We start from the raw sequence: 53,241 nt of genomic DNA, 5'->3' as shown, positions 1-53,241 counted from the left end.
GCAGGGCATCGGCGCCGACCTGATCGCCACCGTCGAGGGCTTCACCCGCACCGACGTGGACGCGTTCGCCGCCGAGTCGCAGGCCCGGGCCGCGAAGGCGCAGGCCGACGGGCTGTTCGACCGCTCGGTGGTGCCGGTGCTGGACCGCAACGGGCTGGTGGTGCTCGGCCGCGACGAGTTCATCCGCCCCGGCACCACGGTGGAGTCGCTGGCCGGGCTCAAGCCCTCCTTCGCGGACATCGGCGACCTCGGCGGCTTCGACGCCGTCGCGCTCCAGAAGTACCACTGGGTGGAGTCCATCGACCACGTCCACCACGCCGGCAACTCCTCCGGCATCGTGGACGGCGCCGCCCTGGTCGCGATCGGCTCGCGCGAGATCGGCGAGCGCCACGGCCTCACCCCGCGGGCCCGGATCGTCTCCGCCGCGGTCTCCGGCTCCGAACCCACCATCATGCTCACCGGCCCGGCCCCCGCCACCCGCAAGGCGCTCGCCAAGGCCGGACTGAGCGCCGCCGACATCGACCTGGTCGAGATCAACGAGGCGTTCGCCGCCGTCGCGCTGCGCTTCATGCGCGAACTCGGCTTCCGGCACGACCAGGTGAACGTCAACGGCGGCGCGATCGCGCTCGGCCACCCGCTCGGCGCGACCGGCGCGATGCTGATCGGCACCCTGATCGACGAGCTGGAGCGCCGCGACCTGCGCTACGGCCTGGCCACGCTGTGCGTCGGCGGCGGCATGGGCATCGCCACCGTCATCGAACGCGTCACCGCCTGACCACCCGTCCACTCACGTACTCACCCAAGGACTTCCACGACATGACCGACGTGAGCAGCCCCATCCGCTGGGAGCAGGACCAGGACGGCGTGGTCACCCTCGTCCTCGACGACCCCGCCCAGTCCGCCAACACCATGAACGCCGGCTTCACCGACGCGCTCGAAGCCACCGTCGAACGGCTCGCCGCCACCGAGGAGTTGGCCGGCGTCATCATCACCTCCGCGAAGAAGACCTTCTTCGCCGGCGGCGACCTCAAGCTGCTCTCCGCCGTCGGCCCGGCCGACGCCGAGCAGGTCTTCGCCAACTCGATGCGGATCAAGCGCGCGCTGCGCCGGCTGGAGACGCTCGGCCGGCCGGTGGTCGCCGCGATCAACGGCGCCGCGCTCGGCGGCGGCCTGGAGATCGCGCTGGCCTGCCACCACCGGATCGCGCTGGACGCCCCCGGCAGCAAGATCGGCCTGCCCGAGGTCACCCTCGGCCTGCTGCCCGGCGGCGGCGGAGTGGTGCGCACCGTGCGGATGCTCGGCATCGCCGACGCCCTGCTCAAGGTGCTGCTCCAGGGGCAGCAGTACCGCCCGGCGCAGGCCCTGGAGCACGGCCTGGTGCACGAACTCGCCTCCGACGCGGCGGAGATGGACGCCAAGGCGCGCGCGTTCATCGCCGCCCACCCGACCAGCCTCCAGCCCTGGGACGCCAAGGGGTACAAGATCCCCGGCGGCACCCCCCGCACCCCGGCGTTCGCCGCCAACCTGCCCGCCTTCCCGGCCAACCTGCGCAAGCAGCTGAACGGCGCGCCCTACCCCGCGCCGCGCAACATCCTGGCGGCGGCCGTGGAGAGCTCCCAGGTCGACGTGGACACCGCGTTCGCGATCGAGGCCCGGTACTTCACCGAACTCGCCTGCGGGCCCACCTCGAAGAACATGATCCAGGCGTTCTTCTTCGACCTCCAGGCCGTCAACTCCGGTGCCTCCCGCCCGAGTTCGGTGCCCACCCGGAAGGCGGCGAAGGTCGCGGTGCTGGGCGCGGGCATGATGGGCGCGGGCATCGCGTACTCCTGCGCCAAGGCCGGCCTGGAGGTCCTGCTCAAGGACGTCACCGCGGCGGCCGCCGAGCGCGGCAAGGCGTACAGCGCGGGCCTGCTGGACAAGCAGGTGGCCCGCGGCCGGATGACCGCCGACGAACGCGAGGCGTTCCTGGCCCGGATCACCCCCACCGCGGACGCCGCCGACCTGGCCGGCTGCGACACCGTCATCGAGGCGGTCTTCGAGCAGCCCGAGCTCAAGCACAAGGTCTTCCAGGAGGTCCAGCACCTGGTCGCCCCCGACGCGCTGCTCTGCTCCAACACCTCCACCCTGCCGATCGGCCTGCTCGCCGAGGGCGTCGACCGGCCCGCCGACTTCATCGGCCTGCACTTCTTCTCGCCGGTCGACAAGATGCCGCTGGTGGAGATCATCCGCGGCCCCGAGACCGGCGACGAGGCGCTGGCCCGCGCCTTCGACCTGGTCCGGCAGATCCGCAAGACCCCGATCGTGGTCAACGACTCCCGCGGCTTCTTCACCTCCCGGGTCATCGGCCAGTTCCTCAACGAGGGCGTCGCGATGATCGGCGAGGGCCTCGACCCGTCCTCCGTCGAACAGGCCGCCGCCCAGGCCGGCTACCCCGCCAAGGTCCTCGCGCTGCTGGACGAGCTCACCCTCACCCTGCCGCGCAAGATCCGCAACGAGACCCGCCGCGCCGTCGAGGAGGCCGGCGGCAGCTGGACCACCCAGCCCGGCGAGGAGGTCATGGACCGGATGCTGGACGAGTTCGGCCGCCCCGGCCGCAGCGGCGGCGCCGGCTTCTACGACTACGTCGACGGCCGCCGCACCCGGCTCTGGCCCGGCCTGCGCGAGCATTTCGGCAAGGACGAGCCCGGTGCGGGGATCCCGTTCGAGGACATGAAGGAGCGGATGCTGTTCGCCGAGGCCATCGACTCGATCCGCTGCCTGGACGAGAACGTCCTCACCTCCGTCCCCGACGCCAACATCGGCTCCATCCTCGGCATCGGCTTCCCCGCCTGGACCGGCGGCGTCCTCCAGTACGTCAACGGCTACCCCGGCGGCCCGGCCGGCTTCACCGCCCGCGCCCGCGAACTCGCCGCCGCCTACGGCGACCGCTTCACCCCGCCCGCCTCCCTGGTCGCCCTCGCCGAGAGCGGCGGCCGCTACTGACCCTCCGCCCGGCCCGCCCCCTCCACCGGGGGGCGGGCCAGTTCCTCGGCCAGGGAGCGCTGGAACGCCGTCACCAGGGCCTGCAGCACCATCGGCTGGATGCGGTCGGTCAGCTCCCGCATCCGTTCCAGTTCGCCGGGGGGCGGGTCGCTCTCCCGGTACGGGCGCCAGACGGTGTCGCGGAACAGACGGTGCAGGTCGTGGGCGGTGGCCCGGCTGTGCAGGCGGACCACGGCGCGGGCGGCCAGCAGGGTCTCCAGCGGGATCGGCACGTCCAGCACCCGCACGCCCAGCGGGAGCAGGCCCGGGTCGACCTTGAACACGTCCGGGTCGGCGGTGCGGTGCAGGGCGCCCATCGCCGCCAGCGAGTCGAGGTCCGCGTCCGACAGGGCCCGGCCGGTGCGGCGCTCCAACTGGGCCCGGTCGGCCTCCTCGGCCGACTCCGGGGTCCAGGAGGCGACCAGCGCCCGGTGGATCGCCAGATCCAACTCGCCGATGTCCTGGGGGAGTTGGGCCAGATAGCGTTCGATCGCGGCCAGCGTCAGCCCCTGCCGCTGCAACTCCTCGATCAGCTCCAGCCGCCCCAGGTGCTCCGCCCCGTACCAGCCCACCCGGCGCGCCCCCAGCTCCGGCGGCGGCAGCAGCCCCTTGGCGCCGTAGAACCGCAGCGTGCGCACCGTCACCCCGGCCCGGTCCGCCAGTTCCTCCACCGTCCACCGCGGCCCGTCCGCCAACGCCCCACACCCCTCGCCGCCACTGTGACACCGACAGTGTCCCACCCGCCTCCACCGCCGCACCAGGACCGGCCGGTCAGCAACCCGGCCCGGTCGAGTCGGTGATCCGGTACTGCTCGCGCTTGACGTTCAGCGTCCCGCCCGTGCGGACGTCCCATAGCGCGGCCCAGTCCCCGGCGGCCGGGAACACCAGGTACGGGTGCTCCGCCACCGGCGCGGCCCCGTCCCAGCCGGCCTCGCCGACCGGGCGCAGGCAGACCAGGCGCGGGGCGACGCCGAAGTACGGCGCGGGCCGGCGACCCGCCCGGGCCTGCTGCCGGGCGACGTCGGCGGCGTGCGCGGCGGGCACGATGACCTGCGTCTGGTACAGCACGACCGCCCCCGCGAAGGCGACCAGCAGCAGCAGCGCCGCCACCGACACCCCGCCCAGCGTCCGGAAGGCGTGCAGGTGCCGGGCGTAGCCGAGCAGCGACACCGCGACCAGCGGGCCCGCCACCACCACCAGCGCCTTGGCGTCGGCGATCACCTGCCAGAGCGCCGGAATCTGGGTGTCCTCCCGGTTCAGGCCGAAGCCGTCCAGGTAGAAGGCGTGCAGCGAGAAGCCGAACCCGGGCAGCCCGACCAGCACGATCGGCAGCAGCGCCGGGACCAGCCAGGCGGCGGTGGCCTGCCAGGTCAGGCCGCGCAGCAGCAGCCGCAGCCCGTTGCCGCACAGCAGCAGGCCGACCGAGGCCAGGGCGGTGGGCCAGAGCCGGGCCGACGACGCCCCGGCCAGCGCGGCCAGCGCGGCGAGGACCGGCGCCCCGACGGCCCCGGCCGCGCAGGCCGCTGGAATGCCGGGTGCGGAACGGGCCGTCCAGTGCGGCGCGTGGACGACCACCGCCGCGAGCAGGGCGCCCACCGGCGCGACGAGCAGCAGGACCGCCGCCCAGGCCGCCGGACCGGCGTGCAGGCCGCCGAGCGCCAGCCCGGCCAGCAGCACCGCGAACACCCCCGCGGCGAGCAGCGGGACCACCGTCCGGGTCGGCAGCGGAACGGCCCCGGTGCGGCCGGTGCGGACCAGTTCCGGGCCGACCGGGTGCGGCTCGCCGTCCGCCGGGGGCAGCGCGACGCCCGGCAGGGCCCGGACCGCCTCGGCCGCGGCCCGGTCCCGGACGTCGGGGCCCGGGGACAGGAACACCTCGCGCCCGGTGTCGAACAGCCCGGTGCGGGCCAGCAACGGACGCCACCGGGCCGGCCCGGGGACCGGCCGCCGGACGGCGTACCGCCCGCGCGGCGGCTCCTGGCGGTGGACCGGCTCCTGGAGCCGCAGGTCGGCCTCCGCCGGGCTCTGCCCGACCAGCCGGGCGAGGGTGAGCCGCACCGCGAGGGCCGCCCCGGCCCGGGCGCCGGTGACCCCGGCCTCCACCAGCCAGCGGGCCCGGCGCGGCCCGTCCTCGTCCAGCACCGTGACCACCCAGCCGTGGGCCTCCAGCCCCGCGCGCAGCCTGGCCCGGCCGCCGGCCGTGCCGGTCACCTCCAGGTCGAGCCGGAACCAGTGGTCGTACGCGGTCATGCCCCGCCCCTCCCCGTCGGGCCCGATCAGCGCGGGGAGCCTACCCCGGGGCCGGACCGCGCGGGAGCCCGGCCCGGCGTCCGGACCGGGCGGGCGGCGCTGGTCAGCCCAGCGGGAGCAGCTCGGCGTGGTGGCGCCTGGTGACCTCGGGGTGGGCCCGGCTGTAGCCCTTCAGTTCGTTGACGCCGAACTCGGCGTGCAGTGGATTCGAAGGGTCCTGGGTGACGCCGGGGGCGTGGTGGGCGTGCGGGAAGTCGAGCGGGGTGATGTGGGCGTCCAGCCGGGGGTTGTAGAAGAACGGGACGGAGAAGCGCTCGCGGGCCCCGGGCGGGGAGACCACCCGGTGCGAGGTGGCCTTGAGGTAGCCGTCGGTGGCGACCTCGAGCAGTTCGCCGAGGTTGACGACGAAGGCGCCGTCCAGCGGGGGGACGTCCAGGAAGGTGCCGTCGGGACGCTCGACCTGGAGGCCGCCGACGGTGTCCTGGAGCAGCAGGGTGATGAAGCCGTAGTCCTTGTGGGTGCCGACGCCCTGCGGCGGGCCGTCGGGGGCGCTGCCCGGGTAGCGGACCAGCTTGAGCCGCAGGTGCGGGTGCGGGGCGAAGGCGTCGTCGTAGAAGTCGGGGCGGGCGCCGATCGAGGCGAGCAGGGCGTGCAGCAGGCGGCGGGCGACGCCGTCGAGGCGGTCGATCCAGTGCAGGGTGGCGGTGCGCAGCTCGGGCAGCGCGGCGGGCCACTGGTTGGGGCCCTCCAGCCACCAGTACGCGGGCTCGCCCGGGGCCGGGACGTGCGGCGGCAGCTCGGGGCCGATGTCCAGCTGGTCGCGCCAGTCGCGGCGGCCGCCGGTGCGCTCGTCGCCGGTGCGGGTGTAGCCGCGGAAGTGCGGCGAGTTCAGGTTGCTGACCGCCAGCCGGTCGGCCTCGGGCAGGGCGAAGAAGGCCCGCATCGCGGAGGTCAGCGCGGCGGTCTCGGCGGGGGTGACGCCGTGCCCGGTGAGCTGGAAGAAGCCGACACCGGTCGCCGCCGCGCGCAGGTCGCGGTGCAGGCGCTCCCGGTCGGCGGGGGAGCCGTCGGCGAGCGAGAGGTCGATGACGGGGAGGGAGGTGGGGTGCTGCTGCGTCATGGGGGTGCGTCCGCGGTGGTGAAGACCCCGGCGGGGGACGGCGGGTCGCGCCGGACGGGCCGGGGGAGACGGGGCCCGCGCGTCCAGGTGGGAGGGCGGGGCCGGGAGAGAGGGGTCGAGCAGGGGTGGGGTCAGCCGGAGCGTCGACAGGACATGCTCGTGACGCGGAGCAGGTCCACGTGGCGACGACTGACGAGTAGGAGCACCCCACCAGGCTACAACCCCCGCCCGGGAGGCTCCGGGCGGTGCCTCCGGAGCCCCCGGTGCCCCCGGTGCCCCCGGTGCCCGGGGCCGCGCGGGGCCGGGCACCGGGGCTCCTACCGCGCCGGGCCGGTCGGTGCCCGGTACCGCGCGGTGCCGGTCAGTACCCGGTGGCGCCGTCGATCCGCTCGCGCAGCAGGTCCGCGTGCCCGTTGTGGCGGGCGTACTCGGCCAGCAGGTGCACCAGGACGCGGCGCAGCGAGACCGGCTGCCCGGTCGCCTTGTGGGTGCCGGTGGCGTCCAGCGAGGGGGCGTCGGCGACGATCCGGCGGGAGACCTCCACCTGGGCGCGCCAGGTGGCGAGGGCCTGCTCGAAGTCCCCGTCGAGGTGCTCGAAGTCCTGGTCCGGGTCGTCGTCCGAGTAGTACACCAGCGGGCGGGACTCGTCCCCGGCGAACTGGATCTGCAGCCACCACTGCTCGACCCCGGCCAGGTGCCGCACCAGCCCGTGCAGCGTCAGCCCGGACGGCGGCACCAGGAACTCGGACAGCCGCTCGGCCGGGACGCCCGCGCACTTGAGCGCGAAGGTCTCGCGGTGGAACTCCAGGTAGGCGAGCAGGATCTCCCGCTCGTCGCCGACCAGCGGCGGATCGCCCCGGCCCGCGGTGTCGGACCAGGCGGGGGAGAAGTTCTGCGGCGAGGTGGTGGGTTCACTCATCGGGCCAGCCTGCCAGCCGCCACCGACACCGACAGCGGGCGGCCCGGACCCGGCGTGGCGCGGCCCGGTGACGTCCCGTCAGTGCGAGACGGCGAGTTGGACGGCGTGGTGGCGCGGGGTGTCGATCTCGTCCAGCAGGGCGACGGCCAGGTCGGCGTGCGAGATCCGGCCGGTGCCCGTGACGGTGCCGACCGCGCTGGTGTACCGGCCGGTGGCCCCGGCGTCCGCGGCCAGGTCCATCGGCGGGACGACCATCAGCCAGTCCACGCCGCCCGCCCCGGCGGCCAGCAGCTCGAACTCGGCGACGTGGCCCTGCGAGAACGCCCGGTACTCGTCCGGGAACTGCGGATCGTCCATGATCCGCACGCCCGGCGCCGTCTCCAGCGTGGTGGCGATCCCCAGCACCAGCAGCCGGCCCACCCTCGCCCGGCCCAGACCGGCCAGCAGGGCCCGCGCCGCGGCCGTGTAGTGCTCGACCGACGGGACGTCGAGGCGCGCCGTGGCGTTGACCGCCGCGTCGTGCCCGGCCGCCGCCGCGGCGACGTCCGCCGCGTCGGTCGCGTCGCCGCGCACCACCGCCACGCCCGCCGCCCCGGCCAGCTCCGGGTGCTCCGCGGGGTCGCGCACCACCGCCGTCACCGCGTGCCCGCGCCGCACCGCCTCCGCGACGGCCGCCCGGCCGACCCGCCCGCCCGCGCCGAAAACCACGATCTTCCCCATGCGTCCTCCTCGATCCGCGCTGTCGCCGCAGAGGCTAGGACGGGGACCCCCGGTTACCGCAACGGAACCGGCCCCCACGGCGGTTATCGTCGGAGCATGGCCATTCCCCCGGACGCCGCCGTGTTCGACCCGCACTGCGCGCACCGCTCGCCGATCCGGATCGGCGACAAGTGGTCCGCCCTGGTGCTGCGCTGCCTCCAGGACGGGCCGCACCGCTTCACCGCACTCAAGGCCCGGCTGCGCGGCGTCAGCCCCAAGGTGCTCACCGAGACGCTCCGCGCGATGGAGCGCGACCGCTGGCTCACCCGCACCGACCACGGCGGCAACCCGCCGCACGTCGAGTACGCCCTCACCGACCTCGGCACCTCCCTGATCGGCGTCCTGGACACCGTCTGCGACTGGGCCCGGACCCACCACGGCGGGAACTGACCGGCCGCCGCCCGCACCCGCGCGGCCCGCGGCGGACCGGCCTCCTTGACCCTGACCCGCGGGGCAGGGATTACCGTTCCGGCACTTTCCGACCGCCCGCCCGGCCGTCCGCCGGGCCCTCCCCGAGGAGCCGTCATGAGTGTGCCCGAAACCGTCCGGGAGGTCCGGCTGGCCCGTCTCCCGCAGGGCCGTCCGGTCGCCGCCGACCTGGTCGTGGTGGAGACGCCCGCGCCGGAGCCCGGAGCGGACCGAGTGCTGCTGCGCAACCGGTGGTTCGTGCTCTTCCCCGGCCTGGCGACGCTGCTCGGCGACACCCCGCCGGGGACGCCGTTCCCCGGGATCGGACCGGGGGAGACGCTGTTCGGACCGGCCGTCGGGGAGGTGGTCGAAGCCCCGGCGGGCAGCGGGCTGCGGCCCGGCGACCTGGTCGCGCACGTGCAGGGCTGGCGGGAGTACGCGGTGGCGGACCCGGCGGCGCTCACCCCGCTGGGCGGTCGACTGCCCGACCCGGCGGCCCACCTGTCGCCCGGCGCGGTCGGGTACGGGGCGCTGACCCGGACCGCGCCCGTCCGCCCCGGCGACACCGTGCTGGTCACCGGCGCGGCCGGAGCCGTCGGCACGCTGGCCGGCCAGACCGCCCGACTGCTCGGCGCGGGCACCGTCCTGGGGACCACCGGCTCCCCGGCCAAGGCCGAGCGGCTGCGCGAACTCGGCTACGACGCCGTGCTCGTGGACGAACGCACGCCCGGCCCGGAGCGGGCCGAACGCTTCGCCCGGCAACTCGCCGAGGCCGCCCCCGACGGCATCGACCTCCTGCTCGACACCGTCGGCGGACACCAGGCCGAGGCCGCTCTCGCCGCCGCCCGCCCCGGAGCCCGCGCCGCCCTGATCGGCGTCCTCTCCCACCAGCTCGACGGCACCCCCGGGAGCAGCGCCCCGCTGCGCCTGGACGCCTTCCCGCTCATCCTCAAGGGCGTCCGGTTGGCCGGTTACGCGAACGACGGACACGCCGCCGCGGAAGCCGAGTGGCTGCCCCGCTTCGGCGAGTGGCTGCGCACCGGCGCCATCACCTTCCCGCACACCCGGATCACCGGCCTGGACCGGGCCCCGCAGGCGTTCCAGGAGATGATCGAGGGCCGGTACTTCGGCGCGGTCCTGGTGGAACTGGGATAGGGGAAGCCGCAGGCCCGGTGCCAGGGCCGCAGCCGGGGACGCGGCGCCCGGCCGCCCGGCCGCCCGGCTGCCCGGCCGCCCGGGAGGACGAGGCCGGGAGACCGGATGCAGGTCGCCGACCCGGCGCGACCCGGCGCGGCTGGGCGGGCCGGGAGCTGTGGCGGGCGGCGGGCGGTGCGCGGGCCGACGTCCGGCCGCTGTCGGCCGGGCCGCTCGCGCAGCTCTTGCCCTCGTCCCCCCGGCCCGTCGCCGACCCGATCCGGTGCCTGAGCCGGGCGGTCCGGCCGCCGCGCCGTGGTGGGCCGTCCGCGTCCCTGCCCGCTGTCGGGCTCCGGCCCGGCCCGGCACGGTGCCTGAGCCGGGGGCGCGGACTCCGCGCGGCGGCCGGTGGTGCGCCGGGTGTCGTGCGGGTCGCCGTCCCCCGCGGGGTGCGCCGCCGTTCGGTCCGCCGCCGTTCGGTCCGCCGCCGTTCCGTCCGCCGCCGTCCCGTCCGCCTTCGCCGTCGAGCGCGGGTGGCGGGAACAACCGTCCGGTGGCGGCGGTTTGACGGGGTGGCACGGGGAGGAAGGACGCGCGGGGATGCGGATCGGGGACGCGGCGGCGGCCGCCGGAGCGACGCCCAGGGCGTTGCGGCTGTACGAGGAGCGCGGCCTGATGCCGTCGCCGGCCCGGACGGCCGGGGGGCAGCGGGACTACGACGGGACGGACGTGGCCCGGGTCCGGGTGATCCGGGGGCTGCTCGCGCTCGGGCTGACCATCGAGGACCTGCGCGGCCACGCCGAGTCCTTCGACCTGCTGGTCGCCGACCCGTCCCGGCGGTGCGGGAGCGCTTCCGGCGGGCCGGTCGTCCGGCGGCGGATCGCCGCGCTGGACGAGGAGATCGCCCGGCTCACCCGGCTGCGGGCCGCGCTGGCCCGGGCGGTGGAACAGCCGCTGCCGAGCTGAGAGACGAAACGGGGCGGGCCGGGGGCGGTCAGGGCGCGTGGTGCCGGGCGAGCTGGAGGGCCTCCCGGCGGAGCCGCCCGTCGCCGGTGCGGTCGGCCGCGGCGAGCAGGTGGCGGGGGAGGTCGGCCCGGAGGTCGGGGCGGTGTGCCAGCAGCCCGTACACCGACCAGAGCAGGTGCTCGCGGGTGAGCGGTTCGGTGTGGTGCGGGGGGTACCAGACGTCGTCGAAGCGCGGGCGCAGGGCGGGGTCGGTGAGCAGGGTGAGCAGCCGGTCGAGGTGGCGGACCGGCAGGTCGGGGTCGTGGGCGGCGGAGCCGTGCACGGCGGCGACGTACAGCGCCGGGTGGTCCTCGGTGAGCGTCTCGGAGAGGACGGCGCGGGCGCCGGTGGTGCCGGTGGGGGCGAGGGCGAGCAGCAGGGAGAGCCGGACGGACGGGTCGGCCTCGGTGCGCCACAGGCCGAGCAGGCAGCCCGGGTCGGGGGCGAGCGGGAGGGCGGCGCGGCGGACCGCCGGGTCCGGGTCGGTGAGCAGCGGCAGGGCGTGCGAGCGGTGGCGTTCGGGCAGTTCGGGGGCGGCCCGCAGCAGGCGGGCGAGCAGGGCGGTGAGCGGGGCGCGGGCGGCGCCGGTGGCCGGGTCGGCGGCCAGGGCGAGCAGGAACGGCAGGGCGACGGGGGTCGCGGACGGGACGGGACGGCCCGGTTCGGGGACCAGGCAGTGCAGCAGTTCGCAGTCCTCGGGGCGGGCGCCGCCGGGCCCGGGGGCGGCCAGCCGGTGCAGCACCCGCGGCACCATCGTCGCGGGGCTGGACCAGTGCGCGGTCTCCAGCCCCGTCCAGCGCTCGGTGTCCAGCTCGGCCAGCGACAGCTGTATGGCCATGCTCATTCCCCCGTACCCGGTACCGTCCGTACCCGCGTTGTCGTGCCCCGTGCAGACCGGCTGTCATTCTCGGCCGGGGCCGGGACGCTGTCGCGGGGGAAGACCTGCCTGGGATGAAAACTTTGCCGAGGCGATGCGGGGGAGTGACCGGAGGGGCGGTGGCGGGTGACGGAGGGGATCGGCGCGGTGGCCGACCGTCGCCGCCGCCCGCGCGAACGCACGCGGCGGCGACGGTCGGTGACGGCCTGTCAGCTGACGCCGGACCCGACGTACGCGGCGAGGTGGCGCCCGGTCAGCGTGCCGCCGTCGGCGACCAGCGCGGCGGGGGTGCCCTCGAAGACGATCCGGCCGCCGTCGTGGCCCGCGCCCGGGCCGAGGTCGATGATCCAGTCGCCGTGCGCCATCACCGCCTGGTGGTGCTCGACCACGATCACCGACTTGCCGGAGTCGACCAGCCGGTCGAGCAGGCCGAGCAGTTGCTCGACGTCGGCCGGGTGCAGTCCGGCGGTCGGCTCGTCCAGCACGTACACGCCGCCCTTCTCGGCCATCTGCGCGGCCAGCTTGAGGCGTTGGCGCTCGCCGCCGGAGAGCGTGGTGAGCGGCTGGCCGAGCGTCAGGTAGCCGAGGCCGACGTCGGACAGCCGCTTCAGGACGGTGTGCGCGGCCGGGGTGCGGGCCTCGCCGGTGCCGAAGAACCGCTCGGCCGCGTCGACGGACATCGCCAGCACCTCGGCGATGTTCCGGCCGCCGAGCCGGTACTCCAGCACCGCGGCCTGGAACCGCCGGCCCTCGCACTCCTCGCAGACCGTCGCCACCCCGGCCATCATCCCCAGGTCGGTGTAGACCACGCCCGCGCCGTTGCAACTCGGGCAGGCCCCTTCGGAGTTGGCGCTGAACAGCGCGGGCTTGACCCCGTTCGCCTTCGCGAACGCCTTGCGGATCGGCTCCAGCAGGCCCGAGTACGTCGCCGGGTTGGAGCGCCGCGAGCCCCGGATCGGGCTCTGGTCGATCGCCACCACGCCCTCCGGCACCCCGCCGGCCAGCGCCGCGCCGTGCACCAGCGAACCGTGCACCAGCGAGCTCTTCCCGGAGCCCGCCACGCCGGTGACCACCACCAGCACGCCCAGCGGCACGTCCACGTCCACCGTGCGCAGGTTGTGCGCGTCCGCGCCGCGGATCTCCAACACGCCGGTGGGGGTGCGCACTTCGGGCTTGAGCGCGGCCCGGTCGTCGAAGTGCCGGCCGGTGACGGTGCCGCTGGCGCGCAGCCCGTCCACGCTGCCCTCGAAGCACACCTCGCCGCCCGCCGCCCCGGCGCCCGGCCCGAGGTCGACCACGTGGTCGGCGATCGCGATGGTCTCCGGCTTGTGCTCCACCACCAGCACCGTGTTGCCCTTGTCGCGCAGCTGCCGCAGCAGCCCGTTCATCCGCTGGATGTCGTGCGGGTGCAGGCCGGTGGTCGGCTCGTCGAAGACGTACGTGACGTCGGTCAGCGAGGAGCCCAGGTGCCGGATCATCTTCACCCGCTGCGCCTCGCCGCCGGAGAGCGTCCCGGCGGGGCGGTCCAGCGAGAGGTAGCCGAGGCCGATCGCGGTGAACGAGTCCAGCAGTTGGCGCAGCGACTCCAACAGCGGGCGCACCGTCGGCTCGTCCAACTCCCGTACCCAGTCGGCGAGGTCGCTGATCTGGAGGGCGCAGGCGTCGGCGATCGAGCGGCCCCTGATCTTCGCGGACCTGGCGCCCTCGCTCAGCCGGGTGCCCGCGCACTCCGGGCAGGTGGTGAAGGCGACCGCCCGGTCCACGAACTCGCGGATGTGCGGTTGCAGGGCGGCCCGGTCCTTGGCCAGCATCGACTTCCGGACCCGCAGCACCAGGCCCTCGTAGGTCATGTTGATGCCGGCGATCTTCATCCGGGTCGGCTCCCGGTACAGGAAGTCGTGCCGCTCCTGCTCGGTGTACGCGTCGATCGCCTTGCCCGGGTCGACCAGGCCGGACTCGCTGTACAGCCGGTAGTTCCAGCCGCCGGGCTTGTAGCCGGGGACGGTCAGCGCGCCCTCGTCCAGCGACTTCGACCCGTCGTACAGCTGCCGCAGGTCGATGTCCGAGACACTGCCCCGCCCCTCGCAGCGCGGACACATCCCGCCGGCCCGCCCGAACGTCCGCTGCTCGGCCTTCGCCCCCTCGCCGCGCTCCACCGTGACCGCCCCCGCGCCGTGCACCGTCGGCACGTTGAAGGAGAACGCGGGCGGCGGGCCGACGTACGGGTCGCCGAGCCGGCTGAACAGGATGCGCAGCATCGCGTTGGCGTCCGTCGCGGTGCCCACCGTCGAGCGCGGGTCGGCGCCCATCCGCTGCTGGTCGACGATGATCGCCGTGGTCAGGCCGTCCAGCACGTCCACCTCGGGGCGGCTCAGCGAGGGCATGAAGCCCTGGACGAAGGCGCTGTACGTCTCGTTGATCAGCCGCTGCGACTCCGCCGCGACCGTCCCGAACACCAGCGAGCTCTTGCCCGAACCCGACACCCCGGTGAACACCGTCAGCCTGCGCTTGGGCAGTTCGACGCTGACGTCCTTGAGGTTGTTCACCCGGGCCCCGTGCACCCGGATCAGGTCGTGCCGGTCCGCCGGGTGCCGCCCGCCGTCGTGCCCGTCCTGGCCGCCGACCTGCCCGTCCCCGCCGTCCGGCCGCGCCGCGCCGCTCATCGTCCTCGTCCCTCCGTCCGGCGGTGCCCCTGGCGACGCCGCCGCCCCGATCCAACCATCCGGAACCGACGGGCACCGGTTCTCGTCCCCATCAAGCGCGGGTAAAGTGACCGGCCGAACCACCGGGAGGCGCCCCATGCGGACACAGAAGCGGACACCGGGCCGGAGACGGCCGACCCGACCGGTGGTCCCGGGAGCCCCGGTGGCCGCCGCGGCCGTGCTCGCCGCGCTGGCCCTGCTCGGCACCGCCGCCGCCCCGGCCACCGCCGCCGACCCGAGCGCCGCGCCCACCGCTGCCGCCGCTGCCACCGCTGCCGCCTCCGCGCCCGCCCCCGCCGCCGGGCAGTTGCCCGCCGAGGCGTCCCAGGCCGAGCGGCTGGCCGCCGAACTGCGCAGGGACCCGGTCTACATCTCCGCCGACCTGCCGCGCCAGGTGCCGCGTTCGCTCGCCCCGCAGTTCGCCGCCGTCGCGCGGCGCACCGGCGTGCCCACCTACGTCCTGGTGCTGCCGAACGCCGACCGGACCCTGCTCGCCCAGGTGCACGACCGGCTGGGCGCCGACGGCCTGTACGTGCTGGTGGAGGAGTACGGCGCCCTGACCGTCTCCGCGTTCGGCGTCGACCTCCCCGCCGCCGCCGACGCCGCCCGGATCGCCAACCGCGTCACCCCGTACGACGCCGGGCCGCTCGCCGGGTTCACCGCCTTCACCGACCGGGTGGTCCGGGACGAGGACCAGGTCGCCGCCGAGGCGCGCGCGACGGAACGCCGCCACGACGACTACCCCCGGTTGTACATCTCCGCCACCGACCGGCAGAACCAGAACCTGCTGCTCGGCCTGGCCGTCGTGGTCCTCCCCGGCCTGCTGCTCGCCCTCGGCCTGCGCCTCTCCCGCCGCCGCCCCCTCCGGACCGGCGCACCGGGCCGGCGGTCCGGGGCCGTCGACCTGGGCAAGAAGCCCGCCAAGGGCACCGCGAAGGGCCCCGCCAAGGGTCTGACGAAGAGCCCCGCGAAGGGTCCGGCCAAGGGCTCCGCGCAGCGGCCCGCCTCCGCCCGCGCCGCCTCCGCCCGCGCCGCCGAGCCGCTGCGCCGCGGCGTCCTCGCGGCGACCCTGCTGGCCACGGTGGCCGCCGTGCTCGGCGTGGTGCTCGCCGCGCCCGCGGTCTTCCCGCAGACCATCGACGACCCCGACCTCACCGTCACCCGGGCCGACCTGGAGGCCCGCACCACCGAGGCCGCCGCCGCGCTCACCGCCGACGGCGTCTACCAGGACGCCTCCGCCCCGACCGCGCTGACGCCCGCCCAACTCGCGGCCGTCCGGCAGCGGGTGGCCGACCTCGCGGCCAAGACCCCGGTGTACCTGCTGTTCACCCCCTCCGACTCCGACGACGAGAGCGAGGGCGACGGCGCCGTCCTGCTCGCCCAGGTGCACCAGCGCACCGGCCGGGACGGCGTGTACGTGCAGATCGACCCGGTCCGCGGCTACTTCGAACTCACCGAGTACGGCCCCGTCGGCACGGACGCCCCCAGCCGGTTCCGCCGCGCCGACCTGCGCTACCCCGACCGCAGCACCGCCTCCGACGACCTGCGCCTCCCGGACCGGCTGAACAGCGTCCTGGACACGGTGGCCGCCGCCCGACCCACCGGCGAGCGGGCGTCCGGCGACGGCCGCTCCGAACTGCCCGAACTGCGCAGCAACAAGCTGCCGCCGCTGTTCGGCAACGACTTCGGCGGCGGCATCGTGCTCGGCGTCCTGCTGTACGGCGTCCTGCTGCTGCTCGCCTGGGCCGCGATCGCCGTCACCCGGGCCGTGCTCCGCTCCCGGCGCGTCCTGGCCGCCGCCCCGGCCGCCCCGCAGCACGCCCCCGGTCCCCGGCGCACCGCCGCCCAGCCGTCCACCCGCCAACTGCGCGCCTGGGCCGACGAGGACGTCCGCGCCCTCGCCGTCCGGCTGGCCGCCGTCGACCAGGACGCGCCCGGCCGGGCCCGCGCCTGGGACTGCCTGGACGCCGCCGAACTCCTGGTCGGCGCGGACGGGTTGCGCACCGCCGACCCGTCCGACCTGGCCGCCGCCACCGCCCTCGCCCGGGCCGGGTTCGACGCCCTGCACGGCCGCCGGGGCCCGCTGCTGTGCCGGCTCAACCCGCTGCACGGCACGGCCGACGGCGGCCGGGTCCCGTCCTGGTTCCCCGCCGTCGACCTGGGCCCCGGCTCCGCCCAGCTCTGCTCCGACTGCCGGGACGCCCTCCGCAGCGGTGGCGCCACCCGCGACGCCGCCGAGCTGGCCGCCCGCCGCGCCGAGGCCGACCGGCTGCTGCTGCGCCCGCCAGGCCCGGACGACCGCACCCGCACCGCCTGGGACCTGGCCGGGCAGGTCCTGCCGTCCGCGCGCGAGGGCCTCGACGCACTCATCCTCAGGGCCAGGGAGTCCGCCAGTGTCCAGTGACCGCCGCACCCCGTCGACCGCCGCGACCGCGTCGACCGCCGTGACCGCGCCGACTCCGCCGACCGTGCCCACCGGGCGGGCGGCCTCCCGCCTACCGGCCTCCCGCCTGCTGGCCGCCCTGCTGCTGGCCTGCGCCGCCCTGCTCGGCACCGGGACCGGCGCCCCCGCCCGGGCCGACGCCACCCCCGCCACCACGGCGACCGGCGCGAGCATCGCCGAGGCGCTGAAGACCTCCCCGGTGTACGTCGACCCGGCCTTCGCCGCCGCCGTCACCCCCGCCCAGCAGCAGCAGCTCACCGAGCAGATCGCCGCGACCGGACTGCCCGTCAAGGTCGTGCTGGTGCCGCTCCAGAAGGGCGACGCCTTCGACGGCAGCGCCAAGGCGATGGCCGCCGTGGTGCAGGAACGCCTCGGCCGGTCGCCGCTGATCATGGTCACCAGCGACGACTACGGCAGCTGGCTGAACGGCTTCGAGTGGCCCGCCGACACCCACCAGGTCCGGGACTCGGCCAACGCCGTCGGCCTGCTCAAGGAACTCAAGGACGCCGGACTGGCGGCCAAGGTCGGCCGGGTGATCGACCTGGTCGCCACCGGCAAGGGCACCGAGGTCTACAAGGCCGAGGCGGACCGGGTCGACCGCGAGTACTCGGCCCGCCCGCACACCGACGACACGCCCGGCGCGTCCTCCTCCTCGTCCGCCACCGGCCCGTTCGCGCTCGCCGCGGCGCTGGTGCTCGCCCTGGTGGTCGGCGCCGCCCTGGTCGCCCGCAGCCGCCGCCGGCCCCGGCACACCGCGTTCACCTTCCCCGACGCGGTGTTCGCCGCCGACCGGGCCGCCGACGAGGCCGGGCTGCGCCGCCAGGCCGCCGACGAGGTGCTCGCCCTCGGCGCGGCCCTGGACGAGGCCGACGGCTCCACCCCCGGCCTGGGCCGCGCCCTGGACGCCTACGACGCGGCCGGCCGGGTCCTGGACGGCGCCGACGGCATCCCCGACCTGGCCGGCGTGCTCGCCCTGGCCGCCGAGGGCCGCGCCGCGCTCGCCCCCGAACCCCGGCTGCCGCTGTGCTTCTTCGACCCCCGGCACGGCACCGCCGCCCGCCGCACCACCTGGCGCCCGCTCGGCCGCCGCGAACGCGTCGACGTCGCCGTCTGCGCGGACTGCGGCCAGGCCCTCAAGACCCGCCGCTCCCCGCAGGTGCTCGCCGTCCGCGACCAGGGCCGCACCGTCCCCTACTTCGAGGTCCCCGCCGACCGCAGCCTCTGGGCCGCCACCGGCTACGGCTCCCTGCTCTCCGGCCCCGACGACACCCTCGCCGCCCGCGTCGGCACCGGCGAGTTCACCCGCGCCGCCCACCGGCAGCGCTCCACCGAACCCCACCAGGACTGACCCCCCACGACCCTCACCCGGGCGGCCCCCACGGCCCGCCACCGTCCGCCCCCGCCGGGCCGGGCACGGCCTCGGCCGCCACCCCCTGCCCCGCCAACCGCCCGCACAGCCAGGCCGCCTCCGCGGGCGTCCCGGCCAACCCGTCCCCGGCCAGCCGCCCCAGCACCTCGACGGCCTGCGACAACGTCACCGGCCAGGCCGCACGCACCACCCGCAGCGCCGCGCCCCGACCCGCCCCCGGATCGACCAACCGCACCAGCACCGGCCCGTACCGCTCCAACAGCGGCCCACGGACCCAGCCCGGCGCGTCCCCCTCCCCGAAACCCAGGCAGCCGCCGCCCCCGCACCCCGCACACCGCAACTCGGCGTCCCAGCACAGCCGCCCACCCCGAACGGACTGCCCCACCTCCCGCCACGCCCGCGCCCCGCACCCGCACGCCACCGCCACCTCAGCACCCCAGCCCAGCATCCCGGCTCCCTCCGCCCGCACCGGTATTTTCCCCCGCCGGGAACGCGCCACCGAGAGAGGGCCACCGATGGAACTGACCGACCGTCCTGGTCGTCACCGGCGCGGGCCGCGGCACCGGCCGCGCACTCGCCCTGTGCGCCGGACGGCTGGGAGCCCGCGCGCTGCTGTCCGCACGGAGCGCGGAGACAGCGCGGAAGACCGCTGATCGCGCTCTACCCGCCAGACTTCACCGACGCCGATCCGCTCGCCCCGTCCTGGAGCACCGCCGCCCGCACCGCCGCCGGCCCGCTGACCGCCCGGTCGGTGACCGACTGCGTCCTGTTCGCGATCTCCCAGCCCCGGGACTGCTTCATCCGTTCCTCCAGTTCGAGCAGCTGTGACGGTGACACCACCCGGCCAGGAGCTGTCCGGCCGATCACTGGGTGAGTAGTCTCGGCTGGTGATCGATCACGGCATTGCTCTGCCCTACTACCGCCTTCACATCGTGCCTGCGGTTGTGGCGTTGGCCAGTCCGACATGGCAGCGAGAGGTGTGGCCGGATCCGGAGCAGTTCGAGGATCTCGACCACACGGTGCACGTGCTTTTCGACGACTTCTGCGATGCGAACAATCCGCTGCCGTGGTTGGGGCGGTCCCTTCGTACCGAGCAGGAGGTCGAGCTGATGTCCCGTCTCGGCGCTGCGTACAGCGCAGTGCAGGACTCGGTCGGCGCTGATGCCCGCGATGAGGTCTATCTGGATTCCCCTGGCTGGCCTGCTGTGGTCGCGGCGGCAGCTCGACTGGCCCAAGTGCTGGTGTCCAACGACCATGCGGCTCTGACCGGGCTGCATGATGCCGGCTACCGCTGGCCGCTCGGCACCGACTCGGCTACGACGACCACTACCAGGGACGTCGAATCATGAGCGCAACCGGACGACGACGGCCGCCGCGATGACGGTGCCGAGGAGGACGTTGCCGCGCTTGTCGTAACGGATGGCCACCGCACGATGGTTCTTCACCTTGTTGATGGCCCGCTCCACGGTGTTGCGCTTCTTGTACCGATCCTCGTCAAAGGACAGCGACTTCTGGACGGACACCGTGTGGATCACCGACTCCACCCCAGTGGCCCGCGGCATGTCGCGCCCGACCGTGCAACGTTCGAACCTGGCGGGCCGATTACGGCTACTGCGCCTCCCACTCCCGGTTCTTCCGGGGTCTGAGCCTGTACCTGCTCCGCACGCCGACGGGCATGCCGATCATGTGGGCGCCGGCCGACCCGAAGATCGGTGAGCGGGAAGTCGTGGCCGCGATGCTCGAGGTCGATGCCGAGTCGGTCGCCCGACGGGAAGGCATCCTGCTCATCACGGACAAGGGCTTTCGCCTCGAAGACGTTCGAGCGGGAGCTCGCCGAGTTCGGCATCGAGTTACTGCGACCCTCGCGCAAGCGTGAGCAGAAGCGCTACGGCGAACCGGTGCCCAAGAAGGTCCGCCAACTGATCGAGTCGATCAACGACACCCTCAAAGGACAGCTCGATCTGGAACAACACGGCAGACGGACCTTCGAGGGCGTCGCGGACCGGGCCGCCCAGCGCGTCCTCGCGCTGGCCGCCGGAATCTGGCACAGCAACGAGATCGGAGTCCCGGTCTCCCGCTCAATGATCGCTTTTGATCACTGATCACATCGGACGCATTCCTCCAGGAGGGCCGAAAGCCCCCTGCGGGAGGGGGCTCGGTGGGGCGGGGTGCTGTCAGATCGAGCCGAGCTCGCCCGCGCTGACGGCGGCGGTGAAGGCGTGCCAGGCGTCGACGGACACCAGGAGGGTTTCGCCGGTCGGGTTCTTGCTGTCGCGGATGGCGATCACGCCGTGGGAGGCGGCGTACGCCTCCGCGATCTCGATGCAGTCGCCCTGGCCCTGCGCGTCGGAGTAGCTGGACTTCCGCCACTCGGTGAGGGACAGGCGGGACGCAGTGCTCATGTTAGGAGTTCCTCCATTGTGCATCGGAGCCACGGCTTCGACTCCTCCGGTGACAGGGCTGCCGCCTGGAGACGAGTGTAGGCCAGAGCGGTGTCCTGCACCTCGGCTGTGGAATCCAGGAGTTGACCCGTGCCGTAGCCCTCCGCGTACACGACGCGCGGCGCGTCGAGGAAGTCGAGCAACGTGATCGAACTTCCCACTCCGTGCGCCCCGGCCGAGAACGGGAGCACCTGCACGGTGGCGTGCGGGCCGTCCGCCAGCTTCAGCACATGTTCGATCTGCCGCGCCATGACCGCCGGGCCGCCGACCTGCCGCCGGATGACGCTCTCGTCCAGTACGACCCAGATGAAAGGCGGGTTGTCACCGCACAGAAGGGACTGCCGCGCCGCTCGGGTGGACCAGACGCGCTCGATCTCCTCGGAGTCGGCGCGCGGCAGCCCCAGCCGTAGTGCGGCCAGACCGTACTCCTCGGTCTGCCACAGGCCGGGAAACAGGTTGGCGGCGTACTTCCACACCTGGGAGGCGAGCGGTTCGAGTTCCATGAACCGGCGCGACCAGTCCGGGAAAGCCTCCAAATAGGAGAGCTTGTACAGGTGTCCGAAAATCCCCCCGACGCCGAAGAATTCGTCGAGTTCCTTCGGAAGCTCTCGCGGAATCGGACGAACGGCCGTTTCCACGTCGGCGAGGACCGTCTTGGCGTGCATGAGTTCCGCGGCCAGGTCGGCGAGCGAGAGCCCCCGCTCCTTGCGCATCCGGCGGAGGTGGAATCCGAACAAGTCACGTACGGAGCGCTCCGGGTGGAGCGTCCTCTCCTGGGCTGCCATGGCTCCCCAATCTCCGCATTCCGCGTGCGGACGTGTCCAGCCTTCTCAGCCTAGCGCCGAACAGTGACGCTTGGAGTGCGGAAAGTGACCCTCGCCGAGGGCAATTGCACCATGGAGCAACAATCATGACGATCACTCAGTCCCAGCCGGACGAGCCGGCGGCGGATGACCAGTCCCGCGAACTCCCTTGCTCCTCATCAAGGTTGACGATCCGGGTCTACCGGGTGCGGGACGACGGCACCCGGGTGCAGGTCTCGTACCGCACGTGCGACGAGACGTTCTGCCTACCCCTGGTCTCGGCGCTGATCTGGCCGCCCTGCGGGTGCCCGCGCTGCGCCGTCGCGGCCACCGACGGGGCGCCGGACGCGGCCTGAACGCCCTTGCCGGACACGCGGAACGAGACATCGGAGGAAGCACGTGCGGTACACCGGCGAGCCGTCGGCGGGGGACGACGTCCCGGAGGAGGACGAGGACGCCCGGGGCCGGGCGTGGGAGATCGCCGAGCGGTTGGCCCGGGCCGGTGGCGGGGAGGCGCGGTTGACCGGGACCGGGAGCTGCTACCGGGTCGAACTGCGCCTGAACGGCCCCGCGCCGGACGAGTACGGGGTGCTGGAGGCCCTCGCGCTGGGCGACCGTTGGGGGCACCGGTACTCGTCCCCGGCGCGCAACGGCGGCGTCGCGCGGGAGACCGTGTGGAGCGAGGTGCGGCGGGTGCGGCCCGCGTCCCCGCCGCCGGGGCGGGTTTGAGGCGGGCGCGGCCCTCGCGGGGTGGTTCGGCGGGGTGGTTCGGCGGGGTGGTTCACGGGGCGACGTACGACACGGCCTGCATCATGCCGAGGTCCTCGTGGTGCAGTTGGTGGCAGTGGGCGAGGGCGCGGCCGGTGAAGTCCTCGTAGCGGACCAGGAAGGTCACCTCGTCGCCGGGGTGCCCGCCGGCCAGGCCGACGGTGTCGTGCCAGACCGGCGGGTCGAGGCGGACGCCGTTGCGGTGGGTCACCAGGAACGGGTTGGTGTGCAGGTGGAAGGGGTGGTTGAAGCCGGGGGAGGTCTCGCCGGTGCGGACGGTCCAGCGTTCGGTGCGGCCCAGCGGCAGTACGTGGTTGACGTAGCCGGGGTCGTACAGGCCGTACGCCGGGTCGCGGCGCAGGTCGCCGCCGGGGTGCGCGGGCGGGGTCGGGTGGCTGCCCAGGACGCGGAAGGCGTCCGGGAACGGCTGCGGGAGGACGCCGGGGTCGGCGTGGAAGACCACCTCCCGGCCGGGGCCGGTGACCTCCCGTTCGTCGAGGAACGGGCGGCCCGGCGGCAGCGCGGTCGGCAGGCCCATCGGCGGGTCGACCGGCTCGCCCGCGACCTCGACGGTCAGCAGCGGCCGGTTCACCCGCTCCGCGCGCAGCTCGTACCGCCCGGGCGCCCCGCCCCGGACCAGGACGTCGACCCGGTTGCCCATCGCCAGCTCCACCGTCCGCGCGGCCACCGGCGCGGGCAGTGTCACCCCGTCCTGGGCGATCCGGTGCATGGTCAACGTGCCGTGTTCGCCGACGAGTTGCAGGGTGAGCGCGGTGAACGCGGTGGCCCCGACCAGCCGCCACCGCTGCACCTCGCCCGGCCGCAGCGCCAGCACCGGGCCGACCGCGCCGTTGACGGTGAACACCGACGGCACCCCGGACAGCCAGGTGTTCGAGGTGAACGCGGGCACCCGCCCGTCGCGCAGCTTCAGCTCGTTGACGCAGACCACCAGGTCCGCGGCGGCCCGGATCTCCGGCACCTCGTCGACGTCGCCCTCCACCACGATCACCCCCGCCAGGCCCCCCGCGAGCTGTTCGGCGGTGGAGCCGTGCAGGTGCGGGTGGTACCAGTACGTCCCGGCGGGGTGGTCGGCCGGGACGTGCACGGCGCTGGTGTAGCGCGGCTCCGGGTCGCCCTCGGCGGCGCGCGGCGCGAACTCCCGCAGCACGTTGTCGGCGTGCCCGGACGGGGAGACGTGCATCCCGTGGGTGTGCAGGTTGAAGCTGTTGGGGCGGTGCGGCATCCGTGCGCCGTGGGCGCGGGCGTCCCCGGTGCCGGGCGCGGCCGGGTTCGGCGGCAGCCCGTTGACGTGGGTGAGCAGCAGGGTGTCCCCGGCCCGCACCCGCAGCGTCGGGCCCGGGAACGCCCCGTTGTAGGCGCGGGTGGTGATCCGCCCGTGGCCCGGCACGTCGATCCCGGCGAACCGGACGTCCAGCACCTGCTCCAGCACCGACGGCACCCGCCCCGGCGTCGGCCGCCGGTGCGCCGTCACGGGCTGCGGGAAGCCCCCCGCCGGCGCCGTGCCCGCTGCCGCCGCTCGTGCCCCGCCGCCCGCCACCGCCGTGAGACCGGCGACGGCGGCCGTCCTGAGCACCGTCCGCCGACTGATCCCGTCACTGTCTCCCATAACCGGGCAATCTAGGTCAAAACATCTCAACCGTCCGGGCCGCCGCACCGTACGGCCGCCGTTCGAACATCGTTGCTACGATCGGCCCATGACCATGGACGCGCGGATCGAGAAAGCCCAACTCCGCTACGAACAGGCCGTGTTCGGTGGAAGGACTGACGTCCTGTCAGCGGCCGACCGGGACCTCGACGCGGTCGAGGCCGACCTCGCGCTGGCCCGCGGCCGGGTGGCCCACGCCCGCTTCCTGGAACAGCGGGTCGCGGACGAGCGGGAGCTGGAGCTGTTCGAACGCGCGGCCGGGCTGTACCGGGCCCTCGGCGACACCCGCGGCGAGGGCGAGGCCCGGTTCTGGATCGGCGCCTTCCACCAGGTCGTCCGGGACGACACCGCCACCGCCCTGCCCGCCTTCGAACACGCCCTCGCCCTCGCCACCGCCGCCGGGGACCGGCTGACCGTCTCCTACGCCCGCCGCCACCTCGGCATCGCCGCCCACCTGTCCGGCCGGCTCGACGAGGCCCGCACCCACCTGGAGGAATCCACCCGCCTGCGCCGCGAGTTGGGCTTCCTCCCCGGCGTCGCCGCGAACCTCGTCGGCCTGGCCCACCTCGCCGCCCGGCAGGGCCGCCCGGACGACGCCGCCGCCCACCTCCGGGAAGCCGCCGACCTGACCGACGCCCCCGCCGCCCGCGGCGTCCGCCGCTGGGTGAACCAGGCCCGCGCGGAACTCGCCACCGAGTAGCGGCCGGTGGCGGGCGGTGGTGGGCGGTGGTGGGCGACGGCGGAAAAGCGGTTGCCCCGGTCGGTAGGGTGCGGATGGACCAGAGGAGAAGCATGCCCAGCCGCCGCGTCGCCGCGCTCGCCCTCGGTGCGACCGCCCTGCTCGCCCTCGCGGGCTGCACCGGCACCACCGCCACCACCGCCGCCACGGCCACCACGTTTGCCGCCACGACTGCCGCTGCCGCCGCCACGACCGCCGTCGCTGCCGCCGAGCCCCCCGGGGCCGCGTGCGGGGCGGCGCCCAGCCCCACCCGGAGCTGGCTCGGCGGCTGGTCGACGTCGCTGCCGGAGGAGATCCGCTGCCTGCCGCACGTCGCCGACGGCTCCTACCTGCGCCAGCCCTCCGGTTCGGACGACGTCCCCGGGGAGGGGAACGCCGTCATGATCGACGTCGAGCCCGGCACCACCCGCGCGCAGACCCTGGCCCTGTGCCGGCGCGTCACCGCGCTCGGCTACGGCCTCGACGGCCCGAACGAGGTGGTCTTCCTCCAGGTCGGCGGCGGTGAGGAGACCGGCTCGTACGTCTCGATGCCCGGTCAGGAGCCCTGCTTCCCGCGCCGCTGACCGCTCACCCCCCCCGCTGACCCGCTCACCCTCGCTGACCCGCTCACCCCCGCCGGGGCGGACGCCCCTCGCCGGGCGGCCCGGCGAACGCCTGGGCGATCGGCAGCCAGGCCCGGGCGGCCTCGCCCTCCGCGGTCAGTGCCAGGTCGTCGCGGTGGCGGCGCTGGGTGACCAGCAGGCAGAAGTCCAGCGCCGGGCCGCTCACCCGGTCGGCCGCGTCCGCCGCGCCCCAGCACCACGACTCGCCGCCGGGGGAGCGCAGTTCGAACCGGAACGGGACGTCCGGCGCGGGCCGCCCGTGCGCGGCGAACGCGAAGCCGACGGTCCGGACCCCCAGGTGCGCGACGTGCCGCAGCCGGTCGGTCGGGACGCGCTCCACCCCGAGCGCGTCCGCGACGTCCTGCCCGTGCGCCCAGGTCTCCATCAGCCGCGCCGTCAGCATCGACCGCGCCTTCATCGGCGGCCCGAACCACGGCACCCGCACGTCCGGCGGCACCTCCGCCAGCGCCGCCGCCACCTCCGCCCGCCCCGCCCGCCAGCGCTCCAGCAGTGCCGCCGGGTCCTCCCCGACCCCCTCGGCGGCCCCCCGGTCCACCGCCGCCGCCCCGTCCGCGAACTCCCGCCCCAGCGCCGCCGCGAACCCCGCCGGGTCCCGCACCGCCAGCAACGTCCACCGGTCCGTCCAGGCCAGGTGCGCCACCTGGTGCGCCACCGTCCACCCCGCCGCCGGAGTCCCCGCCGCGAACTCGGTGGGCCCCGACCCGCCCACCAGCGCCTCCAGTTCCGCCCCCTCCGCGATCAGATCCGCCACCAGCCGGTCCACCGGCCCCACCCCTTCCCGCCCGACAACCCGACCCCCCACCCCTACCCCCGAACCCCACCCCGCCACCACCCCACCGAGTCCCGCCCAGACCCACCGAGACCCCGCCCGGTGGCAGCCTCCCGTGCCTCCGCTCCTCGCCCCCGGCCCCGCGCAGCGGCGCTCGCGTCCCTGGCTCGTGGCGGCTTCCCGCGTCTTCGCTTCCCGTCCCGTGGCCCCGGGCCCCGCGCAGCGGTCCTCCGCCCTCCCCTCGCCCCATGGCGGCCTCCCGTGCCTCTGCTCCTCGCCCCCGGCCCCGCGCAGCGGCGCTCGCGTCCCTGGCTTCGCGGCGGCCTCCCGCGTCGTCGCTTCCCATCCCGTCGCCCTCGGGCCCCGCGCAGCGGTCCTCCGCCTTCCCCTCGCCCCGTGGCGGCCTCCCGGGCCTCCGCCCGCTCACATGGTCTGATGAAACGTCGGATTCGCGGTGCGGAGAGCGAGGCTGGTCGGGCATGCAGATCGCGGTCATCGGGGCGAACGGCGGGATCGGTCGGTGCGTGGTGACCGAGGCGCTGGCCCGGGGCCACCGGGTGACCGCGGTGGTGCGGCGGCCGGAGGAGTACCAGGGGCTGGCGATCAGGGTGGAGCGCGGGGACGTGCTGGACCCGGCGGACGTCGCGCGGGTCGCGCAGGGGCAGGAGGCGGTGGTGAGCGCGGTCGGCGGCGGGGACGGTCCGGGCCGGGGGCGGCTGGTGGAACCGGCCGCGCACGCGCTGGTCGCGGGGCTGCGGCAGCTCGCGGACGCGGCCCCGCGCCTGCTGGTGGTCGGCAGCGCGGGCAGCCTCACCACCGGGTCCGGCGCCCCGCTGTGGGACGACCCGTCCGTGCCGCCGCGCCAGTTCGAGCTGATGCGCGCCCACGGCCGGGCGCTGGACTACCTGCGCACCGTCCGCGACCTGGACTGGACGGTGCTCAGCCCGCCGCAGAGCCTGCTCCCGGGCGAGCGCACCGGCCGCTACCGCTCCGGCACCGACGCGCTGGTCACGGCCCCGGACGGCCTCTCCACCGTCTCGCTGCCGGACCTCGCGGTCGCCCTGGTCGACGAGCTCGAACGCCCCGCCCACCGCGGCGAGCGCTTCACCTGCGGCTACTGACCACCGTCCGGGCCCACGCCGGTCCCGCCCACCCGCCACCGGCCGGCGCGCCACCGGCCGGCGCGCCCACGCAGAGGCTGCGCTGCGGCCCGCGGTGCGCGCCGGCGTCCTGGAGAACGGCGCACTGGAACGCCCCGATCAGCAGCGCCGAGGGCAGCGCCACGAACAGCAGGCCGCGCCCGGCGCTGATCGGCCGACTGGTCTCCCGCAGCGTCCGGTGGGCCAGCCGGACGGCCCAGACCACGGCGGCCAGGTTGAGCAGCAGCCCGCCCCAGGCCAGCAGCATGGCGTACGAGGGGACGCCGGGGCCGCTCAGGCAGTGCCGCAGCAGCTCCTGCACGTTCCCCTCGGCGTGCAGGGCCGGCCAGCTGCCGGCCCAGCCGGCGGCCATCGCGGCCAGGCAGTACCTGGCCCGGCCCGGGCATCCCGCTCCCGCCATCCCGTCCGTCCTCCCGTTCCGCGGTCCGGCGGTCGCCGGTCCGGCCGCGGCCGACCGGTCGCCGGTCCGTCCGCGGTCCACCGGTCTCCGACCGCCGTCCCGGGTGCATTCTGCCGAACGGGACGGAAAGGACGCGTAAGGACCAGCCGTGGCGGGGGAGGGCGGGGCCCGGTCAGCCGAGCTGGATCGACCGTTTGGCCAGGCCCATCCAGAAGCCGTCGATGACGCTGCGCTGCTCGCCGAGGTCGGCCTCGCCGGCGCCGAGGGTGACGAAGAGCGGGGCGAAGTGCTCGGTGCGGGGGTGGGCGAGCCGTCCGGCGGGGGCCTTGTGCTCGAAGTCGAGCAGTGCGTCGAGGTCGCGGGCGTCCAGGGCGCGGCGGCCCCAGTCGTCGAACTCGGCCATCACGGAGGTGATCCGGCCGTCGGGGGAGAGGGCGCGCAGGTTGTGGGTGAAGAAGCCGGAGCCGACGATCAGCACGCCCTCGTCGCGCAGCGGGGCGAGCTTGCGGCCGATCTCCATCAGCCGCCGCGGGTCCAGGGTGGGCAGCGAGACCTGGAGGACGGGGACGTCCGCGTCGGGGTACATCTCGACCAGCGGGACGTACGCGCCGTGGTCCAGCCCGCGGTCCGGCACGTCCTGCACGGGGGTGCCGGGGGCGCGCAGCAGCTTGCGGACGGACTCGGCGAGCTCGGGCGCGCCGGGGGCGGCGTACCGGACCTGGTAGTAGTGCTCGGGGAAGCCCCAGAAGTCGTACACCAGCGGGAGGGTGCGCACCGCGCCGATCGCCAGCGGGGCCTCCTCCCAGTGCGCCGAGACCATCAGGATCGCCTTGGGGCGGGGCAGGTCGGCGGACCAGGCGGCGAGTTCGCCGGGCCAGACCGGGTCGTCGGCGAGCGGGGGCGCGCCGTGCGAGAGGTAGAGCGCGGGCATGCGCTCGGTGGTGGGGGTGCTCATGGGTCCGTCCTCCTGCTGCCGGGGCCGCGCTGCCGTTCGCTGTCGGCGGTGTGGTGCGGAACCGGGTGGTCCCGAACCGGGTAGTTCAAATTTGAACCTTGCGCTCCCGAAGGTACACCCGAGTTCGAATTTGAACAACCGGAGTAGACTGCGGGGCATGGACGATCCCCGCTGGCTCAACGAGACCGAGATGGCCGCCTGGCGCGGGTTCGTCGCCGCCACCAACCTGGTCGCCCGCCGACTGGAGCGCCAGCTCAAGGAGGACGCGGGGCTCTCCCACACCCAGTACGAGATCCTGGTGCAGCTCTCCGCCGCCCCCGGCGGCTCGCTCCGGATGACCGACCTGGCCGACCGCCTGGTCACCTCCAAGAGCGGCCTCACCTACCAGGTCACCCAACTGGAGAAAGCCGGACTGGTCGGCCGCCGCTCCTGTCCCAGCGACGTCCGCGGCGTCTTCGCCGAAATCACCGACCAGGGCTGGACCGCCCTGCGGGCCGCCGCCCCGGGCCACGTCGCCGCCGTCCGCGAAGCGCTCATCGACGTCCTCACCCCCGACCAGCTCGCCGCCCTGGCCGACATCCTCCACACCGTCGGCGACCGCCTGCGCGCCGCCGACTCCTGAGCCCTGGCCCCTGGTCCCGAGTCGGGCGGTCATCCTCGATCGACCCGGGCCGCCGATGCTTTGTTGACGCCGTTACACCGTCATGGTGTCATCTCTTCATGCTCTACAAGACGCCCGTGCTGCATGACATCGACGAAGCCGTCCTCGCCGAGATCGACGACATGCGCGGGCGGCTGCGACTGCACCTGCGCACCTCGCGCCGCTGGGAGGGCCAACTGCGGCGCAACCTCACCGCCCGGGCGATCGCCGGGTCGAACACGATCGAGGGCTACGCGGCGAGCGTCTCGGACGTCGAGGACATCATGGTCGGAGAGGCTCCGATCGAGGCGAACGACACCGTCGCCGCCGAGATCGAGGGCTACCGGCAGGCGATGACCTACATCCAGCGACTGGCCGAAGCCGGGGACGACTTCTCCTTCAGCAAGGAACTGCTCAACGCCCTGCACTTCATGATGCAGGGCCACCACCTGCTCAAGCGCCCGGGCTGGTGGCGCACCGGCCCGGTCTACGTCACCTCGGCGGAGGACCCCACCATCGCCGCCTACACCGCGCCCGACGCCGACTCGGTCCCCGCGCTCACGGCGGAGTTGGCCGCCTGGCTCAACGAGGGGGACCTGGACGAGCCGGGGCTGGTCCGGGCCTCGATGGCCCACCTCAACCTGGTCGCGATCCACCCCTGGGCGGACGGCAACGGCCGGATGTCCCGTGCGCTGCACACCCTGGTGCTGGCCCGGGAAGGCGTGGTGGCGCCGGAGTTCTCCAGCATCGAGGAGTGGCTGGGCCGGGCCCGCAACACCTACCGCTACTACGACGTCCTCGCCGAGGTCGGCGGACCGGTGTGGACCCCGGAACGCGACACCCTGGCCTGGATCCGCTTCTGCCTGAGGGCCCACCACCAACAGGCCCAAGCCGTCGAACGACAGGTGGAGACCACCCGTGAAGTGTGGACCGCCCTGGACGACGTCATCGAGCGGCGCGGCTGGCCCGACCGCATGCTCTACGCCCTCTACCCGGCGGCCATGGGCAACCGGGTCCGCCGAGCCACCTACCAGGCGGACGCCGACCTGAGTGAGCAGCAGGCCCAGCGCGACATCCGCGAACTCGTCCGGGCCGGCTGGCTCACCGCGAAGGGCGAGGCCCAGGGGCGCTACTACACCGCGGGCACCGACCTGCCCGAGGAGATCACAAGCGGGGCGCGCCGGCCTCGGCCGCTGCGCGAGCCCTACCAGGAGAACTGATCCGTCCGACCTCGGCGGGACCGAGGGCGGGCGGACGAGAGGGGCCCCCGGAGGCGCGGTGCTCCGGGGGCCCCTGTTCGGGTCTTCGGTGGTGCGGGAACTTCCCTGCGGGGACGGTCAGTTCTGGTCGGCCTTCTGGGCCGCGACGCCGGCGTGGACCTCGGTCATGTCGAGCTTCCGGGCCTGGCCGATCAGGTCCTCCAGGGCGGCTTCGGGGAGCGCGCCGGGCTGGGCGAAGACGAGGACGCCCTCGCGGATGATCGCCAGGGTCGGAATCGACCGGATGTCGAACGCCGCGGCGAGCTCCTGCTGGGCCTCGGTGTCGACCTTCGCGAAGGTGAGGTCCGCGTGCTTGTCCGACGCCCGCTCGAAGACCGGTGCGAACTGGCGGCACGGGCCGCACCAGGCCGCCCAGAAATCGATCAGGACGAACGCCTTGCCGTCCTCGCCCTGGACCACCTCGTCGAAGTTGTCCTTGGTCAATTCCACCGTGCTCATCGTCGCCACCTGCCTCTCGCCGTCCTGGCCCCGCCGATCGGGTCCGTCGCCCCGCACAACTCCGCTGCCTGCGGAACTATTCCGGGCGTCGGGGAGGGGCCCGGAGAGGAGGGGAGGGGGTGCGGCGCTGGCGCCCGAGCCGCACCCCCGTCACGGTTATCGACACCGGGCGCCCCGGACTTGAGGGTCGGGGGCGGTGCGGCGGCACACTGGAGGTGAGGAGGCCACGCGGGCCCGGGGAGCTGCCCGCCGCGGGGCGCGTGGACAGTGGCGATGAACCGGATTCCCCTGCTCTGCCCGCGCTGCGGCCGACCGCAGCAGATCATCCACCCCGACGACCCCGGCCACCCGGTGCGCGTGGTGCACACCGACACCGGCCGCGAGGAGTGCGCGCCCGAGGCGCCGGACGGCCCGGCCCCCGCGGAACCCCTGCCGTGACGGGCTCCCCTGGCCGGTCCGGTCCGCCCGGCGCACCCTGGAAGGACCGGACCGGTTCGAACACCCCGTACCCACCCGGGAGGTGGCGGCCATGATGAGGACCCTGGTCGGATGGCACATCGAGATGGAGTTCCAGGAGGACGGCGACCGCACCAAGGCGGCCGCGCTGGTCCGCCTCTCCGACGGCACCGAGCTGCGCGGGCACGGCTTCTCCACCCGGCACCACGACGACAGCCCGCAACTGCGGGTCGGCGAGGAGGTCGCCGGGGCCCGCGCGCTCAACGACCTCGCCATGCAGCTGCTCACCAAGGCGCACGAGGAGGTCAGCCGGCCGACCGCCGACCCGATGGCCCCGCTGATGTGGCGCGAGGTGACCTGAGGCGGCGTGCGACGACACGGGGTGACGCGGGGCGGGCCGCGAACCGCCCGTGACGCGGCCCGGCCGGGTCAGAGTTCGGCCAGCGGCACCGCCGGGTCGGCCAGCCGCTCCGGGTCCACCGGCCGCCCGGAGCGGACCAGTTCGCGGATCGGGTCGGTGACGTCCCAGACGTTGACGTTCATGCCCGCCAGCACCTTCCCGCCGGAGAGCCAGAACGCGATGAACTCCCGCCCTGCCACGTCCCCCCGGAACACCACCCGGTCGTAGCCGCCGGGCTCCGCGTGGCCGGTGTACTCCATGCCCAGGTCGTACTGGTCGGTGAAGAAGTACGGGACGCGGTCGTACACCGCGGACTTGCCGAGCATCGAGGCGGCGGCCACCGCGGGCTGGTTGAGCGCGTTCGCCCAGTGCTCGACCCGGATCGGCCTGCCGAACAGCGGGTGGAAGGCGTTGGCCACGTCGCCCGCCGCGAACACGTCGGGGTGCGAGGTGGCCAGGTGCTGGTCGGTGCGCACGCCGTCGTCGACGGTCAGCCCGGCGTTCTCGGCCAGCGCCGTGTTCGGGCTGATGCCGACGCCGACCAGCAGCACGTCCGCCGGGACGGTGCCGCCGTCGCCGAGCCGGACGCCGTCCGCGCGCAGCTCCGCGACCTCGACGCCCAGCCGCAGGTCGACGCCGTGCGCCCGGTGCAGGTCGGCGAAGACCTGCGCGGCCTCCCGGCCCAGCACCCGCAGCAGCGGCAGTTCGGCGGCCTCCAGCACGGTGACCTCGGCCCCGGCGGTGCGGGCCGCGGCGGCGGCCTCCAGGCCGATCCAGCCCGCGCCGACCACCACCACCCGCGCCCCGGGGCGGAACACGGCCCTCAGGCCCTCGCTGTCGCCGATCCGGCGCAGCGTCCGCACGAAGTCCCCGTCGCCGCCCGGCACCGGCAGCGTGCGCGGGGCCGAACCGGTGGCCAGCAGCAGCTTGGAGAACGGCAGCCGCTCGCCGCCCTCCAGCGTGACGGTGTGCCCGGCCGGGTCGACCCCGGTGGCCGCGGTGCCCAGCCGCAGCATCACCCCGTGCCGCTCGTACCAGTCGGCGGGGTGGACGTAGACCTTCTCCTTCTCCTCCTTGCCGAGCAGGTACCCCTTGGACAGCGGCGGCCGCTCGTACGGCCGCTCGGACTCGTCGCCGACCAGGGTGACCGGCCCCTGGTAGCCCTCCGCGCGCAGCGCCTCGGCGGCCTTCGCCCCGGCCAGGCTCGCCCCGACGATCACGATCCCGGTGTCCATGCCCACGTCCTTCCCGCAGTGGTGTTCCCGTGCCCCCGTCCTGCCCGACCTTGGCACCGGCACGCGTCCGACCGGGGGACCCGCGCCGGTCGGTCCGGTGCGGCGGCCGGGATTCGCCCGCGAGGCGGACCACGATCCGGCGGGGCCGTCGGCCTAGGCTGGGCGGGTCCGGCCGTCCGGCCGGCGGAGCGGCGAAGGGAGCCCGCGGGATGGTGGAGCGAACGGCCACGGTGCGCTGCGTGCCCGCGGTGCCGTGCTGGGTCGGCCTGACGGTCCGGGACCTGCCGGCCGCGCGGGACTTCTACGGGCCGCTGCTGGGCTGGGAGTTCACCCCCGGGCCGGACCGCTGGGGCAGCTACCTGCGCGCGCTGGCCGACGGCGTCGAGGTCGCCGGGCTGAGCGAGCTCGGCACCGACTGGGAGCGCCCGGTCGCCTGGACCACCTACTTCGGCATCGAGAGCGCCGACCGGGCCGCCGACGGCGTCCGCGAGCGCGGCGGCACCCTCGCGGTCGGCCCGCTCGCCTTCGACGCGGGCCGGGTCGCGCTGGCCGCCGACCCGTTCGGCGCGACCTTCGGCATCTGGGAGGGCGAACCCGTCGACCTCCGGCCCGGCGACGCCCCCTGGGCCGCCCGGCCCGGCGCCCCCGCCTGGATCGAGCTGCGCACCGCCGACCCGTTCGCCGCCGCGCTGTTCTACGGCGAGGTGTTCCGCTGGGACGACCGCGACCCGGCGCACTTCGAGGTCCGCTACGAGCACGAGCGGGTGGTGCTGCGCTCCGAGGGCCGCAGCGTCGCCGCGCTGCGCGCCGCGCGGGACCTCTCGCCGCACTGGGAGGTGTTCTTCTCGGTCGCCGACACCGACGCCGCCGCCCGCCGGGCCGTCGACCTCGGCGGCCGGGTGCTGGACGGCCCGGCCGACTCCCCGTACGGCCGGGTGGCCCGGCTGGCGGACGCCGAGGGCGGGCACTTCTCGGTCCTCGGCCCCGGCTAGGCCCTGTCCGGGCCCCCGCGGTCAGTCGCCCCGGCCGCCGTGCAGGACCGGGGCGAACAGGCGGTGCATCGCCTCCGGCAGCTCCTCCGGGTGGGCGACGGGGCGGTGGAACTCGAAGCGGGCGTCCAGGGCGCTGCCGGAGCCGAGCAGGCGCACCCGCAGGCCGCGCCGGTCCAGGGCGACGGGGCGGACCTCGCGCAGCCGGTCGGCGGGGTGCCAGCCGGCCGGCGGGCCGTCGGGGCGGTCCAGGGCGCGGGCGCCGAGTTCGCGCAGCTGGTCGGTGTGGGCGGTGGCCAGGTGCTGGAGCAGGCAGGCTTCCTCGGCGGCCACCGGGTCGGGCTCGGCGGCGGCCAGCCCGTCCGGGTCGAGGCAGCACTCGGAGCCCCACAGGTCGTCCAGCGCCAGGTGGTCGGGCTCCAGCCGGAGCAGCACGCCGGCCTCGCCGCGGTGCCCGTGGCGGGGGAACAGCGCGGCCGGGTCCTCGCCGGGGGAGCGGGAGAGCAGGCCCTGGACCTGGAGGCGGCCGCGGATGCGGTGCGGGACGGCGACGGGGGCCACGTCCACGCAGTCGAGTTCGGCGGTGAGCGGGCCGCGGGCCAGGGCGGTGATCCGGTGCAGGGCCGACTCGCGGCCGACCAGCACGGCCACCGATCCGTCCGGCCGCAGCGCGCAGGCGACCTGCGGGGGCAGGCCGGGACGGGCGGTGAGGTCGGCGCCGCGGACGTCCAGCACGGCGGAGGAGGCGAACTCCAGCAGGGTGCGGGCGCGTTCGTGGGCGGACGGGCGGCGGTCGGGCTGGGGCAGCACGGGGAGCCTCCTTGGCGATTAGGTAAGGCTAACCTAATCACCAGGAGGGCGGGAGGTCCAGTGGCGCGCGGTCAGTCGCCGATCCGGTCGGCCGGCGCGCCCAGCATCCGCAGCACCAGCTGCCCGTACCGCCGCCCCAGCTCCTCGGGGGACTCGCTGCTGCGCTCGGTGTACCAGCGCGAGACGTCGATGCCCAGCGAGGTGACCGCGCGGGCCGCCGTGCGCTGGTCCGGGACGCGGAACAGGCCCCGCGCCACCCCGTCCGCGATGATCCGCAGCACCGCCTCCTCGATCCGGATGCGCAGCTCGGCGACGGCCGCGAAGTCCTCCTCGGGCAGCGCGTGCAGCTCGTGGTTGACGATCCGGCCGACGGTGTGGCCGCGGGCGTGCCAGACCGTGAAGGACTCCGCCAGCGCCCGCATCCGCTCCACCGGGTCGGACCCGGCGGCCTCGGCCCGCTCCACCAGCTCCAGGGTGGCCCGGTGGCCGGTGCGGGAGATCTCGGCGAGCAGCGCCGCCTTCGACGGGTAGTGGATGTACAGCGCGGCCGGGCTCATCCCGGCGGCCGTGGCGATGTCCCGGGTGGTGGTGGCGTGGTAGCCGCGGCGGGCGAAGGAGTCCACGGCGGCCAGCAGCAGCCGCCGGGCGGCCTCGGTGCGCTCCCCGGGCCAGAGCGCGGCGGTCGCTGGGTCGGTCATGGGGGTCATCCTCCCAGACGGTCGGGCGCGGGTCGGCGGGTCGGGCTGTTGACAGTGTCGCCCGCCGCCAAGATGCTAAGCAAGCGCTTAGTCAACGCGGGGGCCCGGAGCGCCCGCAGATCCGAGAGGTACGGCGATGACAGTGTCGTTCGAGGGCAAGGTGGCCGTGGTCACCGGCGCGAGCCGGGGCATCGGGTTCGGCGTCGCGCGGGAACTGGTCCGGCGCGGGGCGAAGGTCTGCCTCACCGCCCGCACCGAGGAGACCCTGGACGAGGCCGTCCAGGCCCTCGGCGGGCCCGCGCACGCGATCGCCGTCGCCGGGAAGTCCGACGACGCCGCGCACCAGGAGGAGACCGTCGCCACCGTCCTGGACACCTACGGCCGCCTCGACCTGCTGGTCAACAACACCGGCATCAACCCCGTCTACGGCCCGGTCCTGGACACCGACCCCGCCGCCGCGGCCAAGATCCTCGCCGTCAACGTGCTCGCCCCGCTGGCCTGGACCCGCCGCGCCCACGCCGCCTGGATGGCCGAGCACGGCGGCGCGGTCGTCAACGTCGCCTCCATCGCCGGCCTCCGCGCCTCCAACGGCATCGGCATGTACGGCGTCTCCAAGGCCGCGCTGATCCGCCTCACCATGGAACTCGCCTCCGAACTCGGCCCCGGCGTCCGGATCAACGCCGTCGCCCCCGCCGTGGTCAAGACCAAGTTCGCCGAGGCGCTCTACGAGGGCCGGGAGGAGAAGGTCGCCCGCGCCTACCCGCTCGGCCGCCTCGGCCTGCCCGAGGACGTGGCCGGCGCCGTCTGCTTCCTGCTCTCCGAGGACGCCGGCTGGATCACCGGCCAGACCCTGGTCGTCGACGGCGGCGTCACCCTCGGCGGCGGGCTGTGACCGGCACCGACGCGACCGGTGCCGACGCGACCGGCCCCGACGCGACCGGCCCCGGCCCCGGCGCGGAGTTCGAGGGCGTCGGCGCGGTCGTCACCGGCGCCGGGCACGGCATCGGCGCGGCCCTCGCCCGGGCGCTGGCCGCCGCCGGCGCCCGGGTGGTGGTCAACGACCTCGACGCCGACGCCGCCCGCGCCGTCGCCGCCGAGACCGGCGGGCACGCCGTCCCCGGCGACGCGGCCGGCGAGGACGGCGTCGCCGCCCTGATCGACGCCGCCCGCGCCCACCTCGGCGCCGTCGACCTGTACTGCGCCAACGCGGGCGTCGCCACCACCGGCGGCCCCGACGCCACCCCCGACGCCTGGGAGACGGCCTGGCAGGTCAACGTGCTCGGCCACGTCCGGGCCAGCCGCCTGCTGCTGCCCGACTGGCTGGAGCGCGGCACCGGCCGCTTCCTGGCCACCGTCTCCGCCGCCGGACTGCTCACCATGCTCGGCTCCGCCCCGTACGCCGTCACCAAGCACGGCGCGCTGGCCTACGCCGAGTGGCTGTCCGCGACCTACCGGCACCGCGGCGTCCGGGTGCACGCGCTCTGCCCGCAGGGGGTGCGCACCCGGATGCTGGACGGCACCGGCACCCACGGGCAGGTGCTGCTCGAACCCACCGCGATCGAACCCGCCGAGGCCGCCGCGGCGGCCCTGCGCGGCATGGCGGCCGGGGAGTTCCTGATCCTGCCGCACCCGGAGACCGCCGACCACTACGCGGCCCGCGCCACCACCCCCGACCGCTGGCTGCACGGCATGAACCGGCTCCAGCAGCAGATCGAGACACTCCAGGAGAACTGATGCGAGCCTGGCAGATCACCGAACTCGGCGCGCCCCGCGACGTGATGAAGCTGGTCGAGGACGCCGACCCGCCCGTCCCCGGCCCCGGACAGCTCCTGGTCAGGGTCCGGGCCGCGGCCGTCAACTTCCCCGACGCGCTGATGGCCGCCGGCCTCTACCAGGTCCGCCCGCCGCTGCCGTTCACCCCCGGCGTGGAACTCTGCGGCGAGGTCGCCGAGGGCCCGCGCACCGGCGAACGCCTGATCGGCACCGCCGAGTTGCCCGCCGGGGCGTTCGCCGAGCAGGCCCTGATGAACGCCGCCACCGCGCTGCCCGCCCCCGGCCACCTGGACGACGCCGAGGCCGCCGGCTTCCACATCGCCTACCAGACCGCCTGGTTCGCCCTGCACCGCCGCGCCCGCCTGGCCCCCGGCGAGACCCTGCTGGTGCACGCCGCGGCGGGTGGCGTCGGCAGCGCCGCCGTCCAACTCGGCAAGGCCGCCGGGGCGTTCGTCGTCGCCGTGGTCGGCGGGCCGGAGAAGGCCGCGGTGGCCAGGGAGTTGGGCGCCGACCTGGTCGTCGACCGCCGCGCCGGGGACTTCGTCGCCGCCGTCAAGGACGCCACCGGCGGGCGCGGCGCGGACGTGGTCTTCGACCCGGTCGGCGGCCCCGCCTTCACCGGCTCCACCCGGTGCGTCGCCTTCGAGGGCCGGATCGTGCTGGTCGGCTTCGCCTCCGGCGAGATCCCCGCCCCGGCCCTCGGCCACGCCCTGGTCAAGAACTACTCGCTGCTCGGCCTGCACTGGGGCCGCTACGTCACCGAGGACCCCGCCGCCGTCCGGGACTGCCACGCCGCGCTCACCGCGCTGGCCCCCCGCCCGCTGGTCTCCGCCCGCCTCCCGCTGGACGCCGCCGCCACCGCCGTCCACGACGTCGCCTCCGGCACCACCACGGGCCGCCTCGCGATCATCCCCTGACGGGCCCCTGAGCGGGGGCCCGTCAGCGGGTCTCCGACTCCCTCGTCCTCAGCGGTACTTCCTCAGCTCGCGGCGGGCGAGCGAGCGCTTGTGGACCTCGTCCGGGCCGTCGGCCAGGCGCAGGGTGCGGTTGCCGGACCAGAGCTGGGCGAGCGGGGTGTCCTGGCTGACGCCGGCCGCGCCGTGGGCCTGGACGGCCTTGTCGAGGATCCACTCGACGGTGGACGGGACGGCGATCTTGATCGCCTGGATCTCGGTGTGGGCGCCGCGGTTGCCGACGGTGTCCATCAGCCAGGCGGTCTTCAGGACCAGCAGCCGGGCCTGCTCGATGCGGACCCGGGCCTCGGCGATCCAGTCCTGGACGACGCCCTGGTCGGCGAGCGGACGGCCGAAGGCGACCCGGGAGTCGACCCGACGGCAGGTGAGTTCGAGGGCGCGTTCGGCGATCCCGAGGGCGCGCATGCAGTGGTGGATGCGGCCGGGGCCGAGCCGGGCCTGGGCGATGGCGAAGCCGCCGCCCTCCTCGCCGATCAGGTTCGCGGCGGGGACGCGGACGTCCTCGAACAGGATCTCGGCGTGGCCGCCGTGGTCGGCGTCCTCGTAGCCGAACACCCGCATGCCGCGCAGCACCCGCACGCCCGGGGTGTCGCGCGGGACGAGGACCATCGACTGCTGGCGGTGGGTCTCGGCGGCGGGGTCGGTCTTGCCCATCACGATGAAGATCCCGCAGTCCGGGTTCATCGCCCCGGTGATGTACCACTTGCGGCCGTTGACGACGTACTCGTCGCCGTCGCGCTCGATCCGGGTGGTGATGTTGGTGGCGTCCGAGGAGGCCACGTCCGGTTCGGTCATCGCGAAGGCGGAGCGGGTGGTGCCGTCGAGCAGCGGTCGCAGCCAGCGTTCGCGCTGCTCGGGGGAGCCGAACTGGGCGAGCAGCTCCATGTTGCCGGTGTCGGGGGCCGCGCAGTTGAGCGCGGGCGGGGCCAGCAGGATGGAGCGGCCGGTGAGTTCGGCCAGCGGCGCGTACTGGAGGTTGGTCAGCCCGGCGCCCAGTTCCCCGGGCAGGAACAGGTTCCACAGGCCGCGGGACTTCGCGGCGGCCCGCAACTCGCCGATCACCGGCGGGATCGACCACGGCTCGCGCTCCGGGTCGTCGAGCTGCCCGGCCAGCACCGGTTCGGCGGGGTAGACGAACTCGTCCATGAAGGAGCCGAGTTCACCGAGCAGCTCGGTCGTCCTGGCGTCGTACCCGAAATCCATTCCTCAGCCCTCCAGCGATTCGAGCCCGAACTCCACGAACAGCGGCACGAGTTCGCCGACCCGGTCGAAGCCCGCGCCGACGGTGCCGCCCTGGGTGTAGCGGAAGTGGATGCCCTCCAGCACGACCGCCAGCTTGAACGAGGCGAAGGCGACGTACCAGCCGAGCCCGGCGACGTCCCGGCCGGAGCCCTCCGCGTAGCGGCGGACCAGCTCGGCGGTGGACGGGAAGCCGGGGGCGAGGGCCGCGCCGGGGAGCAACCCGTCGAAGCGGCGGGCCAGTTCGGTGTACATCACCAGCAGGCCCAGGTCGGTGAGCGGGTCGCCGACGGTGGACATCTCCCAGTCCAGGACGGCGGTGATCCGGTCCTCGCCGTCCACCAGGACGTTGTCCAGCCGGTAGTCGCCGTGCACCAGCGCCGGGGCGGGGGAGGGCGGCAGGGTCTCGGCGAGGCGGCGGTGCAGCTCGTCCACGCCCGGCACCTCGCGGCTCCGGGAGGCGTCCAACTGCTTTCCCCAGCGCCGCAGTTGGCGCTCCAGGAAGCCCTCGGGACGGCCGAAGCCGGCCAGGCCCGCGGCCTCCGGGTCCAGCGCGTGCAGGGCGACCAGGGTCTCCACCAGCCGCACGCCCAGGGCGTGCACCCGGTCCTCGCCGAGCGCGGCCAGCGCCTTCGCGTCCCGGTGCGCGGTGCCGGGCACGTACTCCATCAGGTAGAACGGCGCGCCGATCACCCCGGTGTCCTCGACCAGCAGCACCGGCCGCGGCACCGGCACCGCCGTCCCGGCCAGCGCGCCCAGCACCCGGTACTCGCGGGCCATGTCGTGCGCGGTGGCCAGCACGTGCCCGAGCGGCGGGCGGCGCAGCACCCAGCGGGAGGCGCCGTCCTCGACCAGGTACGTCAGGTTGGACCGCCCGCCCTCGAACAGCCGCGCCGTGAGCGGCCCCGCGACGGGCGCCGGCAGCGCGGTGTCCAGGTGGGCGCGCAGCCTCTCCAGGTCCAGTCCGGGCGGAGCAGCGGTGGTCATCGGGGCACCTCGCAGGGGTCGGGACGTACTGACTAAGCGCTTGCTTAGGATCGGCCCGGCGGCGACACTTGTCAACGAGCGACCGCGGAACCGGCCACGGACGCGGTCGCGGGGGGGGGGGGGGGGGGGGGGGGGGGGGGGGGGGGGGGGGGGGGGGGGGGCCCCCCCCCCCCCCCCCCCCGCCCCCCCCCCCCCCCCCCCCCCCCCCCCCCCCCGCCGGCCGGGGGGGGCGGGCCGCGGGGCCGGCTCTGCGGCCGGTCGCGAAACGCCCGCCCGGAACGGCGTCCCGGGCGGGCGGTCCGAACCGCGGACTCAGCCCGGCTGCGACCCCGCCTCGCCCGCCGGGGCGCCGCCACCGGCCGGATCGCCACCGGCGGGGGCGGCCCCCGAGCCGTCGGCCGGGGCCTGGGCGGCCGGGGCCTGGGCGGCCGGGGTCTGGGCGGCCGGGGTCTGGGCGGCCGGGGCGGGTGTCTGCGCGGCCGGGGTCTGGGCGCCGGGGTCCGCCGGGGGTGTCGTCGGGGACGCCGTCGGGTCGGCGGTCGCGTCCGGTGCGGGCGTGGCCCCCGCGCCCGCGCCGGCCCCCGCGCTCGCGCTCGCACCCGGGCTCGGGACCGCACCCCCCGCGCCGCGCAGCGTGGCGATGTCGACGCCGACCGGGTCGCCCAGCGAGGTGACGGCGTAGAAGGGGCCCTGCGGGCCCGCCACCGTGTGCCCGGCGGTCTCGCCCGGCCCGTGGTCGCCGGTGTAGCGGTACAGCGGGTGGCCCTTGTACAGCACCTGGGCCGTCCCGTCCGGCAGCGCCGCCGCGCCCAGCAGCCCGTCGTCCACGCCGGGTCCGGCCGACGGGAAACCCGGGGTGGTCACCGGCGGCCAGGACTTCGCGCACTCGTCCAGGCAGGTCGCGTGCACCGAGGTGTCGGCGCCGTACAGGTACAGGGTGCGGCCCTGGTCGTCCACCAGGAGCGGGCCCAGGCTGCCCACCCGGGCCAGCGCCACCCGGGTGCCCACCGTGGTGGCGAACGCCGACACCGACGGTCCCGCGTCGGCGACCGGCGCCGCGGTGGCGGGCGAGGACTCGGCGGCCGGCGGGGCGCTCGGGTCCGGGGACGCCGAGCACCCCGCGGCCGAGAGGACGGACAGCGACAGCACCACGGCCACGGCGGCCCAGCGGGTGCGGCACCTGCGGCAGGCGGGGCGGCGGGTACGGGACAGCGGGGCGGCGGCAGCACGGCGGGTACGGGGCATCGGGGCTCCAGGGGACGGCGCGGCACTGGAGACCATCCACCCCCGCCGACCGCCGCCCGGCCACTCCAGAGCCGGGCCGCTCCGCACCAGGAGGGACCCCGTTGCCCCGGAAGGCCCACCCCGGGCCCGTCCCCCGCCCGCTCCCCGCGCCCGATTCGCCCCTCGCCCGGGCAGGCGGAGACTGGAGGGGTACCACTCGCCCGAGGGGGCGCCCATGACCACCCAGTCGGCCGGAACCGGCAGTACCGGCGGCATCGACAGCACCGGCGGCACCGGCACCGGCAGCGCGATCCGGGTCCGGGGGCTCGGCAAGCGCTTCAAGGACTTCGTCGCCCTGGACGGCGTCGACTTCGCCGTCCCGCCCGGCACCGTGTTCGGCCTACTCGGACCGAACGGCGCGGGCAAGACCACCACGATCCGCATCCTGACCACCATCATCCGGCCCACCTCCGGCCGTGCCGAGGTGCTCGGCACCGACGTGGCCGCCCACCCCGCCGCCGTCCGCCGCCTGATCGGACTCGCCGGGCAGTACGCCGCCGTCGACCCCAACCTGACCGCCCGGGAGAACCTCCGTCTGATCGGCCGCCTCACCCAGCTGCCCCGCCACCGCCGCGACCCGCGCGCCGCGGACCTGCTGGCCCGCTTCGACCTCGAACGGGCCGCCGACCGGCCGGTGCGCACCTACTCCGGCGGGATGCGCCGCCGGCTCGACGTGGCCGCCGCACTCGTCCCCGAACCGCCCGTGCTGTTCCTCGACGAGCCCACCACCGGCCTCGACCCGCAGAGCCGCACCGCGCTCTGGGAGCTGATCCGCGAACTCGTCGCCGAGGGCACCACCGTCCTGCTCACCACCCAGTACCTGGAGGAGGCCGACCGGCTCGCCCAGCGGGTCGCCGTCCTCGCCGAGGGTCGGGTGGTCGCCGACGACAGCCCGCACAACCTCAAGTCCCGCCTCGGCACCACCGTCCTCGAACTCGGCATGGGCGAGGACCCGCGCGCCACCCGCGCCGCCGCCCTGCTCACCGACCGCCTCCGGTACACCCCCGAACGCGACGGCGCGGTGCTGCGCCTGCCCAGCGCGGACGGCTCGCTGCTGCTGATGGACGTCCTGCACGCGCTCGAATCCGAACGGCTCACCCCGCGCACCATCGCCGTCCGCGAGTCCAGCCTCGACGACGTCTACCTCGCCCTCACCGGCCACCGCACCGGGACCGGCCCGCCCGCCGCGCCCCCCGCCGCATCCTCCGCCGCAGGAGACCCGCCGTCATGACCGTCGCCGCCCCCCTGGAACCGCCGCTGCTCGACCGCCTGCTCGCCCCCGTCCGGGACGGGCTGGCCGTCGCCGGGCGCAACCTGATCGCGCTGCGCCGGGTGCCGCGGCTGCTGATCTTCTCGACCGTGCAGCCGATCGTCTTCGTGCTGATGTTCCGGTACGTGTTCGGCGGGGTGGTCGGCGCGGTCCTGCACGGCGTCTCGTACGTCGACTACCTGATGCCCGGGGTGTTCGTCCAGGTCGTCGCGTTCGGCGCGGTCAACACCGCGATCGGCCTGGCCGGCGACCTGCAGACCGGGCTGATGGAGCGCTTCCGCTCGCTGCCGATGGCCCGCTCCGCGGTGCTCTCCGGGCGGACCACCGCCGACCTGGCCCGGAACGTGTTCGTGGTGGCGCTGATGACCGGCGTCGGCTTCCTGGTCGGCTTCCGGATCCACAACGGCGTCCTGGCGTTCCTGGCCGGCGCGCTGCTGGTGCTGGCCTTCGGGCTCGCGATGTCCTGGGTCTTCGCCGTCGTCGGCCTGGCCGTCGGCGACCCGGAGACCGCGACCGCCGCCGCCTTCCCCGTCCTGGCCCCGCTGGTCTTCGCGTCCTCCGCGTTCGTCCCGACCTCGACCATGCCCGGCTGGCTCCAGGTCTTCGCCAACCACCAGCCCGTCACCATCACCGCCGGGGCCGTCCGCGCCCTGATGGTCGGCGGCCCGCTCGGCACCCAGGTCTGGCAGGCCCTCGCCTGGGACGCCGGGATCATCGCCGTGTTCGCCCCGCTCGGCGTCTGGCTCTACCGCCGGGCGGTCTGAGCGGCGTCCCGCGACAGGTCCGCCCGGCCGGTCCGTCGGGCCGCTCCGGGGGCGGGGCGCGTTCCTCGACGGTGATCGGCCCGATCGCGCCGTCCGGCGTCCCCCGTGCGCGGGGGCACGCGCGGTGGCGGGTGGCGGGCGGGTCGTCAGCCGTCCGTCCGCTCGTGCAGCCAGGCGGTCGCGGACTCCTTGAGGTCGCGCTCCAGCTCGCTGCCCCTGGTCGCGAAGACCCGGCCCACCGGGTAGCCGGTGGCCTCCAGCAGGTAGGCGAGGGCCGCGTACTCCCGCGGGTGCCGGTCGAGTGCCCGCGGGTCGATGTCGACGGGGCCGGCCGGGAAGGTGAACGAGGCGAAGTCGTAGACGCTCCTGCGGTCGCCGATCCGCCACACCCCGTCCCGCTTCTCCAGGCGGTCGACGAACCGGTTGTGGCCCTCGCAGCCGAGCCGGAGGTCGGTGTTCTCGCCGATGATGACGGCGTTCGTCTCGCTGACGGCGCGGGTGCCGTCCGCGGAGAAGGCCACCACGGGCGCGGTGATCAGGTGCTTGGTGCGGAAGGCGGAGGCCCCCATCCGGGCGGACGCGTCGACGAACTCGTGCGCCGGCCCCTCGAACCAGGTGATCTCGATCCGGCCGTCGGGGTGGAAGAGGCCCTTCAGCCGCTCCCAGTCGCCCAGGTCGCGGTGGATCCACCCGGTCATGAGGTCGGCGATGTCCTGTCGGTCCTGGAGTGTCGCGTTCATGCGTCCAGTCTTCGTTCCGCAGAGCGATGGGTCCAACCGAAAGATACGATCGAACGATCGCTGGGAGCGATGGAGCGATGGGAGCGACGGAGGGGAGGACGGACCGTGGAACTGCGGCACCTGCGCTACTTCACCGCCGTCGCCGACGAACGGCACTTCGGCCGGGCCGCCGCCCGGCTGAACGTCACCCAGTCCACCCTCAGCGCCCAGGTGCAGGCCCTGGAGCGCGAGGTGGGCGGGCGGCTGTTCACCAGGACCAGCCGGAGCGTCGAGCTGACCGAGGCCGGCGCACTGCTGCTCCCCGCGGCCCGCCGCACCCTGGCGCAGGCCGACCGGGCCCTGCGGGCCGCCCGGCAGTCCGTGCGCGGCGAGACGGGGACGGTGCGGATCGGCTTCTCCGGCGTCGCCGTCCTCCAGGGCGTCCTCCCCGACGACCTGCACGACTTCCGCCTGGCCCACCCCCGGGTCGGACTCGCCCTGACCGAACTCCCGCCCGCCGCCCAGGTCCAGGCGGTGCGCGACGGCACGCTCGACCTCGGCTACTGCCCCGACCTCGCCCTCGGCGACGCCGACGGCCTGCGGGTCACCCGCCGCGCGCCCACCCCGCTCTCCGTCGCCCTGCGCTCCGACCACGAACTGGCCTCCGCCCCCGCCGTGACCGCCGCCGCGCTGGCCGCCCACGACCTCATCGTCTTCGCCGGCCGCGAGGAGGACGAGACCGTCCTGTCCCGGATCCGGCCCGCCGCCGAGGAGGACCGCGCCCGGGTCCGCGTGGTCGGCAGCACCCTCGGCGTCCTCGCCCTCGCCTCGGCCGGCGCGGGCGTGGCCCTCGTCCCCGCCGCCACCGAACGGATCACCCTGCCCGGCCTCACCTACCGCCCCCTGCACGGAACCGCACCGGGGCCGGACCTGCTGGTCATCGGCCGCCCCGACGAGACCTCCGGAGCGGTCCGCGCCTACCTCCGCGCCCTCCCCGCCCCCTGACCCGCCACGACCGCTTCACGCCGTCCGCCCCCACACCGTCCGGTCCCCGCCCCGCCACCCCACCAGGTCCGGATCGTCCAGGTCCGGCTCCGCGACCCCCGCCCGCCGGATCAGCTCCACCACCTCCTCCGGCCCGGTCGCCCGCCCCACCGTCCGCCCGTAGATCTCCACCCGCCGGTACGACCGCCCCCCGCGGGTCGGCGGGCGGACCACGACCGGCGGGTGGAATATGTCTCCGGACTCGCTCATACCCCCAGTGTCCCGCGCCCCACGCGCAACGGCTCCTCGGCGTCACTCCACGTCGCCGGGCGGCTGCGGAGGGTGGCTCCCCGGGCCCGTCGACCGATCCGCCGACCCGGTCCGGGTCAGCGGGCCAGCAGGTTGACGGCGGTGCGGAAGAGCGGGGGGAGGGTGGCGGCGAGGGGGACGATGCGGGGGCCAAGCCAGGGGTGGTGGCGGGTGGTCAGGAGGGCGGAGGTGAGGAGGCGGTAGGGGCGGGTGGCGCGGTGCCAGGCGCGTTCGTAGGCGGCGGGGCGGCCGGTGGTGAGGCAGTGGACGGCGGCCTCGGCGGAGGCCAGGGCGAGGGCGACGCCCTCGCCGGTGAGGGCGTCCAGGTAGCCGGCCGCGTCGCCGACCAGCAGGACCCGGCCGTGCACCCGGGCCCCGGCCCGCTGCCGCAGGGGGCCCGCGCCCCGGACCGGGCCGGCCGGTGCGTCGCCGAGTCGGTCCAGCAGGGCCGGGAAGGAGGCGAGTTGGCGGTCGAACGGGAGGCGGGCGGTGCCGAGCACGGCGACCCCGACCGTCCCGTCCGCGACCGGCGTGACGTACGCCTCGGCGTGCCGCGACCAGTGCACCTCGACCAGGTCGCTCCACGGCCGGACCGCGAAGTGTCGCCGCTGCCCGTACCGGGCCGGGTGCCGGCCGGGGGCGGGCAGGTGCAGGCCGAGCGCGCGGCGGACGGGGGAGTGCAGGCCGTCCGCCGCGACCAGGTGGCGGGCGGTCAACCCGCCGACGGTGACCGAGTGCTGGCCCAGGTGCAGTCCGTCGGCCCGGGCGGTGAGGCGGTGGACGCCGAGCTGTTCGGCGCGGGCGGCGAGCGCGGCGTGCAGGGCGGTGCGGCGCACGCCCAGGCCGTGCCCGGTGCGGAAGCGGGCCTCGGCGGTGCGGGCGCCGTCCGCGGACAGGTAGCGGATGCCCGCGAACGGGCGGCCCCCGACCTCGACGCCCAGCCGCTCCAGGGCCCGCACCGCGCCCGGCATCAGGCCCTCGCCGCACGCCTTGTCGATCGGCGTCGGCCGCGGCTCCAGGACGGTGGTGACCAGCCCCGCGCGGGCGGCGTGGATCGCGGTGGCCAGCCCGGCCGGGCCGCCGCCGACCACCAGCAGGTCGATCACCCGGCCACCCGGCAGCGGGTCAGCGCGGCGTCCTCGCAGCGCAGCCGGGTGGCCAGCAGCCAGGCGTCCAGCACCGTGAAGCAGAGCGCGGTGGCCCACGCGGTGTGCACCAGCGGCAGCGCGAAGCCCTCGACCACCACCGCGAGGTAGTTGGGGTGCCGCAGCCACCGGTACGGGCCGCCGGAGACCAGCGGCAGGCCCGGCACCACGATCACCCGGGTGTTCCAGCGCGGCCCCAGCGTCCGGATGCACCACCAGCGCAGCCCCTGCGCGCCCAGCGCCAGCGCCAGCATCGGCCAGCCCAGCGCGGGCAGGAACGGCCGCCCCGCGTACCGGACTTCGAGCAGGCAGCCGGCCAGCAGCGCGGTGTGCAGCACCACCATCGCCGGGTAGTGCCCCCGCCCGTACTCGACGCCGCCCCGGGCCAGGCTCCAGACGGCGTTGCGGCGGGCGACCAGCAGTTCCGCCAGCCGCTCCACGGCGACCAGCGCGATCAGGACGGTGTAGGGGATCATCTTCGACTACCAGCGCAGGAGGACGAGTTCGGAGGCGAAGCCGGGCCCGAGCGCCAGCATCAGCCCGTACGAGCCGGGCGGCGGCGGACCGGCCGCGAGCACGTCCCGCAGGATGTGCAGCACGGACGCCGAGGAGAGGTTGCCGCAGCGCGCCAGCGAGGCCCGGCTCGGGGCCAGCGCGGTGGCGGGCAGGCCGAGTTCCTCCTCCAGCACGTCCAGCACCCGGGGGCCGCCCGGGTGGCAGATCCAGGCCGTCACGTCGCCCGGCTTGAGGTCGTGCGCGGCCAGGAAGGACGCCACCTCCTCGCCCACGTGCAGCCGTACCAGCTCCGGGAGTTCGGCGCCCAGCAGGATGCCGAACCCCGAGTCGCCGACCTCCCAGCCGAGCAGCCGCTCGGTGCCCGGGTACAGTCGGCTGCGGGTCGCCACCACCTCGGGCCCCGTGCGGCCGAGCGCGGCACCGGCCGCGTCGCCGACCGCGACCAGCGCGCCCGCGCCGTCCCCGAACAGCGCCGTGGCCAGCAGGTTCGCCGCCGAGGTGTCGGCGCGCCGGAGCGTCAGCGAGCACAGCTCGGTGGCCAGCAGCAGCGCCACCCCGTCCGGACGGCCCGCCAGCAGGTCGTCCACCGCCGCGACCCCCGCCGCCCCGCCCGCGCAGCCCAGCCCGAACAGCGGCAGCCGCCGGACGTCCTCGCGTAGCCCCAGCCGGGACGCCAACCGGGCCTCCAGGGACGGGACCGCGATGCCCGTGACCGTGGTGGAGACCACGAAGTCGACCCGCTGGGAGGGGATCTCGGCCTCGTCCAGGGCCCGCGCGGCGGCCTGCTCGGCGAGCTCGGCGGCTGCCGTCAGCCAGGCGTCGTTGGCCCGGCCGAAACCGCCCAGCTCCGGATAGCGCTCCAACGGGAACGCCAGGTGCCGGAACTCCACCCCCGCCCCCGCGAAGAACCGCTCCGCCAACGCCCCCGCCTGCCCGGCGCCCGGGCGCAGCGCCGCCACCGCCCCGGCCAACTCCCGCTGCCCGTAGCGGTGGGCCGGGAGCACTCCGTGCACAGCCGCGATCCGCGTCACCGGCCCAGAATAGGGAAGATTCGGGGAGAACCGGTCAATTCGCCCGGCCGGGCGCGTCCCGGCCGGTGACGGAGCGTCAACCCCGGGCCGTCGCCGTCGCCGTCGCCGTCGCCGTCGACGGGCGGTGCGGGCCGGCGGGCGGGTGCGGGGGCTGTTCCCCTGGACGGGGGCGGGGACGGGGGAGCGGCACTTCAGTCGGTGCGCCGAGCCGTGGTGGACGGGGGGCGCCCCCTACGTGATGCCCGCGCGGACGGCCGCGCGGGCCGGTGGAGACGCCGGGCGTCACAGGCGCAGGGTGTTCCAGCCTCGGGTGATCTCCGCCCGGACGTCGGTCGGCTGACCGGCGGTCAGCAGGGAGAGGAGGGCGGCGCCATCGGCCGGGCGGTCGGCCGGATCGGGGGTGAGGGCGCGGGTGACGGTGGCGGCCAGGGCCGGGTCCAGGGCGTGGACGGCGGCGAGGGCGGACGGTTCGGGGCCGGTGTCGACGATCCGGCGGATCACCCCGCCGGTGCTGGTCGCCGCGAACGGGCTGGCCCCGTGCGCCGCGCAGACCACGCAGCAGGCCCAGGCCCAGACGTCCGCCGCAGTGCCGACCCGTTCCTCGCCGAACTGCTCGGGGGCCATGTAGGTGAGCGTGCCCGGCCCGGCGCCCGTCATGGTCAGGCGGGTGCCGTCGACCAGCGCGGCGATGCCGAAGTCGAGCAGCCGCGGGCCGGCCGAGGTCAGCATGATGTTGGCGGGCTTGAGGTCCCGGTGCACCAGTCCGAGCCGGTGCACGCCCGAGAGCGCCACGGCCAGCGCCAGCGCGAGCGCCCGCAGGGCCTCCGGGGAGCGCAGCGGGCCGAGTTCGCGCAGGTGCGCGTCGAGCGGGCGGCCGTCCAGCAGCTCCATGGCCAGGAACGGGCGACCCGCGTCCACGCCGGTGTCCAGCACCCGGGCGGTGTACGCGCCCGGCACCATCGCCAGCACCTCGGACTCCCGCTGGAAGCGGCGCAGCAGGTCGGGGTCGTCCAGCAGCTCCAGGTTGATCGTCTTGAGCGCGACCTGGGTCGCCGCGCCCTCCCGCCGGGCCAGGTAGACGGTGCCCATCCCGCCCGCGCCGATCCGGCCCAGCAGCTGGTACCCGCCGATGCTGCGCGGCTCGTGCCCGTTCAGCGGCTGGTGCGGGACGGGGGAGTGGACGGGGGCGGGGGCGGGGGAGTGGACGGGGGCAAGGGCGGGGACGGGGACGGGCGGGGTGTACGCGGTCGCGGGGGCCGTCACGGGCGTGGCGGGTGCGGCTTCGGGGCGCGGGGGGAACGGGACGGCGGCGGCCGGTTCGGCCGGTTCGGCCGGTCCGGTCGGACCGGCCGGTGCGGACAGCGCCGGCAGGCTGCGGGCGGAGAGCAGCGCGACCGCCTGGAACACCGCCCCGGCGGCCAGCACGCCCATCGGCAGCACGAGCACCCCGGCGACGGCGAACAGGCCCAGCCGGAGCAGGCTCCGGCCCCGGACCCGCCCGTCCGCGGCCACCGCGGTCGGCATCCCGGCGGTGAGCAGCGCCCGCCGGGCCAGGTGGGCGAGCAGCAGCCAGAGCGCCAGCAGCACCGCTCCGACGACCAGCACCCGCACCCGCACATCGGCGGAGGCCAGCCCGAGGGCGATCGCCATCTGCCGTGAATCCGCGAACGCCACCGGGCTGCGCAGCAGGTCGAAGCCGTAGTTGGGCCCGGCGAACATCGCCGCCTCCAGCCCGGCCGCGAACACCGCGCACGCCACCACCTCGGCCACCGTCGCCCCGGTGCCCACCGGCGCCGGACCGGACACCGCGGCCGCCGCCCGGCCCCGGGCCTCCCGCTGAGCGCGGCGCAGCAGCGGCAGCGACAGCAGCCGGGCGGCCAGCGCGAGCAGGACGACCACCAACAGGTCGACGGCGAGTTCGCCGTAGTCGGAGGCCCAGTTCGAGGCCGCCTCCGCGAGCGGTGCGGCGATCGGCAGGGCAACGGTGAAACCGGGGTTCCCCACCGTCGGTTCCTCCTTCCGTGGGCGGTCCTGAGCGGATCTGAATGGACCTGAGCGGTCGTGGGCGGACCTGAGTGGTCGTGGGCGGCCGTGAACGGGTCGGGGGAGTATACGGTCCGCCGGGCCGCGGCGGGCGGGTGAACTGCCTTTCCCGAATGGGATCTTGACGATTCGTCCATGTCCTCGGCGGCGATCCGCCGCGCACCGCCTAGCCTGGCCGGTGTGAGCAGCGCAGCGGTGGTGACCAGGGCCCGGATCGGGGCGCTGCTGCGCGCCTGCCACCCCGCGCCCTCCGCCGCCGTGACCGCCCTGGCCGCCGCGATGGCCGCGGCGGCCGGGCGCGGCGCGCTCGGCACGGTGCTCACCGCCGGTGCGGTCGCGGCCGGGCAGCTGTCGATCGGCTGGAGCAACGACCTGATCGACCGGCGGCGGGACGCGGACGCGGGGCGGCCCGACAAGCCGCTCGCCGCGGCGGAGGTGACGGCGGGGCAGGTCGCCGGGGCCACCCGTTGGGCGGTGGTGTGCTGCGTGCTGCTCTCGGCGGCCTGCGGGGTCGCCGCGGCGGCGGTCCACCTGGTGGCGGTGGCCGCGGGCTGGGCGTACAACCTGCGGCTGAAGGCGACCGCCTGGTCCTGGCTCCCGTACGCGGTGGCCTTCGCGCTGCTGCCGGCGTTCGTGACGCTCGCCCTGCCCGGACGGCCCTGGCCCGCCCCCGAGGTGCTCGGTGCGGGCGCGCTGCTCGGTGTCGCCGGGCACTTCGCCAACGTGCTGCCCGACCTGGTCGCGGACCGCGCCGCCGGCATCCGCGGCCTGCCCCAGCGGCTGGGCCGCCGCGCCTCGGCGGCCGTCGCCGTCCTCGCCGCGACCGCCGCCGCCCTGCTGCTCGCCCCCGGCTGGCCCGCCCTGGCCGTCACCGCCCCGCCCGCCCTGGCCACCCTGCTCGCCCCGCCCCGCAGCCGCGCCCCCTTCCTGGCGGTGATCGCGGCGGCGGCGCTGGCGCTCGGCCTGCTGCTGCTCGGGGGCGGGCTGCGCGGCTGAGCCCGCGGGCGCCGGGCGGGGCTGTCGGTGGCGGGTGGCAGGATGGCGCGCCGGACCCGGCCATCGGAGGAAGACAGTGCGACAGCGACTCAACCTGATCCTGCTCGGGGTGCGCGACGTCGCCGCCTCGGTGGCGTTCTACCAGGAGCTGGGCTGGCGGCGGTCCGCGGCGGGCTCGGACGGGTTCGCGCTGTTCGAACTGGGCGGCGTCGCGGTCGGGTTCCAGTCCCGGGCGGACTTCGCGGCCGACGCCGGGCTGCCCGACCGGGGGCCGGGCGGCTTCGCCGGCTTCGCCCTGGCGTACGTGGCCCGCAGCGCCGACGAGGTGTACCGGGTCATGGCCAGGGCCGCCGAGCTGGGCGCCGCCGTCACCCGCCCGGCCGGCCCGAACCCCTGGGGGCACAGCGGGTACTTCACCGACCCCGACGGCCACCTGTTCGAGGTGCTGTACGAGGACGGCTGGATCTTCGACGAGCACGACGACCTGGTGCTCTGACCGCGCCGGGCCGCGCCGGGCCGTCCCGGACCGCCCGCGCCGCGCCGGGCGGTCAGGCCGAGAAGCCGCCGTCCACCGCGATCACCGCGCCGGTGACGTACCCGGCCTCGGGCCCGGCCAGGTGGGCGACGGTGGCGGCGATCTCGGCGGGGGCGGCGTAGCGGCCGAGGGCGGTGAGGCCGCTGATCGCGCTGGCGCCGGGGCCGTCGGCGGGGTTGGCGTCGGTGTCGGTCGGACCGGGGTGGACCAGGTTGACGGTGATGCCGCGCGGGCCGAGTTCGCGGGCCAGGCCCTTGGTCAGGCCGACCAGGGCGGTCTTGGTCATCGCGTACAGGGCGAGGCCGGGGAAGGGGACCCGGTCGGCGATGTTGCTGCCGATGCCGATGATCCGGCCGCCCTCGGGCAGGTGCGCCGCGGCGGCCCGGGCCAGCAGGAACGGGGCGCGGACGTTGACGGCCAGGACGGCGTCGAGCTGCGCCGTGCCGACCCCGTCCAGCGGGCCGGAGGGGAAGGCGGCCGCGTTGCTGACCAGCACGTCCAGTCGGCCGAGCGTGCGCACGGTGCGTGCCACCGCGCCGGTCAGGGCCGCCTCGTCCGCGCTGTCGGCCCGGATCGCCAGGGCCCGGCGGCCCAGTCCCTCGATCTTCCGGGCCACCTGTTCGGCCCGTTCGGCGTCCTGGCGGTAGGTCAGGGCGACGTCGGCGCCCTCCGCGGCGAGCCGCAGCGCGATGGCGGCGCCGATGCCCCGGCTGCCGCCGGTCACCAGGGCGACGTGTCCTTCGAGTCGGTTGCTGTCCATGGCGTCGAGCTTCGTCCGGGCGGGCGCCGGGCGCTGGCGGCAATCGGTCGGTGCGTTCCCCCGCGTTCAGGGGCGCGGGCGCGGTCCGCGCAGCAGGGTCTCGGCGTCCTGGTCGAGGAGCAGGCCGGCCACCGCGCGGCCGAGCTTCTCGGGGCCGGCCGGGGTGCCGGAGAGACGGGCCTCGATCTGCCGGGTGCCGCAGGGGGAGGTGATCTGGCCGTGCAGGGTGAGGACGCCGTCGGCGGTGGTGGCGAGGGCGCCGACCGGGACGGAGCAGCCGCCGTGGAGTTCGGCGAGCATGGCGCGTTCGGCGCGGACCTCGGCGTCGGTGCCGGGGTCGCCGGTGCCGGCGAGCAGTTCGCGGGCCCGGGCGTCGTCGGCGCGGACCTGGATGCCGAGGGCGCCCTGCCCGGGGCTGGGCGGGAAGCGGTCGAGCGGGAGGAACTCGGCGGCCTCCCCGGCGCGGCCGAGCCGGTGCAGGCCGGCCGCGGCCACGACGACCGCGTCCAGGGTGCGCAGCCGGGCCAGCCGGGTCGGGACGTTGCCGCGGATCCGCTCGGGGGCCAGGTCGGGCCGCACGTGCAGGAGTTGGGCGATCCGACGGGCGGCGGAGGTGCCGACCCGGGCGCCGG

General features: G+C 75.8%; 60 protein-coding genes (2 of these 60 running past the window's edge). 28 read left to right on the top strand and 32 right to left on the bottom strand.

What is annotated here, in order from left to right:
• Window positions 1-775, top strand: the 3' portion of a protein-coding gene (locus ACIQVD_RS00500; RefSeq protein WP_400688851.1) for an acetyl-CoA C-acetyltransferase. It extends 446 nt beyond the left edge of the window; only the last 775 of its 1,221 coding nucleotides appear in the window; its start codon lies off the left edge, out of view; it ends in the stop codon at window positions 773-775.
• A 41-nt stretch (window positions 776-816) separates the two neighbouring features.
• Window positions 817-2,985 carry a 3-hydroxyacyl-CoA dehydrogenase NAD-binding domain-containing protein gene (locus tag ACIQVD_RS00495; RefSeq protein WP_402285013.1) on the top strand — a complete coding sequence of 723 codons (2,169 nt, stop codon included), beginning with the start codon at window positions 817-819 and terminating at the stop codon, window positions 2,983-2,985.
• Here the strand turns inward: ACIQVD_RS00495 and ACIQVD_RS00490 are convergent.
• The 6 genes from ACIQVD_RS00490 to ACIQVD_RS00465 all read right to left on the bottom strand — a co-directional run bounded on the left by ACIQVD_RS00490 (window position 2,979) and on the right by ACIQVD_RS00465 (window position 8,033).
• Window positions 2,979-3,719, bottom strand: a complete 741-nt coding sequence (locus tag ACIQVD_RS00490; protein WP_402285011.1) for a MerR family transcriptional regulator — start codon at window positions 3,717-3,719, stop codon at window positions 2,979-2,981. The genes ACIQVD_RS00495 and ACIQVD_RS00490 overlap by 7 nt on opposite strands.
• 76 nt (window positions 3,720-3,795) lie before the next feature.
• Window positions 3,796-5,274, bottom strand: coding sequence for a hypothetical protein (locus ACIQVD_RS00485; RefSeq protein ID WP_402285009.1), 1,479 nt, complete (start codon window positions 5,272-5,274; stop codon window positions 3,796-3,798).
• Between the two features lie 103 nt (window positions 5,275-5,377).
• The gene (locus ACIQVD_RS00480; RefSeq protein ID WP_402285007.1) at window positions 5,378-6,394 is read right to left on the bottom strand and encodes an isopenicillin N synthase family dioxygenase; all 1,017 of its coding nucleotides are present in this window, start codon (window positions 6,392-6,394) and stop codon (window positions 5,378-5,380) included.
• 131 nt (window positions 6,395-6,525) lie between these two features.
• Entirely contained in the window at window positions 6,526-6,600 is a 75-nt protein-coding gene (locus ACIQVD_RS00475; RefSeq protein WP_354644872.1) for a putative leader peptide, read from the bottom strand.
• 155 nt (window positions 6,601-6,755) lie between these two features.
• A complete protein-coding gene (locus tag ACIQVD_RS00470) occupies window positions 6,756-7,313 on the bottom strand; it encodes a DinB family protein (RefSeq protein ID WP_400688866.1) in 558 nt (185 codons plus the stop codon).
• 78 nt (window positions 7,314-7,391) lie between these two features.
• A complete protein-coding gene (locus tag ACIQVD_RS00465; RefSeq protein ID WP_402285005.1) occupies window positions 7,392-8,033 on the bottom strand; it encodes an NAD(P)-dependent oxidoreductase in 642 nt (213 codons plus the stop codon).
• A gap of 96 nt (window positions 8,034-8,129) precedes the next feature.
• Here ACIQVD_RS00465 and ACIQVD_RS00460 point away from each other — a divergent pair, with 96 nt between their 5' ends.
• From ACIQVD_RS00460 to ACIQVD_RS00450, 3 genes are all read left to right on the top strand, one after another.
• Window positions 8,130-8,462 carry a winged helix-turn-helix transcriptional regulator gene (locus ACIQVD_RS00460; RefSeq protein ID WP_400688871.1) on the top strand — a complete coding sequence of 111 codons (333 nt, stop codon included), beginning with the start codon at window positions 8,130-8,132 and terminating at the stop codon, window positions 8,460-8,462.
• A gap of 135 nt (window positions 8,463-8,597) precedes the next feature.
• Window positions 8,598-9,635, top strand: coding sequence for a zinc-binding dehydrogenase (locus ACIQVD_RS00455; protein ID WP_402285002.1), 1,038 nt, complete (start codon window positions 8,598-8,600; stop codon window positions 9,633-9,635).
• Window positions 9,636-10,214: 579 nt separating this feature from the next.
• Window positions 10,215-10,580: a MerR family transcriptional regulator gene (locus tag ACIQVD_RS00450; protein ID WP_400688877.1), complete on the top strand. Its 366-nt coding sequence runs from the start codon at window positions 10,215-10,217 to the stop codon at window positions 10,578-10,580.
• A 28-nt stretch (window positions 10,581-10,608) separates the two neighbouring features.
• On the opposite strand, the gene ACIQVD_RS00445 is transcribed toward ACIQVD_RS00450, so the two are convergent.
• A complete protein-coding gene (locus ACIQVD_RS00445) occupies window positions 10,609-11,457 on the bottom strand; it encodes a hypothetical protein (protein WP_400688879.1) in 849 nt (282 codons plus the stop codon).
• Window positions 11,458-11,705: 248 nt separating this feature from the next.
• Window positions 11,706-14,159, bottom strand: coding sequence for an ATP-binding cassette domain-containing protein (locus tag ACIQVD_RS00440; RefSeq protein ID WP_402284999.1), 2,454 nt, complete (start codon window positions 14,157-14,159; stop codon window positions 11,706-11,708).
• A 202-nt stretch (window positions 14,160-14,361) separates the two neighbouring features.
• On the opposite strand from ACIQVD_RS00440, the gene ACIQVD_RS00435 reads away from it, so the two are divergent.
• Together ACIQVD_RS00435 and ACIQVD_RS00430 are read left to right on the top strand one after the other, a co-directional pair.
• A complete protein-coding gene (locus ACIQVD_RS00435; RefSeq protein WP_402284997.1) occupies window positions 14,362-16,602 on the top strand; it encodes a hypothetical protein in 2,241 nt (746 codons plus the stop codon).
• On the top strand, window positions 16,592-17,989 hold the full coding sequence (locus ACIQVD_RS00430) for a hypothetical protein (protein WP_402284995.1): 1,398 nt from the start codon (window positions 16,592-16,594) through the stop codon (window positions 17,987-17,989). The genes ACIQVD_RS00435 and ACIQVD_RS00430 overlap by 11 nt, the downstream gene beginning before the upstream one ends.
• A gap of 13 nt (window positions 17,990-18,002) precedes the next feature.
• Here the strand turns inward: ACIQVD_RS00430 and ACIQVD_RS00425 are convergent, their stop codons facing one another.
• The gene (locus ACIQVD_RS00425; protein WP_400688889.1) at window positions 18,003-18,269 is read right to left on the bottom strand and encodes a hypothetical protein; all 267 of its coding nucleotides are present in this window, start codon (window positions 18,267-18,269) and stop codon (window positions 18,003-18,005) included.
• A 401-nt stretch (window positions 18,270-18,670) separates the two neighbouring features.
• Complete coding sequence (locus ACIQVD_RS00420) at window positions 18,671-18,811, bottom strand: hypothetical protein (RefSeq protein WP_400688892.1); 141 nt, start codon at window positions 18,809-18,811, stop codon at window positions 18,671-18,673.
• 86 nt (window positions 18,812-18,897) lie between these two features.
• Between ACIQVD_RS00420 and ACIQVD_RS00415 the strand changes: the two genes are divergently transcribed.
• The gene (locus ACIQVD_RS00415) at window positions 18,898-19,359 is read left to right on the top strand and encodes a hypothetical protein (RefSeq protein WP_402284993.1); all 462 of its coding nucleotides are present in this window, start codon (window positions 18,898-18,900) and stop codon (window positions 19,357-19,359) included.
• Here ACIQVD_RS00415 and ACIQVD_RS00410 read toward each other — a convergent pair.
• Window positions 19,354-19,545, bottom strand: coding sequence for a hypothetical protein (locus ACIQVD_RS00410; protein WP_402284991.1), 192 nt, complete (start codon window positions 19,543-19,545; stop codon window positions 19,354-19,356). The two genes, ACIQVD_RS00415 and ACIQVD_RS00410, sit on opposite strands and share 6 nt — an antisense overlap.
• Before the next feature lie 140 nt (window positions 19,546-19,685).
• On the opposite strand from ACIQVD_RS00410, the gene ACIQVD_RS00405 reads away from it, so the two are divergent.
• Both ACIQVD_RS00405 and ACIQVD_RS00400 read left to right on the top strand, forming a co-directional pair.
• Window positions 19,686-19,886 carry a hypothetical protein gene (locus tag ACIQVD_RS00405; protein ID WP_402284990.1) on the top strand — a complete coding sequence of 67 codons (201 nt, stop codon included), beginning with the start codon at window positions 19,686-19,688 and terminating at the stop codon, window positions 19,884-19,886.
• A 22-nt stretch (window positions 19,887-19,908) separates the two neighbouring features.
• Window positions 19,909-20,112, top strand: a complete 204-nt coding sequence (locus ACIQVD_RS00400) for a hypothetical protein (RefSeq protein WP_400688901.1) — start codon at window positions 19,909-19,911, stop codon at window positions 20,110-20,112.
• A 72-nt stretch (window positions 20,113-20,184) separates the two neighbouring features.
• On the opposite strand, the gene ACIQVD_RS00395 is transcribed toward ACIQVD_RS00400, so the two are convergent.
• Window positions 20,185-20,412 carry a DUF397 domain-containing protein gene (locus ACIQVD_RS00395; protein ID WP_400688904.1) on the bottom strand — a complete coding sequence of 76 codons (228 nt, stop codon included), beginning with the start codon at window positions 20,410-20,412 and terminating at the stop codon, window positions 20,185-20,187.
• Window positions 20,409-21,236 (bottom strand): helix-turn-helix transcriptional regulator, encoded by an 828-nt coding sequence (locus ACIQVD_RS00390; protein ID WP_402284987.1) that lies wholly within the window; start codon window positions 21,234-21,236, stop codon window positions 20,409-20,411. Before ACIQVD_RS00390 ends, ACIQVD_RS00395 begins: the two co-directional genes overlap by 4 nt.
• A 125-nt stretch (window positions 21,237-21,361) precedes the next feature.
• Here ACIQVD_RS00390 and ACIQVD_RS00385 point away from each other — a divergent pair, with 125 nt between their 5' ends.
• Entirely contained in the window at window positions 21,362-21,610 is a 249-nt protein-coding gene (locus tag ACIQVD_RS00385; protein WP_400688909.1) for a hypothetical protein, read from the top strand.
• Window positions 21,611-21,653: 43 nt separating this feature from the next.
• Complete coding sequence (locus tag ACIQVD_RS00380; protein ID WP_402284985.1) at window positions 21,654-21,983, top strand: hypothetical protein; 330 nt, start codon at window positions 21,654-21,656, stop codon at window positions 21,981-21,983.
• 52 nt (window positions 21,984-22,035) lie between these two features.
• On the opposite strand, the gene ACIQVD_RS00375 is transcribed toward ACIQVD_RS00380, so the two are convergent.
• Window positions 22,036-23,472, bottom strand: coding sequence for a multicopper oxidase family protein (locus ACIQVD_RS00375; RefSeq protein WP_400688915.1), 1,437 nt, complete (start codon window positions 23,470-23,472; stop codon window positions 22,036-22,038).
• A gap of 265 nt (window positions 23,473-23,737) precedes the next feature.
• Between ACIQVD_RS00375 and ACIQVD_RS00370 the strand changes: the two genes are divergently transcribed.
• On the top strand, window positions 23,738-24,388 hold the full coding sequence (locus ACIQVD_RS00370; RefSeq protein WP_400688918.1) for a tetratricopeptide repeat protein: 651 nt from the start codon (window positions 23,738-23,740) through the stop codon (window positions 24,386-24,388).
• Window positions 24,389-24,480: 92 nt separating this feature from the next.
• A complete protein-coding gene (locus tag ACIQVD_RS00365) occupies window positions 24,481-24,990 on the top strand; it encodes a hypothetical protein (RefSeq protein ID WP_402284982.1) in 510 nt (169 codons plus the stop codon).
• Between the two features lie 43 nt (window positions 24,991-25,033).
• On the opposite strand, the gene ACIQVD_RS00360 is transcribed toward ACIQVD_RS00365, so the two are convergent.
• Window positions 25,034-25,804 (bottom strand): TIGR03084 family metal-binding protein, encoded by a 771-nt coding sequence (locus ACIQVD_RS00360; RefSeq protein WP_402285817.1) that lies wholly within the window; start codon window positions 25,802-25,804, stop codon window positions 25,034-25,036.
• Between the two features lie 494 nt (window positions 25,805-26,298).
• Between ACIQVD_RS00360 and ACIQVD_RS00355 the strand changes: the two genes are divergently transcribed.
• The gene (locus tag ACIQVD_RS00355) at window positions 26,299-26,940 is read left to right on the top strand and encodes an NAD(P)-dependent oxidoreductase (protein WP_402284980.1); all 642 of its coding nucleotides are present in this window, start codon (window positions 26,299-26,301) and stop codon (window positions 26,938-26,940) included.
• On the opposite strand, the gene ACIQVD_RS00350 is transcribed toward ACIQVD_RS00355, so the two are convergent.
• Window positions 26,924-27,379: a hypothetical protein gene (locus ACIQVD_RS00350; protein WP_402284978.1), complete on the bottom strand. Its 456-nt coding sequence runs from the start codon at window positions 27,377-27,379 to the stop codon at window positions 26,924-26,926. The two genes, ACIQVD_RS00355 and ACIQVD_RS00350, sit on opposite strands and share 17 nt — an antisense overlap.
• A 172-nt stretch (window positions 27,380-27,551) precedes the next feature.
• Window positions 27,552-28,334: a dioxygenase gene (locus ACIQVD_RS00345; protein WP_400688928.1), complete on the bottom strand. Its 783-nt coding sequence runs from the start codon at window positions 28,332-28,334 to the stop codon at window positions 27,552-27,554.
• A 157-nt stretch (window positions 28,335-28,491) separates the two neighbouring features.
• Here ACIQVD_RS00345 and ACIQVD_RS00340 point away from each other — a divergent pair, with 157 nt between their 5' ends.
• Together ACIQVD_RS00340 and ACIQVD_RS00335 are read left to right on the top strand one after the other, a co-directional pair.
• Complete coding sequence (locus ACIQVD_RS00340) at window positions 28,492-28,956, top strand: MarR family winged helix-turn-helix transcriptional regulator (RefSeq protein WP_402284976.1); 465 nt, start codon at window positions 28,492-28,494, stop codon at window positions 28,954-28,956.
• A gap of 98 nt (window positions 28,957-29,054) precedes the next feature.
• Window positions 29,055-30,194, top strand: coding sequence for a Fic family protein (locus ACIQVD_RS00335; protein ID WP_402284974.1), 1,140 nt, complete (start codon window positions 29,055-29,057; stop codon window positions 30,192-30,194).
• 117 nt (window positions 30,195-30,311) lie between these two features.
• Here the strand turns inward: ACIQVD_RS00335 and trxA are convergent, their stop codons facing one another.
• Window positions 30,312-30,701, bottom strand: a complete 390-nt coding sequence (gene trxA, locus ACIQVD_RS00330; RefSeq protein WP_400688935.1) for a thioredoxin — start codon at window positions 30,699-30,701, stop codon at window positions 30,312-30,314.
• A 264-nt stretch (window positions 30,702-30,965) separates the two neighbouring features.
• Between trxA and ACIQVD_RS00325 the strand changes: the two genes are divergently transcribed.
• Together ACIQVD_RS00325 and ACIQVD_RS00320 are read left to right on the top strand one after the other, a co-directional pair.
• Window positions 30,966-31,130, top strand: a complete 165-nt coding sequence (locus tag ACIQVD_RS00325; protein ID WP_159073028.1) for a hypothetical protein — start codon at window positions 30,966-30,968, stop codon at window positions 31,128-31,130.
• A 91-nt stretch (window positions 31,131-31,221) separates the two neighbouring features.
• The gene (locus tag ACIQVD_RS00320) at window positions 31,222-31,509 is read left to right on the top strand and encodes a DUF1876 domain-containing protein (protein ID WP_199846948.1); all 288 of its coding nucleotides are present in this window, start codon (window positions 31,222-31,224) and stop codon (window positions 31,507-31,509) included.
• A 68-nt stretch (window positions 31,510-31,577) separates the two neighbouring features.
• Here ACIQVD_RS00320 and ACIQVD_RS00315 read toward each other — a convergent pair whose 3' ends face one another.
• Window positions 31,578-32,783, bottom strand: a complete 1,206-nt coding sequence (locus tag ACIQVD_RS00315) for an NAD(P)/FAD-dependent oxidoreductase (RefSeq protein WP_402284971.1) — start codon at window positions 32,781-32,783, stop codon at window positions 31,578-31,580.
• Between the two features lie 209 nt (window positions 32,784-32,992).
• On the opposite strand from ACIQVD_RS00315, the gene ACIQVD_RS00310 reads away from it, so the two are divergent.
• On the top strand, window positions 32,993-33,775 hold the full coding sequence (locus ACIQVD_RS00310; protein ID WP_400688942.1) for a VOC family protein: 783 nt from the start codon (window positions 32,993-32,995) through the stop codon (window positions 33,773-33,775).
• A gap of 21 nt (window positions 33,776-33,796) precedes the next feature.
• On the opposite strand, the gene ACIQVD_RS00305 is transcribed toward ACIQVD_RS00310, so the two are convergent.
• On the bottom strand, window positions 33,797-34,582 hold the full coding sequence (locus tag ACIQVD_RS00305; protein WP_402284969.1) for a DUF2470 domain-containing protein: 786 nt from the start codon (window positions 34,580-34,582) through the stop codon (window positions 33,797-33,799).
• A 71-nt stretch (window positions 34,583-34,653) separates the two neighbouring features.
• Entirely contained in the window at window positions 34,654-35,280 is a 627-nt protein-coding gene (locus tag ACIQVD_RS00300; protein ID WP_100835585.1) for a TetR/AcrR family transcriptional regulator, read from the bottom strand.
• A 136-nt stretch (window positions 35,281-35,416) separates the two neighbouring features.
• Here ACIQVD_RS00300 and ACIQVD_RS00295 point away from each other — a divergent pair, with 136 nt between their 5' ends.
• Genes ACIQVD_RS00295 through ACIQVD_RS00285 form a run of 3 tightly spaced genes read left to right on the top strand, consistent with a single transcriptional unit; the run spans window position 35,417 to window position 37,970 of the window.
• Window positions 35,417-36,172: an SDR family oxidoreductase gene (locus tag ACIQVD_RS00295; RefSeq protein ID WP_402284966.1), complete on the top strand. Its 756-nt coding sequence runs from the start codon at window positions 35,417-35,419 to the stop codon at window positions 36,170-36,172.
• Window positions 36,169-37,014 carry an SDR family oxidoreductase gene (locus tag ACIQVD_RS00290; protein ID WP_402284964.1) on the top strand — a complete coding sequence of 282 codons (846 nt, stop codon included), beginning with the start codon at window positions 36,169-36,171 and terminating at the stop codon, window positions 37,012-37,014. Before ACIQVD_RS00295 ends, ACIQVD_RS00290 begins: the two co-directional genes overlap by 4 nt.
• Window positions 37,014-37,970: an NADPH:quinone oxidoreductase family protein gene (locus ACIQVD_RS00285; RefSeq protein ID WP_402284962.1), complete on the top strand. Its 957-nt coding sequence runs from the start codon at window positions 37,014-37,016 to the stop codon at window positions 37,968-37,970. The genes ACIQVD_RS00290 and ACIQVD_RS00285 overlap by 1 nt, the downstream gene beginning before the upstream one ends.
• 48 nt (window positions 37,971-38,018) lie before the next feature.
• Here the strand turns inward: ACIQVD_RS00285 and ACIQVD_RS00280 are convergent, their stop codons facing one another.
• The 3 genes from ACIQVD_RS00280 to ACIQVD_RS00270 all read right to left on the bottom strand — a co-directional run bounded on the left by ACIQVD_RS00280 (window position 38,019) and on the right by ACIQVD_RS00270 (window position 41,498).
• A complete protein-coding gene (locus tag ACIQVD_RS00280) occupies window positions 38,019-39,230 on the bottom strand; it encodes an acyl-CoA dehydrogenase family protein (RefSeq protein WP_402284960.1) in 1,212 nt (403 codons plus the stop codon).
• Window positions 39,231-39,233: 3 nt separating this feature from the next.
• Window positions 39,234-40,253: a phosphotransferase family protein gene (locus ACIQVD_RS00275; RefSeq protein ID WP_402284958.1), complete on the bottom strand. Its 1,020-nt coding sequence runs from the start codon at window positions 40,251-40,253 to the stop codon at window positions 39,234-39,236.
• 312 nt (window positions 40,254-40,565) lie between these two features.
• Window positions 40,566-41,498, bottom strand: coding sequence for a hypothetical protein (locus ACIQVD_RS00270; RefSeq protein ID WP_402284956.1), 933 nt, complete (start codon window positions 41,496-41,498; stop codon window positions 40,566-40,568).
• A 214-nt stretch (window positions 41,499-41,712) separates the two neighbouring features.
• Here ACIQVD_RS00270 and ACIQVD_RS00265 point away from each other — a divergent pair, with 214 nt between their 5' ends.
• Complete coding sequence (locus ACIQVD_RS00265; RefSeq protein ID WP_402284954.1) at window positions 41,713-42,768, top strand: ATP-binding cassette domain-containing protein; 1,056 nt, start codon at window positions 41,713-41,715, stop codon at window positions 42,766-42,768.
• On the top strand, window positions 42,765-43,571 hold the full coding sequence (locus ACIQVD_RS00260; protein ID WP_400688969.1) for an ABC transporter permease: 807 nt from the start codon (window positions 42,765-42,767) through the stop codon (window positions 43,569-43,571). The genes ACIQVD_RS00265 and ACIQVD_RS00260 overlap by 4 nt, the downstream gene beginning before the upstream one ends.
• 146 nt (window positions 43,572-43,717) lie before the next feature.
• On the opposite strand, the gene ACIQVD_RS00255 is transcribed toward ACIQVD_RS00260, so the two are convergent.
• Window positions 43,718-44,311: a nuclear transport factor 2 family protein gene (locus tag ACIQVD_RS00255; RefSeq protein WP_400688972.1), complete on the bottom strand. Its 594-nt coding sequence runs from the start codon at window positions 44,309-44,311 to the stop codon at window positions 43,718-43,720.
• Window positions 44,312-44,416: 105 nt separating this feature from the next.
• On the opposite strand from ACIQVD_RS00255, the gene ACIQVD_RS00250 reads away from it, so the two are divergent.
• Window positions 44,417-45,295, top strand: coding sequence for a LysR substrate-binding domain-containing protein (locus tag ACIQVD_RS00250; protein WP_400688974.1), 879 nt, complete (start codon window positions 44,417-44,419; stop codon window positions 45,293-45,295).
• 15 nt (window positions 45,296-45,310) lie between these two features.
• Here the strand turns inward: ACIQVD_RS00250 and ACIQVD_RS00245 are convergent, their stop codons facing one another.
• The 5 genes from ACIQVD_RS00245 to ACIQVD_RS00225 form a co-directional block, all read right to left on the bottom strand.
• The gene (locus ACIQVD_RS00245; protein WP_400688977.1) at window positions 45,311-45,544 is read right to left on the bottom strand and encodes a hypothetical protein; all 234 of its coding nucleotides are present in this window, start codon (window positions 45,542-45,544) and stop codon (window positions 45,311-45,313) included.
• Window positions 45,545-45,660: 116 nt separating this feature from the next.
• Window positions 45,661-46,689 carry an NAD(P)/FAD-dependent oxidoreductase gene (locus ACIQVD_RS00240; protein ID WP_400688988.1) on the bottom strand — a complete coding sequence of 343 codons (1,029 nt, stop codon included), beginning with the start codon at window positions 46,687-46,689 and terminating at the stop codon, window positions 45,661-45,663.
• Window positions 46,686-47,204, bottom strand: coding sequence for an isoprenylcysteine carboxyl methyltransferase family protein (locus ACIQVD_RS00235; RefSeq protein ID WP_111554369.1), 519 nt, complete (start codon window positions 47,202-47,204; stop codon window positions 46,686-46,688). Before ACIQVD_RS00235 ends, ACIQVD_RS00240 begins: the two co-directional genes overlap by 4 nt.
• A 6-nt stretch (window positions 47,205-47,210) precedes the next feature.
• Window positions 47,211-48,275 carry a type III polyketide synthase gene (locus tag ACIQVD_RS00230; RefSeq protein WP_402284950.1) on the bottom strand — a complete coding sequence of 355 codons (1,065 nt, stop codon included), beginning with the start codon at window positions 48,273-48,275 and terminating at the stop codon, window positions 47,211-47,213.
• A gap of 282 nt (window positions 48,276-48,557) precedes the next feature.
• Window positions 48,558-50,279, bottom strand: a complete 1,722-nt coding sequence (locus tag ACIQVD_RS00225; RefSeq protein ID WP_402284948.1) for a serine/threonine-protein kinase — start codon at window positions 50,277-50,279, stop codon at window positions 48,558-48,560.
• 219 nt (window positions 50,280-50,498) lie between these two features.
• Between ACIQVD_RS00225 and ACIQVD_RS00220 the strand changes: the two genes are divergently transcribed.
• Window positions 50,499-51,314 carry a UbiA family prenyltransferase gene (locus tag ACIQVD_RS00220; protein WP_402284946.1) on the top strand — a complete coding sequence of 272 codons (816 nt, stop codon included), beginning with the start codon at window positions 50,499-50,501 and terminating at the stop codon, window positions 51,312-51,314.
• A 76-nt stretch (window positions 51,315-51,390) separates the two neighbouring features.
• Window positions 51,391-51,810 (top strand): VOC family protein, encoded by a 420-nt coding sequence (locus tag ACIQVD_RS00215; RefSeq protein WP_111554366.1) that lies wholly within the window; start codon window positions 51,391-51,393, stop codon window positions 51,808-51,810.
• Between the two features lie 52 nt (window positions 51,811-51,862).
• Here the strand turns inward: ACIQVD_RS00215 and ACIQVD_RS00210 are convergent, their stop codons facing one another.
• Complete coding sequence (locus ACIQVD_RS00210) at window positions 51,863-52,609, bottom strand: SDR family NAD(P)-dependent oxidoreductase (RefSeq protein WP_402284944.1); 747 nt, start codon at window positions 52,607-52,609, stop codon at window positions 51,863-51,865.
• A 66-nt stretch (window positions 52,610-52,675) separates the two neighbouring features.
• Window positions 52,676-53,241: the 3' portion of a hydroxymethylbilane synthase gene (gene hemC / locus ACIQVD_RS00205; protein WP_400689004.1), read on the bottom strand. 355 nt of this gene lie beyond the right edge of the window; 566 of the gene's 921 nt are visible here — the last part of the coding sequence; its start codon lies off the right edge, out of view; the stop codon is at window positions 52,676-52,678.

The sequence above is a fragment of the Kitasatospora sp. NPDC090308 genome, assembly GCF_044769485.1.
Taxonomy (GTDB): Bacteria; Actinomycetota; Actinomycetes; order Streptomycetales; family Streptomycetaceae; genus Kitasatospora; species Kitasatospora fiedleri.
The sequence above is the reverse complement of the archived record's forward strand: the minus strand, read 5'-3'. Positions and strand labels throughout refer to the sequence as shown.

Bases quoted from the DNA above. Each gene is read 5' to 3' on its own strand.
- ACIQVD_RS00420 (WP_400688892.1), bottom strand. From the start codon at position 18,811: ATGAAGCAGTCCCGGGGCTGGGAGATCGCGAACAGGACGCAGTCGGTC.
- ACIQVD_RS00260 (WP_400688969.1), top strand. From the start codon at position 42,765: ATGACCGTCGCCGCCCCCCTGGAACCGCCGCTGCTCGACCGCCTGCTC.
- ACIQVD_RS00365 (WP_402284982.1), top strand. From the start codon at position 24,481: ATGCCCAGCCGCCGCGTCGCCGCGCTCGCCCTCGGTGCGACCGCCCTG.
- ACIQVD_RS00355 (WP_402284980.1), top strand. From the start codon at position 26,299: ATGCAGATCGCGGTCATCGGGGCGAACGGCGGGATCGGTCGGTGCGTG.
- ACIQVD_RS00210 (WP_402284944.1), bottom strand. From the start codon at position 52,609: ATGGACAGCAACCGACTCGAAGGACACGTCGCCCTGGTGACCGGCGGC.
- ACIQVD_RS00315 (WP_402284971.1), bottom strand. From the start codon at position 32,783: ATGGACACCGGGATCGTGATCGTCGGGGCGAGCCTGGCCGGGGCGAAG.
- ACIQVD_RS00255 (WP_400688972.1), bottom strand. From the start codon at position 44,311: ATGAACGCGACACTCCAGGACCGACAGGACATCGCCGACCTCATGACC.
- ACIQVD_RS00495 (WP_402285013.1), top strand. From the start codon at position 817: ATGACCGACGTGAGCAGCCCCATCCGCTGGGAGCAGGACCAGGACGGC.
- ACIQVD_RS00275 (WP_402284958.1), bottom strand. From the start codon at position 40,253: ATGACCACCGCTGCTCCGCCCGGACTGGACCTGGAGAGGCTGCGCGCC.
- ACIQVD_RS00405 (WP_402284990.1), top strand. From the start codon at position 19,686: ATGCCGATCATGTGGGCGCCGGCCGACCCGAAGATCGGTGAGCGGGAA.
- ACIQVD_RS00265 (WP_402284954.1), top strand. From the start codon at position 41,713: ATGACCACCCAGTCGGCCGGAACCGGCAGTACCGGCGGCATCGACAGC.
- ACIQVD_RS00350 (WP_402284978.1), bottom strand. From the start codon at position 27,379: ATGGCGGGAGCGGGATGCCCGGGCCGGGCCAGGTACTGCCTGGCCGCG.
- ACIQVD_RS00345 (WP_400688928.1), bottom strand. From the start codon at position 28,334: ATGAGCACCCCCACCACCGAGCGCATGCCCGCGCTCTACCTCTCGCAC.
- ACIQVD_RS00320 (WP_199846948.1), top strand. From the start codon at position 31,222: ATGATGAGGACCCTGGTCGGATGGCACATCGAGATGGAGTTCCAGGAG.
- ACIQVD_RS00485 (WP_402285009.1), bottom strand. From the start codon at position 5,274: ATGACCGCGTACGACCACTGGTTCCGGCTCGACCTGGAGGTGACCGGC.
- ACIQVD_RS00445 (WP_400688879.1), bottom strand. From the start codon at position 11,457: ATGGCCATACAGCTGTCGCTGGCCGAGCTGGACACCGAGCGCTGGACG.
- ACIQVD_RS00285 (WP_402284962.1), top strand. From the start codon at position 37,014: ATGCGAGCCTGGCAGATCACCGAACTCGGCGCGCCCCGCGACGTGATG.
- ACIQVD_RS00370 (WP_400688918.1), top strand. From the start codon at position 23,738: ATGACCATGGACGCGCGGATCGAGAAAGCCCAACTCCGCTACGAACAG.
- ACIQVD_RS00335 (WP_402284974.1), top strand. From the start codon at position 29,055: ATGCTCTACAAGACGCCCGTGCTGCATGACATCGACGAAGCCGTCCTC.
- ACIQVD_RS00480 (WP_402285007.1), bottom strand. From the start codon at position 6,394: ATGACGCAGCAGCACCCCACCTCCCTCCCCGTCATCGACCTCTCGCTC.
- ACIQVD_RS00235 (WP_111554369.1), bottom strand. From the start codon at position 47,204: ATGATCCCCTACACCGTCCTGATCGCGCTGGTCGCCGTGGAGCGGCTG.
- ACIQVD_RS00295 (WP_402284966.1), top strand. From the start codon at position 35,417: ATGACAGTGTCGTTCGAGGGCAAGGTGGCCGTGGTCACCGGCGCGAGC.
- ACIQVD_RS00340 (WP_402284976.1), top strand. From the start codon at position 28,492: ATGGACGATCCCCGCTGGCTCAACGAGACCGAGATGGCCGCCTGGCGC.
- ACIQVD_RS00470 (WP_400688866.1), bottom strand. From the start codon at position 7,313: ATGAGTGAACCCACCACCTCGCCGCAGAACTTCTCCCCCGCCTGGTCC.
- ACIQVD_RS00310 (WP_400688942.1), top strand. From the start codon at position 32,993: ATGGTGGAGCGAACGGCCACGGTGCGCTGCGTGCCCGCGGTGCCGTGC.
- ACIQVD_RS00455 (WP_402285002.1), top strand. From the start codon at position 8,598: ATGAGTGTGCCCGAAACCGTCCGGGAGGTCCGGCTGGCCCGTCTCCCG.
- ACIQVD_RS00460 (WP_400688871.1), top strand. From the start codon at position 8,130: ATGGCCATTCCCCCGGACGCCGCCGTGTTCGACCCGCACTGCGCGCAC.
- ACIQVD_RS00300 (WP_100835585.1), bottom strand. From the start codon at position 35,280: ATGACCGACCCAGCGACCGCCGCGCTCTGGCCCGGGGAGCGCACCGAG.
- ACIQVD_RS00465 (WP_402285005.1), bottom strand. From the start codon at position 8,033: ATGGGGAAGATCGTGGTTTTCGGCGCGGGCGGGCGGGTCGGCCGGGCG.
- ACIQVD_RS00325 (WP_159073028.1), top strand. From the start codon at position 30,966: ATGAACCGGATTCCCCTGCTCTGCCCGCGCTGCGGCCGACCGCAGCAG.
- ACIQVD_RS00280 (WP_402284960.1), bottom strand. From the start codon at position 39,230: ATGGATTTCGGGTACGACGCCAGGACGACCGAGCTGCTCGGTGAACTC.
- ACIQVD_RS00270 (WP_402284956.1), bottom strand. From the start codon at position 41,498: ATGCCCCGTACCCGCCGTGCTGCCGCCGCCCCGCTGTCCCGTACCCGC.
- ACIQVD_RS00390 (WP_402284987.1), bottom strand. From the start codon at position 21,236: ATGGCAGCCCAGGAGAGGACGCTCCACCCGGAGCGCTCCGTACGTGAC.
- ACIQVD_RS00385 (WP_400688909.1), top strand. From the start codon at position 21,362: ATGACGATCACTCAGTCCCAGCCGGACGAGCCGGCGGCGGATGACCAG.
- ACIQVD_RS00450 (WP_400688877.1), top strand. From the start codon at position 10,215: ATGCGGATCGGGGACGCGGCGGCGGCCGCCGGAGCGACGCCCAGGGCG.
- ACIQVD_RS00395 (WP_400688904.1), bottom strand. From the start codon at position 20,412: ATGAGCACTGCGTCCCGCCTGTCCCTCACCGAGTGGCGGAAGTCCAGC.
- ACIQVD_RS00440 (WP_402284999.1), bottom strand. From the start codon at position 14,159: ATGAGCGGCGCGGCGCGGCCGGACGGCGGGGACGGGCAGGTCGGCGGC.
- ACIQVD_RS00245 (WP_400688977.1), bottom strand. From the start codon at position 45,544: ATGAGCGAGTCCGGAGACATATTCCACCCGCCGGTCGTGGTCCGCCCG.